The organism is Tardiphaga sp., assembly GCF_044340795.1.
GTDB lineage: Bacteria > Pseudomonadota > Alphaproteobacteria > Rhizobiales > Xanthobacteraceae > Tardiphaga.
On record NZ_JBIISY010000027.1, the window covers coordinates 1 to 40,715 of the forward strand.

Here is a 40,715-nt window from a genome sequence, read left to right on the forward strand (position 1 = left end):
TGCCAGGATCGCCGCGGCGAGGTGATCACCTATGTGCAGGAGCGCTATGGCCGCGATCAGGTGGCACAGATCATCACCTTCGGTACGCTGCAGGCACGCGGCGTGCTGCGCGACGTCGGCCGTGTGCTGCAGATGCCCTATGGCCAGGTCGACAAGCTGACAAAACTGGTGCCGCAGAATCCGGCGGCGCCCGTCACGCTGAAACAGGCGATCGAGGACGAGCCGAAGCTGCAGGCGGCACGCGACGAGGACCCGATCGTGGCCCGCGCTTTCGATATCGCGCAGAAACTGGAAGGCCTGACGCGCCACGCCTCGACCCATGCGGCGGGCATCGTGATCGGCGACCGGCCGCTGTCCGAGCTCGTGCCGATGTATCGCGATCCGAAATCGGACATGCCGGTCACCCAGTTCAACATGAAATGGGTCGAGCCTGCGGGGCTCGTGAAATTCGACTTCCTCGGCCTGAAGACGCTGACCGTGCTCGATGTCGCCTGCAAGCTGCTCAAGCAGCGCGATATCCATGTCGATCTCGCCACGACACCCATCACCGATGCCGATAGCTATTCCATGCTGGCGCGCGGGGAAGTGGTCGGCGTGTTCCAGGTGGAAAGCGCGGGCATGCGGCGCGCGCTCGTCGACATGCGCCCCGACCGTTTCGAGGACATCATCGCGCTGGTGGCGCTGTATCGCCCGGGCCCGATGGCGAACATCCCCACCTATTGCGCGCGCAAGCACGGCGACGAGGAGCCGGAATATCTGCATCCGATCATCGAGCCGATCCTGAAGGAGACGTTCGGCGTCATCATCTATCAGGAACAGGTGATGCAGATCGCGCAGGTGATGGCGGGCTATTCGCTCGGCGACGCCGACCTGCTGCGCCGCGCCATGGGCAAGAAGATCCGCGCCGAGATGGAGAAGCAGCGCGTCATCTTCGTCGCGGGCTCGGTGAAGAACGGCGTGCCGAAAGGGCAGGCCGATACGATCTTCGATCTGCTCGCAAAATTCGCCGACTACGGCTTCAACAAGAGCCATGCGGCCGCCTACGCGCTCGTCTCCTATCATACCGCCTATATGAAGGCGCATTATCCGGTGGAGTTCATCGCCGCGTCGATGACGCTGGACATGAGCAACACGGACAAGCTGTCGGAATTCCGCGCCGAGGCGCAGCGGCTCGGCATCAAGGTCGAGGCGCCGAACATCAACCGGTCGGGTGTGACCTTCGAGGTCGGCGACAAAACGATCTATTATGCGCTCGCTGCGCTGAAGGGCGTCGGCGCCGGCGCCGTCGAGCAGATCGTTGCAGAGCGCAACAAGAACGGACTGTTCACCTCGCTGGCGGATTTCGCCTCGCGCGTGTCACCGAAGGCGGTGAACAAGCGCATCATCGAAACGCTGGCCGCGGCCGGCGCCTTCGATACGCTCGACCCGCATCGCGCGCGTGTGCATGGCGGCGCCGACAGCATTCTGGCAGCCTGCCAGCGCGCCAATGAAGCGGCGACCTCCGGCCAGAACGACATGTTCGGTGGCGCCGTCGACGCGCCGACCGTGATGCTGCCGCAGATCGACAACTGGCTGGCGGCGGAGAAGCTGCGCAAGGAGTATGACGCCATCGGCTTCTTCCTGTCCGGCCATCCGCTCGACGACTATGCCACCGCGCTGAAGCGGCTGCGGGTGCAGAGCTGGGCCGAATTCTGCAAGGCCGTGAAGACCGGCGCCACCGCGGGCAGGGTGGCGGCGACGGTGGTGTCGCGCATGGAGCGCCGTACCAAGACCGGCAACAAGATGGGCATCATGGGCCTGTCGGACCCGACTGGTCATTTCGAGGCGGTGCTGTTCTCCGAGGGCCTCGCCCAGTTCCGCGACGTGCTGGAACCCGGCACCGCGGTCCTGCTGCAGCTCGGTGCCGAATTGCAGGGCGAGGACGTCCGCGCCCGCGTCCTCAATGCCGAGCCCCTGGATGCCGCCGCCGCCAAGACCCAGAAGGGCCTGCGGATCGTCATGAAAGATACCAAGGCATTGGATTCGCTTGAGAAACGCCTGCAGAAGCAGGTCGGGCCCGGCGCCGGCGGCGACGTCTCCATCGTGCTGCGGCTGGACCTGCAGACCGAAGTCGAATTCAAGCTCGACGGCCGTTTCGTCGTCTCGCCGCAGATCGCCGGCGCGATCAAGGCGGTGACGGGCGTGGAGATGGTGGAGACGCTGTAGGGCAAGGATTCAATTTTGGATCGGAAGGATTGAATCCTCCATAATCAGCCGGAATTCCTTGCTTCTCCCCAGAATCCGGCTATAAGCCGCCCCATCTCACACGGAAGCATGGCTTAATCGCCGTCCGGTGGCACCGGGCTGCAGGCAGATTCACCTGTCCGCACACCCCGATGCTCACACGCTTCCGGAGGAACAAACCGGAGAATAAAACGATGGCACTACCCGAATTTTCTATGCGTCAGCTCCTCGAAGCCGGCGTTCACTTCGGCCACCAGTCTCACCGCTGGAATCCGAAGATGGCCGAATACATTTTCGGCGCCCGCAACAACATCCACATCATCGACCTCGCGCAGACCGTGCCGTTGCTGCACACTGCGCTGAAGGCTGTCAGCGACACCGTCGCCAAGGGCGGCCGCATCCTGTTCGTCGGCACCAAGCGCCAGGCGCAGGACGTTGTTGCCGAAGCCGCCAAGCGCTCGGCGATGTATTTCGTCAATTCGCGCTGGCTCGGTGGCACGCTGACCAACTGGAAGACCATTTCCGGTTCGATCAAGCGCCTGCGTCACCTCGAGGAAGTGCTGAATTCGGGCGATGCCGCTCAGTACACCAAGAAGGAGCGCCTGACGCTGCAGCGCGAGCGCGACAAGCTCGACCGTTCGCTCGGTGGCATCAAGGACATGGGCGGTCTGCCCGATCTGATCTTCGTGATCGACACCAACAAGGAAGACATCGCGATCCAGGAAGCCCAGCGTCTGGGCATCCCGGTGGCGGCGATCGTCGACACCAATTCGGACCCGAAGGGAATCACCTATGTGGTCCCGGGCAATGACGACGCCGGCCGTGCGCTGTCGCTGTATTGCGACCTGATCGCCCGCGCTGTCATCGACGGCATCTCGCGCAACCAGGGCGATTCCGGCTACGACGTCGGCGCGTCCTCGGCTCCGGCTGCTGAAGAGCTGCCGTCGGGCTTCCAGGGCCTCGCTGGTCCGCGCGGCACCGCCGACGACCTCAAGAAGCTCACCGGCGTGTCCGGCGCGATCGAGAAGAAGCTGAACGACCTCGGCGTCTTCCACTTCTGGCAGCTCGCCGAGCTCGACCACGACACCGCTCACAAGATCGGCGAAGAAGTCGGTCTGCCGGCCCGTGCCGATGCGTGGGTGGCCCAGGCCAAGTCGCTGACCGCGGAAGCCGAGTAATCACCGCGCATTGATCTGTCCGGATTCCGGACTAGATCGCGTCCAGACTGAAGAACATCGTGCGGCCGTCATCTCGGCCGCACGTTCCGTATCTACAATTCTCTAGATGTTAGTTCCTGTGGTGAACCCGGCACCGGCCGCAGCGTTTCACCCCGACAGGCAGAGGGCTCTAAAATGGCAGCAATTACCGCAGCGATGGTCAAGGACCTCCGTGAGACCACGGGCGTCGGCATGATGGATTGCAAGAACGCACTGGCCGCCAATGACGGCGACATGCAGGCTGCGATCGACTGGCTGCGCGCCAAGGGCCTGTCCAAGGCCGCCAAGAAGGCCGACCGTGTCGCCGCCGAAGGTCTGATCGGCGTGCTGACCGAAGGCACCCAGGGCGTGGTGGTCGAAGTCAATTCGGAAACCGACTTCGTCGCCCGCAACGACCAGTTCCAGGGCCTCGTCAAGATGATCGCCCAGGTCGCGCTGAAGGTCGGCGACGACGTCGAAGCCATCAAGGCGCACAAGGTCGGCAACGCCAATGTCGAGACCGCGATCACCGAAGCCATCGCCACCATCGGCGAGAACATGACCCTGCGCCGCGCCAAGAAGCTGGAAGTGTCGGCCGGCGTCGTCTCGCATTACGTGCATAACGCCGTGATCGACGGCCTCGGCAAGATGGGCATCATCGTCGCGCTGGAATCCACCGGCAAGACCGATGAACTGGCCGCTCTCGGCCGCCAGATCGCCATGCATGTCGCCGCCGCCAACCCGCAGGCGCTGGATTCGACCGGTCTCGATCCGGCCGTGGTCGCCCGCGAGAAGGAAGTGATGGCGGACAAGTATCGCCAGCAGGGCAAGCCGGATGCGATGATCGAGAAGATCGTCGAGAACGGCCTGAAGACCTATTACAAGGAAGTCTGCCTGCTCGATCAGGCCTTCATCCACGACACCGGCAAGTCGGTGGCGCAGGCCGTGAAGGAAGCCGAAGGCAAGGTCGGCGCGCCGATCACCGTCAAGGGCTTCGTCCGCTACGCCCTCGGCGAAGGCATCGAGAAGGCCACCTCGGACTTCGCAGCCGAAGTCGCTGCGGCTTCGGGCCAGAAGTAAGTTCGAAGCTGCTGGCTTCGATAGTAACGACCTCCCGGCAGATCACTGCCGGGAGCTGCCGCCTCGAAAGGAAGCGATCGCATCATGGCTGAGCCGCTCTATCGTCGCGTCGTCGTCAAAGTGTCGGGCGAGTCATTCGCCGGCGGACAGCCTTTCGGCATTGATCAAACCACCATCGACCGCATCGCGCGCGATCTCATCGCAGCGCAGAAGCTTGGCGTCGAGATTGCCGTCGTCGTCGGCGGCGGCAACATCTTTCGTGGCGTCGAAGTGTCGTCCCGCGGCGTCTCGCGCCCGACCGGCGACACCATGGGTATGCTCGCTACCGTGATGAACTGCCTTGCCCTGGAAGCTGCCATCGAGCGCCAGGCGGTGCCGGCGCGCACGCTGTCGGCCATGGTGATGCCGCAGGTCTGCGAGCTGTTCACCCGCGCCACCGCGCACAAGTATCTCTCCGAAGGCCGCATCGTGCTGCTTGCCGGCGGCACCGGCAATCCGTTCTTCACCACCGACACCACGGCCGTGCTGCGCGGCGCCGAGATCGGCGCAGCAGCAGTGCTCAAGGCCACCAATGTGGACGGCGTCTACAGTGCCGATCCGAAGAAGGATAAGACCGCCACGCGCTTCGAGCGCCTCAGCCATTCTCAGGCGGTGGAAGGGAACTACAAGGTCATGGACGCGACGGCCTTTGCGCTGGCGCGCGAGGCCGCGCTGCCTATTATCGTGTTTTCCATTGCGGAGCCGGGTTCGATCGGCGCCATTCTGACAGGTACGGGCCGCGGCACCATTGTCGCGGGTTGATCTTCACGACAGGCGAGGGCGCGCGTTGCGCATTTCGCCAAGGTTTTAAGGAGAGTTCGCATGGCCGCTCTGGCCCCATTCGACATCAACGATCTCAAGCGCCGCATGCAGGGCGCGATTGCTTCTTTGAAGCATGACCTCGGTGGCCTGCGCACGGGTCGTGCGGCGTCCTCGATGCTCGAGCCGGTCATGGTCGACGCCTATGGCAGCGCTATGCCGCTCAACCAGGTCGCCACCATCAGCGTCCCGGAGCCGCGCATGCTGTCGGTGCAGGTCTGGGACAAGTCGATGGTCAAGGCCGTGGAAAAGGCGATCGTCGATTCCAATCTCGGCCTCTCGCCGGCCACTGAAGGTACCACGCTGCGCCTGCGCGTGCCCGAGCTGAACGAGGAACGCCGCAAGGAACTCGTCAAGATCGCGCATAAATACGCCGAAGCCGCCAAGGTTGCAGTGCGTCACGTTCGCCGCGACGGTCTCGATATCATCAAGAAGCTTGAAAAGGCCCACGAGATTTCCGAGGACGACCAGAAGCGCCATGATACCGAGGTGCAGAAGGCGACCGACGCCGTGATCGCGGAAGTCGATCAGTTGCTGGCCGCCAAGGAAAAGGAAATCATGACGGTCTAGGCCGCGACCATTCGCGCTTAAACCTATTTCAAGCGTTTGGTCCGCAAATCGGCCATAGATGTAGCGGACCACACGCTCGGGGATTTCAATCGATGTCGAATGCCGCCGCGCCAGCCACTGAGGGATCGGACCGATCCTCGCCGGCGCATGTCGCGATCATCATGGACGGTAACGGGCGCTGGGCCGCAGCGCGCGGCCTGCCGCGTGCCGAAGGCCACCGCCGCGGCGTCGAGGCGCTGCGCCGTGTCGTGCGGGCCTCCAATGAACTCGGCATCCAGTATCTGACGATCTTCTCGTTCTCATCGGAAAACTGGTCGCGCCCGGCGTCCGAGATCAGTGACCTGTTCGGCCTGCTGCGCCGCTTCATCCGCAACGACCTCGCCACGCTGCATCGCGATGGCGTGCGCGTGCGCGTGATCGGCGAGCGGGCAGGGCTCGAAGGCGACATCGCCTCGCTCCTCAAGGAAGCGGAAGACCTCACCCGCAACAACACCAAGCTCACGCTCGTTGTCGCTTTCAATTACGGCTCGCGCCACGAAATCGCGATGGCTGCACAGCGCCTTGCGCGGGAAGTGGCTGAGGGCAAGCGGACGGCAGATAGCATCACCGCCGAGTTGCTCGATCAGTCGCTCGACACGGTGGGCATCCCGGACCCGGATCTGATCATCCGCACCTCGGGTGAGCAGCGGCTGTCGAACTTCCTGATGTGGCAGGCGGCCTATAGCGAATTCGTCTTCGTGCCGATGCACTGGCCGGACTTCGACAAGGCGGCATTGGAAGGCGCCATTGCCGAATATGCGACGCGCGAACGCCGCTTCGGCGGCCTGGTTGCGAAAACCGCTTCGTGACGAACCCATCTCCAGACAGTACGCCGAAACCGGCGGACGACCGCGGTGTGCGCAATCTCGTGCAGCGGGTGCTGGCGGCGCTCGTCCTCATCCCGCTGGCGCTTGGCGTCGCCTATGCGGGCGGCTGGCTTTGGGCAGGCCTGGTGACTTTGGTGTCGGTCGGCCTGTTCCTCGAATGGCGCGGTATCGTCGGCCAGCGTCCGGGTTGGCTCGCCATCGGTCTCGTCTATGCGCTTGCCGCACTTGCGGCTTCGGTGCTGGTGCGGCGGGATGCGGAGTGGGGCTTTGCAGCGCTGATCTTCATCCTGCTGATTGTCTGGCTGACCGACATTGGTGGCTACGCCTTCGGCCGCACCATTGGCGGGCCAAAGCTTTGGCCGCGGGTCTCGCCAAAGAAGACCTGGGCCGGGGCCATCGGCGGCACGGTGCTCAGCATCCTCGTCGCTGTGGGCTTTGCCCGCTACGGTTTCGGCAATCTGCTGCCATTGGTTCTGATCGCGGTCGTGCTGACGGTGCTGTCCCAGATCGGCGACCTATTTGAATCGTCGGTGAAGCGCCGCTTTGGCGTGAAGGATTCCGGCCAGATCATTCCGGGCCATGGCGGCCTCTTGGATCGGCTCGATGGCTATGTTTTCGCCGTGGTCGCTGCTGCGGTAATCGGTTTTATGCGTGGTGGCGCCGATGGCGTCGGCCACGGTCTTATGGTTTGGTGATGTGATGAGCCCAGTTCCCCTGCGTAATGAAAAGGCTGCCGAGGCTCCGGTCCGCAGCGTCACGGTCCTCGGGGCCACCGGTTCGATCGGCGACAGCACGATGGACCTCATTCGCGCAGCGCCCGAGCGCTACAAGGTCGAGGCGCTCACCGCGAACGGCAATGTCGAGGGCATCGTCAAGCTCGCGAAGGAGTTCAATGCACGCTTCGTCGCCGTCGCGGATGAGAGCAAGGGCGACGAACTGCGCGCCGCGCTGGCCGGCACCGGGATCGAGACTGGAGCGGGCGAGAGCGCGGTGACCGAGGCTGCAGCCCGTCCGGCCGACTGGGTGATGGCCGCAGTGTCCGGCGCAGCCGGCCTGAAGCCGGCACTCGCCGCGGTCGATCGGGGCGCAACTGTTGCGCTGGCCAACAAGGAATGCCTCGTTTGTGCCGGCGATTTCTTCATGGACCGCGCCGCGAAAGCCGGCGCGACCATCCTGCCGGCGGATAGCGAGCACAACGCGCTGTTTCAGGCGCTGGCTTCGGGGAGCCGCGACGAGCTCACCCGCGTGATCATCACCGCTTCGGGCGGCCCGTTCCGCACCTGGAAGGCCGAGGACATCGAGCAGGCCACACTGGCCCAGGCGCTCAAGCACCCGAACTGGTCCATGGGCCAGAAGATCACCATCGATTCCGCCTCGATGATGAACAAGGGCCTCGAAGTCATCGAGGCGTCCTATCTGTTCGCGCTGGCGCCGGACGAGATCGACGTACTGGTGCATCCGCAGTCGATCATTCACGGCATGGTCGAATTCACCGACATGTCGGTGGTCGCTCAGCTCGGTTCGCCGGACATGCGGACCCCGATCGCTCATTGCCTCGGCTGGCCGAACCGCATCAGCAAGGGCAGGGCGGCCCCGCTCGACCTCGCCAAGATCGGCTCGTTGACCTTCGAGGCGCCGGACTATGCCCGTTTCCCCGGCCTGAAGCTCGCCTATGACGCGCTGCGCACCGGCTCGGGTGCCACCACGGTCTATAACGCAGCCAACGAGATCGCGGTCGCCGCCTTCATTGCCGGCAAGATCCGTTTCGGCGCCATCGCGCGGCTGGTCGAGACCACCATGAATGAATGGGTGCGCGCCGGTAATCTGGCGCCGCTGTCTTCGGCGGATGATGCGATTTCCGTTGACCATAAAGCACGAAAGCTGGCGGCAAGCCTGTTGCCTGAAATTGCCGCAAAGGCTTCGTAGAGATTTAAGGACGAGGCTGTCGGGCTTCGTATAGGGGATTGGGATGTTTGACTTTTTCCAGCATGGGTTCACCACGTTGAGCCACGGGCTGATCGGCTACATCATCCCGTTCCTGTTCGTGCTGACCATCGTCGTGTTCTTTCACGAACTCGGACATTTTCTGGTCGCGCGTTGGAATGGCGTTAAGGTCCTGACATTCTCGCTCGGCTTCGGTCCTGAACTTGCCGGATTCAATGATCGCCACGGTACCCGCTGGCGGATTTCGGCAATCCCGCTCGGTGGTTACGTCAAGTTCTTCGGCGATGAGAGCGAGGCCTCGACGCCCTCGGCGGACGCGCTGCAGAACATGACGGCGTCCGAACGCAAGGATGCCTTCCACCACAAGCGGGTCGGCCAGCGCGCCGCCATCGTGGCTGCCGGCCCGATCGCGAACTTCCTGCTCGCCATCGTCATCTTCACCTGCCTGTTCACCTTCTTCGGCAAGCCGAGCACCACCGCCAAGGTGGACAGCATCCAGGCCGGCAGCGCCGCAGAGAAGGCCGGCTTCCAGTCTGGCGACGTGATCGCGACGATCAATGGCAAGGCCATCACCAGCTTCTCGGACATGCAGCGCATTGTCGGCACCAGCGCCGGCGAGCAGCTCAAGGTGACCGTCAAGCGCGGCGACGCCAATGTCGACCTCACCGCCACGCCGGAGCTGCGCGAGGTGAAGGACAATTTCGGTAACGTCCACCGCCTCGGCGTGCTCGGCATCACCCGCGCCACCACGGCGGGCGAGGCGACCACCGAGCGGGTCGATCCGGCCACGGCACTCGTGCTGGGGGTCAAGGAGACCTGGTTCGTCGTCGACCGCACCTTCTCCTATATCGGTGGCGTCTTCACCGGCCGCGAGGCGGCCGACCAGATCGGCGGTCCGATGAGAATCGCCCAGATCTCGGGGCAGGTGGCCACCATCGGCCTGACCGCCCTGATCCATCTGGCCGCGGTGCTGTCGATCTCCATCGGTCTTCTCAACCTGTTTCCGGTTCCATTGCTCGACGGCGGCCATCTGCTGTTCTATGCAGTGGAGGCGGTGCGCGGTCGTCCACTTTCCGAACGTGCGCAGGAGATGGGGTTCCGGATCGGGCTTGGTTTGGTGCTGATGTTGATGGTTTTCGCGACCTATAACGACATTCTTCATCTTGCCGGGTCATGATGTCTGATCATGTCTGGACGGGGATAACGTGGCCGTAGGGCAACGTCTTGGAATGAAATTAGAAAACTTCGGCGAATGGTCGTTTGCCACTCGGGTAAAATTGGCTACAAGCTGGGCAACTCAAGGGATTCTGTCTGTCCGTAGGGGTGCGGGCCGGCGGTACTGGAATGATAAGGGCGCTTGGCGCATGATTTTTGGATTGCGGGGTTTCCGGGGCGGTTTGTTTGCTGCTTCGATCATGGTTGCCATGCCAGTCGCCGCTTCGGTGACGGCAGCGCTCGTTCCTTCCACCGCGATGGCGCAGACTGTCGCCTCGATTGTGGTTGAAGGAAATCGGCGCGTCGACGTCGAGACCATCCGCTCCTATTTCCGCCCCGGCCCAAGCGGTCGCCTCGATCAGGGCGTTCTTGACGACGGTCTGAAGGCGCTGATCGAGACCGGCCTGTTCCAGGACGTGCGTGTCAGCCCGGCCGGTGGCCGCGTCGTGGTGACCGTGGTCGAAAATCCGGTCATCGGCCGCGTTGCCTTTGAAGGCAACAAGAAGGTCAAGGACGACCAGCTCACCGCTGAAGTGCAGTCGAAGGCCCGCGGCACGCTCTCGCGTCCGATGGTCCAGTCCGACGCCCAGCGCATCTCGGAAATCTATCGCCGTTCCGGCCGTTATGACGTCAGCGTCACGCCGGAAATCATCGAGCAGCCGAACAACCGCGTCGACCTGATCTTCACGATCAACGAAGGCGCGAAGACCGGCGTGAAGTCGATCGAGTTCATCGGCAACAACTATTACTCGTCCTATCGCCTCAAGGACGTGATCAAGACCCGCGAGTCGAACTTCCTCTCGTTCCTCGGTTCGGGCGATATCTATGATCCGGATCGCGTCGAAGCCGACCGCGACCTGATCCGCCGCTACTACCTGAAGAACGGCTTTGCCGACGTGCAGGTTGTAGCCGCCCTGACCGAATACGATCCGGGCCAGAAGGGCTTCCTGGTCACCTTCAAGATCGAGGAAGGCCAGCAGTACCGCGTTGCCAATGTCGACTTCTCGTCGACCATCCCGAACTTCGATCCCAACTCGATGCGCTCGTTCTCGCGCGTCGGCGTCGGCTCGCTCTACAACGCGGAAGCGCTGGAGAAGTCGGTCGAGGAAATGCAGATCGAAATGTCGCGTCGCGGCTATGCCTTCGCCGTGGTTCGTCCGCGTGGCGATCGTAACTTCGAGCAGCACACCGTCTCGATCGGTTATTCGATTGAGGAAGGTCCTCGCGTGTATATCGAGCGCATCAATGTGCGCGGCAACACCCGTACCCGTGATTATGTCATCCGTCGCGAATTCGACCTCTCGGAAGGCGATGCTTATAACCGTGCGCTGGTCGATCGTGCCGAGCGCCGTCTGAAGAACCTCGACTTCTTCAAGACCGTGAAGATCACCACCGAGCCGGGCTCGTCCTCGGATCGCGTGATCCTCGCCGTCGACCTGGAAGAAAAGTCCACCGGCGACTTCTCGGTCTCGGGCGGTTACTCGACCACCGACGGTGCGCTGGGTGAAGTCAGCGTCTCCGAGCGTAACTTCCTCGGCCGCGGTCTGTTCGCCAAGGCTTCGGTGCAGTACGGCCAGTATGCCCGCGGCTACTCGCTGTCCTTCGTCGAGCCTTACCTGCTCGACTACCGCGTCGCGCTCGGCCTCGACTTCTTCTATCGCGAGCAGCTGTCGAACCAGTACATCTCGTACAACACCAAGACGATGGGCTTCAGCCCGCGCCTCGGCTTCCAGCTGCGTGAAGACCTTGCGCTGCAGCTCCGCTACTCGATCTTCCAGCAGGAAATCTCGCTGCCGGCCCAGCTCGCGAATTGTAACAACACGCTCGGCGGCGCGAACCGTACGCCTGGTCAGATCAACCGCGATGCCGGCACGCTCACTGCTGTGAACCCGGCTGATCCCTCGACTTGGGGCTGCTACGCCGATGGCGAGTCGTCGCTGCCGGTTCGTCTCGAACTGCAGCGTGGCAAGGCTCTGACCTCGATGCTCGGCTACACGCTCAACTACAACACGCTCGACAACAACAAGAACCCGACCGACGGCCTGTTCGTCGAGTTCAAGCAGGACTATGCGGGCGTTGGCGGCGACGTCAGCTACCTCAAGACCACTGTCGATGCGAAGTACTACACCCCGCTGGTGGCTGATATCGTCGGCCTGCTGCGTGTCCAGGGCGGTATCCTGACCAATGTCGGCAAGGACATCCGCATGCTGGATCACTTCCAGATGGGTCCGAACCTGGTGCGTGGTTTCGCCCAGAACGGTATCGGTCCGCGTGACATCAGCTATGTCGCGCTCGGTTCCTACGGCGATGCGCTCGGCGGCACCAAGTATTGGGGCGCTTCGGCTGAAATGCAGATGCCGTTCTGGTTCCTGCCGAAGGAAGTCGGCATCAAGGGCGCTGTCTATGCGGACGTCGGTGGTCTCCAGGATTATCAGGGGCCGACGAGCTGGGCTGCGACCGGTGAAGTCAATCAGGTGGGCTGCATTCCGGCGAACAAGACCTCGGTCGGCAACTGCTCGGGCATGAGCCTGGACAATTCCAACCCGGTCCGCTCGTCGGTGGGTGTCGGCCTGATCTGGCAGTCTCCGTTCGGTCCGCTGCGCTTCGACTACGCAGTGCCGCTCACCAAGGGCGCTTATGATCGTACGCAGGAATTCAGGTTCGGCGGCGGAACTTCGTTCTAATCTTGCCTGACGGCCGCACCGCGACGGATGGAATGGCGCTGCCGACCTTCTTCAAGCAATCCCCTTCGTTGACGCTGGCTGAAATAGCCACGTCGACGAAGGCGCGTCTGGTCGATGCCTCCCGGGCCGACCATGTGATCACGGGCGTCGCCGCGCTGGACGAGGCGGGCCCGCATCACCTGACCTTCTTCGAGAACGTCCGCTATGCCGACCAGCTTGCCCGCACGCAGGCTGGCGCGGTGCTGGTCAGCGAGGGCTTCAAGGGCGAGATCCCGGCCCATGTGGCGGTGCTGCGCACCAGGCGGCCATTCGCGGCCTTTGTCGAACTCGCCTGCGAGATGCAGCCGGATGCCTTGCGGCCGGCCTCGGGCTTCGAGGTGACCGGCATTTCGGAGCAGGCCATCATCCATCCGACCGCCCAGCTCGAGGACGACGTCACCGTCGATCCGCTGGCAGTGATCGGCCCGGATGTGGAGATCGGCTCCGGCACCATCATCGGCTCCGGCGCGGTGATCGCCGCCGGCGTGAAGATCGGCCGCGATTGCAATATCGGGGCGGGGAGCGTCCTGCAGTTCACGCTGATCGGGAATAACGTGCTGGTACATCCCGGCTGCAAGTTCGGCCAGGACGGTTTCGGCTTCGTGTTCGGCCGCGACAAGCACATCAAGGTTCCGCAGACCGGCCGCGTCCTGATCCAGAACGATGTCGAGGTCGGCGCCGGCACCACCATCGATCGCGGCAGCCTGCGTGATACGGTGATCGGCGAGGGTACCAAAATCGACAATCAGGTCCAGATCGGTCACAATGTGACAATCGGACGGCATTGCGTCATCGCCGCCAAATGTGGCCTTGCGGGCAGCCTGACCATCGGCGACAACGTCGCGCTGGGGGCCATGGTCGGCCTCAACAATCACATTACGATCGGCGACGGCGCACAGGTCGCGGCCATGGCGGGCGTCAAGGACAGCATCCCGCCGCGCGCACGCTGGGGCGGCATCTTCGCCCGGCCGACGAAGCAATGGTTCCGCGAGATCCTCGCGGTGGAAAAATTGGCCCGTGAGACTGCGCCCGGCGCGGATGCGGACCCGCAGAACGCGAAGGACGAGCAGGAATGAGCGAGGAATCGCCGGTTATCATCGAGGCGGTGGATATCAACACCATCCTCAAGACGCTGCCGCATCGCTATCCGTTCCTGCTGATCGATCGCGTGGTCGGTATCCGCAAGGATTTCAGCGGCATCGGCATCAAGAACGTCACCATCAACGAACCTTGTTTCCTCGGTCACTTCCCCGAGCGGCCGGTCTATCCGGGCGTGCTGATGATTGAGGGCATGGCGCAGACCGCCGGCGTGATCGGCATCGCGTCGGTCGAAGGCACCGAGAAGCCGCGCGCGGTGTATTTCCTCACCATCGACAAGTGTAAATTCCGCAAGCCGGTGATGCCGGGTGACACGATCGAGTATCACCTGCATCTGATCAACCGGAAGCGCGCCATGTGGTGGTTTCACGGCGATGCCAAGGTCAACGGTGTCACTGTCGCCGAGGCCGATGTCGGCGCCATGCTGACGGACTAACGATGTGTTGGGTGGGCAAAAGCGAAGCGTGCCCACCACCTCACGCACGACACTAGAAGGTGGGCACGGCGCAGGGGCGCCTTTGCCCACCCTACATCTTCTGACGAGGCACTATGAGCAAGATCGATCCGATGGCGCGCGTCGCCGACGGCGCCGTCATCGGCGAGGGCGTCGAGATAGGGCCGTTCTGCACGATCGGCCCTCATGTCACGATTGGTGCCGGCACCAAGCTGGTGTCGCATGTGAACGTCACCTCGAAGACTACCATCGGCGAGAATTGTACGATCTATCCGTTTGCTTCGCTCGGTGCCCCACCGCAGATCGTCGGCATTGGACCGGAAGTTACAGAACTGCGGATCGGCAATGGTTGCACCATCCGCGAGTCAGTGACGATGAACGCGGGCAGCGTGCGCGGTGGCGGCATCACCACGGTCGGTGACCGCGGCTACTTCATGAACTGCGCCCATGTGGGCCATGACTGCCATGTGGGTAATGACGTGATCTTCGCGACTTCGGCGACGCTTGGCGGCCATTGCGAGATCGGCGATTTCGTCTTCATGGGCGGACTGTCGGCCGTGCATCAGTTTACCCGCATCGGCCCGCAGGCGATGATCGGCGGTGTGTGCGGCGTTCGCGGCGACATCATTCCGTTCGGTCTGGTCAACGGCCAGTATGCGGCGCTGGAAGGCCTGAACCTGATCGGCATGAAGCGCCGCAAGTTCACCAAGGATCGTCTCGCAACGGTGCGTGGCTTTTATCAAAAACTCTTCCATGGCGATGGGGTGTTTGCCGAGCGCCTCGAACGGGTGCAGCCATTGGCCAGCGAGGATCCGGCCATCGCCGAAATTCTGGCCTTCATTGCCGGCGGCAAGCACCGCGCCTTGTGCCTGCCGGATTTCGGCAGCCAGGCCTGATCGGGAGCGCGAGGCCTGACATGAACGGCCAGCCTCCATTGCAGCCACTCGCCATCGCATCGCCACTCGGCATCATCGCCGGGGGAGGCGCCATGCCGTTTGCCGTCGCGGACTCGCTGCTTGCCCGCGGCATCAAGCCGGTGGTCTTCGCGCTTAAGGGCTTTTGCGATCCCGCGCAGGCAGCGCGCTTCGACCACCACTGGATTCCCATCGGCAAGTTCGGCGCGCTGCTGCGGCTGATGCGGAGTGCCCAGTGCCGCGATCTCGTTTTCATTGGCACACTGGTGCGTCCGGCGATCTCGGAAATCCGTCTCGACTGGGGCACGCTGCGGGTGATGCCGGCCGTGTTTCGCGCCTTTCGCGGCGGCGATGATCATCTGCTCACCAGCGTCAGCCGGCTGTTCGAGCACGAAGGGTTTCGGCTGCTCGGCGTCAAGGACGTCGCTCCTGATATCCTGATGCCGGCCGGCAGCATTACGCGGGCGATGCCCGATGCGGATGCAGAGACGGACATCGCGCGTGGTCGCGAGGTGCTGCGCGCGCTGAGCCCGTTCGATATCGGCCAGGCCTGCGTGGTGATCGACGGCCATGTGGTGGGGATCGAGGATATCGGCGGCACCGATGCGCTGCTGGCGCGCGTGGCCGATCTGCGTGCCACTGGCCGCATTCGCGCCAAGGCGGGCAGGGGCGTGCTGGTGAAAGCGCCGAAGAGCAGCCAGGACCTGCGTTTCGATCTGCCGACGACCGGACCGCGCACTGTCGAGGGCGCGATTGCGGCAAAACTCGCCGGCATCGCCATCGTCGCCGGCAATACGATTGTGGCCGAGCCGCAGGAGATGATCGACGCGGCCGACGCCGCGAACTTCTTTGTGACGGGGCTTCCTGCGTGACGCGCAAAATTCATCTGATCGCCACCGAGGAATCCGGCGACCGGCTTGGCTCTGCGCTGATGCGCGAGCTGAAGCAGCGCTACGGCGATGATGTCGTCTTCTCCGGTGTCGGCGGCTCGTCGATGGCGCGCGAGGGATTGCAGTCGCTGTTTCCCATCGAGCAGCTTTCCATCATCGGCCTCGCAGCCGTGGTGAAGAAGCTGCCATCGATCCTCAAGCTGATCGCGCAGGCCACCGAAGACGTCTTGCGCACCAAGCCGGACGTTCTGGTCATCATCGATAGTCCCGACTTCACGCAACGTGTCGCCAGGCGCGTGCACAAGTGCGATGCGTCGATCCCGATCGTCAATTATGTGTCGCCGACCGTGTGGGCCTGGCGCCCCGGCCGCGCCAAGGCGATGCGGGCTTATGTCGATCACGTCCTGGCGCTGCTGCCATTCGAGCCCGAGGCGCATCAGCGGCTTGGTGGCCCGCCATGTACTTACGTCGGGCATCCCCTGATCGAGCAGATCGATACGCTGAGGCCGGATGCGGAGGAGCAGGCGCGGCGTGACGGCAAGCCGCCGGTGCTGCTGGTGTTGCCGGGCAGCCGTCGCAGCGAGATCCGCCATCACATGGAGACGTTTGGCGCGACGCTCGATCTGTTGCGCAAGGGCGGCGTGGAGTTCGAGCTGATCCTACCGACCATGCCGCATCTGGTGGAGGGGATCACCGAAGCGCTGAAGCCATGGCCTGTGCAGCCGCGTGTCGTGGTGGGCGAGGCGGAAAAGCGCACCGCATTCCGCATCGCGCATGCGGCCTTCGCCAAATCCGGTACGGTGACGCTGGAGCTCGCGCTATCCGGCGTGCCGATGGTCACAGCCTACAGGGCCGGCAGCATCGAGGCTTGGATCATCCGTCGCCGCATTACGTCGTCGTCTGTCATTCTCGCCAATCTCGTCATCGGTGAGAATGTCATTCCCGAATTTATTCAGGAAGACTGCACACCCGAAAAGCTTGTCGCGTCGCTGCAGGACGTACTTGCGGATACGCCGATGCGCCGCCGACAGGTCGAGGCGATGGCGAAGCTTGATGATATCATGGGGATCGGACGCGCATCGCCGAGCAAGGCGGCTTCGGATGTCGTCGCGGATATGCTCGACCGACCTCCGCGTTAACGCGCGGTTAGCCCTGATGTTATCCGCATAGGGGAACTCTCAACCAAATCTAAACCCGGTTCCGCTGATGGTGCCGTGCCCCGATACCTTCGGGCGTATGTGCAATCGCGGCTGATTAGCCGCCATCAGGTGAAGCATGAGCAAGGCGAACGAACACGACTCTCTCGATGCACTCTTCTCCGCGGCGCGCTCGATCGATCGTCGCCATTTTCTGGCTGCCGGTGCAGGCGGAATCGTCGCTGCGTCTTCGAGCGTCGATGCGCTCGCCAAACCGGCAGCCGACAAGTTCACTGAAGAAGACCGCAAGCATATGGCGCACGCCATCGACCTGATGCGCAAGGCCGGCGTGGTCGAACGTACGGGCGGTGCCTTCGGAGCTGTGATCGTGCGCAATGGAGAGGTGCTCTCGGCCACCGGCAATAGCGTGCTGCGCGATAATGATCCGTCCGCCCATGCCGAGGTCAACGCCATTCGCGCGGCCTGCAAGAAGATCGGCGCGCCGAACCTGAAGGGCGCCACCATGTACACCAGCTGCGAATGCTGCCCGATGTGCTACGCGACGGCCTATTGGGCGCGGCTGGACCGCATCGTCTATGCCGCGGCATGGACGGATTATGCCGATTTGTTCGACGATCAGAATATCGGTACGGATATGAAGCTGCCTTACGGCAGGCGGAAGGTGAAGGTCTCGCAGTTCATGCAGAAGGACGCGCAGGCCGTGTGGCAGGAATTCCGCAAACTGCCGGATCGCGCGAAGTATTGAAGCTCACTCCGCCCTCATCCTGACGAGCCACGTCTTCGCGGCGTCTTGAAGGATGGCGGCAAGCGCCGGAGCCCAGCGATCTCATGGTTCGAGATGCGCGCAAGAGCGCGCTCCTCACCATGAGGGACGGCGGTTGTGGTCACAAACAAGCAAAAACCGGCGGATCTTGCGATCCGCCGGTTTCTTTTGGGTCTTGTTGCCAAGCTTAGCGCTTGGCGATGTCCGTGTATTCGCGGCGGGCAGCGCCGGTGAAGAGCTGGCGCGGACGGCCGATCTTCTGCTGCGGGTCGCCGATCATTTCGCTCCACTGGCTGATCCAGCCGACGGTGCGGGCGACGGCGAACAGCACGGTGAACATCGAGGTCGGGAAGCCCATCGCCTTCAGCGTGATGCCCGAATAGAAGTCGACATTCGGATACAGCTTGCGGTCGATGAAGTACTGGTCCGAAAGCGCGATCTTCTCGAGCTCCATGGCAACGGCGAGCATCTCGTCGCCGCCGTGACCGGTTTCCTTGAGAACTTCGTGGCAGGCCTGCTGCATCAGCTTGGCGCGCGGATCGTAGTTCTTGTAGACGCGGTGACCGAAGCCCATCAGGCGGACGGACGAGTTCTTGTCCTTCACCTTGGCGATGAATTCCGGAATCTTGTCCACGGTGCCGATGTCGGCGAGCATCTGCAATGCTGCTTCGTTGGCGCCGCCATGCGCGGGGCCCCACAGGCAGGCGATGCCGGCAGCGATACAGGCGAACGGATTCGCGCCCGACGAACCGGCGATGCGGACCGTCGAGGTCGAGGCGTTCTGCTCGTGGTCAGCGTGGAGCGTGAAGATCTTGTCCAGCGCCTTGGCGAGCACCGGATTGACCTTGTACTCCTCGCACGGCACGGCGAAGCACATCTTCATGAAGTTCGATGCGAAATCGAGCGTGTTGGTCGGATACACGAAGGGCTGGCCGATCGTGTACTTGTAGGCCATCGCAGCAAGCGTCGGGATCTTGGCGATCATGCGGATCGAGGCGATCTCGCGCTGCTTGGCGTCGTTGATGTCCGTCGAGTCGTGATAGAAGGCGGCGAGGGCGCCGACCGACGCAACCATCACGGCCATCGGATGCGCGTCGCGGCGGAAGCCGGTGAAGAAGCGCGTCATCTGGTCGTGGACCATGGTGTGGTTGGTCACCAGGTGATCGAACTTTTCCTTCTGTGCCTTGGTCGGGAGTTCCCCGTACAGCAGCAGATAGCAGGTCTCGAGGAAGTCGCCCTTCTCGGCGAGCTGCTCGATCGGGTAGCCGCGATATTCGAGAATGCCGGCGTCGCCGTCGATATAGGTAATCTGGGACTGGCAGCTCGCGGTCGAGGTGAAGCCCGGATCGTAGGTGAACATGCCCGACTGGGCATAGAGCTTGCCGATGTCGATGACGTCGGGGCCGACGGTCCCACTGTGAATCGGCAGATCGAAGCTCTTGCCGTCGACTGTCAGCGTTGCGGATTTGGTGTTGGTTTTCGCGTCCATCGCATAGTCCCCGATGAGATCGTTGAGGGGCCGTCAAACCACCGTCATTTCAGGAGAAAATGGCGATGCCAGACGGGAATTCCAGAGCAGTCGGCAGAATGCGTAGCGTATTGCTGTGTGCGCTGCAAGGCAGGCAAAAGTAGCCTACAGCTATGCTAAACAGCTGCCTGATCGGCGAGCCGATCGAGACATTCCTGCCGTCCCAGTACCGCGAGCACGTCGAAGATGCCGGGGGAGGTGGTCTTGCCGGTCAACGCTACCCGCAGAGGCTGCGCCACACCACCGAGTTTCAGACCGGCTTCCTCCGCAAAAGCGCGGGCGGCAGCCTCCGTATTGGCGGCGGTCCAGTCGGTGACGGCTTCGAGCGCGGTGCGCAATTTCCCGAGCAGCACGCGCGTCTCCGGCGTCAGCACGGCAACCGCCTTGGGCTCGGTGATCTCCAGCGGGCGGTCGGCGAAGATGAAGTCGGCGCCCTTCACCAGCTCGAGCAGCGTCTTGGCCCGCTCCTTCAGACCGGGCATGGCGCGCAGCAGTTGTGCACGCGTGGCGTCGTTCAGCTTCGCCTGGATCGCAGCGCCGCCTTCCGCATAGGGGAGGATCTCCTCGAACATGGTCACGAGGGCTTGATCGTCGCTGTGGCGGATATAGTGGCCGTTGATGCTTTCCAGCTTGGCGAAATCGAAGCGTGCGGCTGATCGTCCGATGCCGGACAGTTCAAACGCGTCGATCATCTCCTGCGTGGTGAAGATTTCCTGGTCGCCATGGCTCCAGCCGAGGCGCACGAGGTAATTCCGCAGCGCGGCCGGCACATAACCCATGGCGCGATACGCATCGACGCCAAGCGCGCCATGGCGCTTCGAAAGTTTTGAACCGTCCGGGCCGTGGATCAGCGGGATATGCGACATCGAGGGCACGTCCCAGCCGAGCGCGTCATAGATCTGCTTCTGGCGGGCAGCATTGATCAGATGGTCGTCACCGCGGATCACATGGGTGACAGCCATGTCGTGGTCGTCCACCACCACGGCCAGCATGTAGGTCGGCGTGCCGTCGCCACGCAGCAGCACCAGGTCGTCGAGATTCTCGTTCTGCCAGACCACGCGGCCCTGCACCCGGTCCTCGATCACGGTCTCGCCGGTCAGCGGTGCCTTGAGGCGGATGGTGGGCTTGACGTCGGGCTTGGGATCGGACGGATCACGGTCGCGCCACAGCCCGTTGTAGAGTTTCGAGCGGCCCTCGGCGCGCGCGCTCTCGCGCATGGCCTGCAGCTCCTCGGCGGAGGCGTAGCAGTAATAGGCCTTGCCTTCGGCCAGCAGCTGCTCGGCGACCTCGCGGTGACGGGCGGCTCGGGCGAACTGATAGACGGTGTCGCCGTCCCACTCGATACCCAGCCACTTCAGGCCGTCCAGGATGGCGTCGATAGCGGCTTCCGTCGAGCGCTCGCGGTCGGTGTCCTCGATCCGCAGCAGCATCTTGCCGCCGTGCTTCCTGGCATACAGCCAGTTGAACAGCGCGGTACGGCCACCGCCGATATGGAGGAAGCCGGTCGGCGAGGGCGCGAAGCGGGTAACGACGGGTGCGGTCATGTCAGGTCGGCAATCGATTTAGGGGACGTTTGCGCGCGTGTAACACACCCCTGTGCCGCTGCCCAATGGGCAATCACGCCCGCCCCGGGAGCCCCCCGGAACCGGGCGGGCCGGGCTCGCGCCCCTTGGCGGAACGGCCCGGATTTGGCACATAGGGCGCAATCTGAAAGGCAGCTTATGACAGACGAATCGACCGCGGACACCGCCAGCGAGGCCGGCCGCGATTTCATCCGCGATATCGTGGCGATGGACCTCGAATCCGGCAAGCACCAGGGCGTGGTGACGCGCTTCCCGCCGGAGCCGAATGGCTACCTGCATCTCGGCCACGCCAAGTCGATCTGCCTCAATTTCGGCGTCGCCGCCGAGTTCGGCGGCCACTGCAACCTGCGTTTCGACGACACCAACCCGACCAAGGAAGAGCAGGAATATATCGACGCCATCCAGCGTGACGTGCGCTGGCTCGGCTTCGAGTGGGGCGAGGGCAACCTGCATTTCGCCTCGGATTATTTCGAACAGCTCTATGACTGGGCGGTGCATCTGATCCGGGCCGGCAAGGCCTATGTGGACGACCAGTCGCCCGAGGAAATGCGCATCGCGCGCGGCACGCTGACCGAGCCGGGCAAGAACAGCCCGTTCCGCGACCGCAGCGTCGAGGAAAATCTCGACCTGTTCGCGCGGATGCGCGCCGGTGAATTCCCGAACGGCGCCCGCGTGCTGCGCGCCAAGATCGACATGGCCGCCGGCAACATCAATCTGCGCGACCCCACGATCTACCGCATCCTGCATGCGCATCACCCGCGCACCGGCGAGGCCTGGAAGATCTATCCGAGCTACGACTTTGCCCATGGCCAGTCCGATGCCATCGAGCATGTGACGCATTCCATCTGCACGCTGGAATTCGAGGATCACCGGCCGCTCTATGACTGGTGCCTGGACAATCTGCCGGTGCCCTCGCGGCCGCATCAGTACGAGTTCGCGCGCCTCAACATGACTTATACGCTGCTGTCGAAGCGCGTGCTCACCGAGCTCGTGCGCGGCGGTCATGTCACCGGCTGGGACGATCCGCGCATGCCGACGCTCGCCGGCTTGCAGCGCCGCGGCATTCCCGCGGAAGCGCTGCGCGAATTCATCAAGCGCATCGGCGTCGCCAAGGCGAATTCCACCGTCGATCTGTCGATGTTCGATTTCGCCGTGCGCGAGACGCTGAACCGCACGGCGCAGCGCCGCATGGCGGTGCTGCGGCCGCTGAAGGTGGTGATCGAGAACTATCCGGAAGGGCAGGTCGAGCAGCTCGACGCGGTCAATCATCCGGACGATGCGTCGCTTGGCACTCGCCAGATCCCGTTCAGCCGCGAGCTCTATATCGAGCACGAGGACTTCATGGAGGATCCGCCGAAGAAATTCTTCCGCATGGCTCCGGGCCGCGAGGTGCGGCTGCGCTACGGCTATTTCATCACCTGCAAGGATGTTGTGAAGAACGACAAGGGCGAAGTGGTGGAGCTGCGCTGCACCTACGACCCGGAAACCCGTGGCGGCAACGCGCCCGACGGACGCAAGGTGAAGGCGACGATCCACTGGGTCAGCGCGCAGCATGCGGTGCCGGCCGAAGTGCGCGTCTATGAGCAGCTGTTCGCGACGCCGACGCCGGAAGCAGCAAACTTCGCATCGCAGCTCAATCCGAATTCGCTGGAAGTGCTGAACGGCGCGATGCTGGAGCCGTCGCTGGCGAGCGACAATTTTGACGGCGCGATACAGTTTGAGCGGCAGGGTTATTTCAGCCGCGACAAGGACTCGTCGCCCGGCAAGCCGGTGTTCAACCGGACAGTCGGCCTGCGCGACAGCTACGCCAAGCTGGCCTGATCGCACGAATAGTTCGCGCATTCCCCATCCGTTCCGCTAGCCGCGCGGCGCCCTTCCGATAGCATTCGGGAGGGCGAGCGGGTGGCTCATGGCGCAGGGCGGGGGACGGCAGCGCAATCAGGCGAGGGCGGTCACATGGCCGCCGTCGATGACGGCCGGCGCGCTCCCATCACGCCATTCATGGACATTGCCGCTCGGCTGGTTGCGCGCCTGGGTGCAGGCTGAAACCGGGCCCGGTCGCTTGCTGCCTTGGGTGCCGGTGGGGTTCGGCATCGGCATCGCGCTTTATTTTGCGGCCGAGCGCGAACCGGTCGCCTGGTTGGTGACCGCGACAGCGTGTGTTCTCGCACTCGCAGCCGTGCTGCTGCGACGGTCGTCGGCCTTTCCTTGCGTGTTGCTCGCGGTCGCCGTGGCCGCGGGTTTCGCCTGCGCAACGTGGAAGAGCGAACGCATCGCGCATGAGGTTCTGGCGAAGCCAGTCTTCGGTGCAGCGCTGACGGGCTTCGTCGAGACCCGCGAGGAGCGTGAGCGTAGCGATCGCTTCGTTCTGCGCGTGGCCACCTTGGAGACGCCGCGCGATGCGATCAAGCTGACGCGCGTGCGCCTGTCCGTGAAGAAGGGGACGGCACCCGCGGTCGGCAGCTTTGTCGCGTTGAAGGCACGGCTGCAGCCGCCGCTCGCGCCGTTACGGCCGGGTGGCTACGACTTTGCGCGCGATCTGTATTTCCAGGGCATCGGCGCTTCGGGCTTCGTCACCGGGGCGATCAGGAAGATCGATCCGCCGACGCCGCCATCGCGGCACCTGCAATATGCGGCGACCATGCAGGGCATGCGAGATGCCATCGATGCGCGCATTCGTGCGTCATTAACGGGGGACAATCGGGCCATCGCAACTGCGCTCCTGACCGGCAAGCGGGATGCGATCTCATCCGACGTCAACGATGCCATGTTCATTTCGGGGCTTGGTCATGTGCTGTCGATCTCCGGCTATCACATGGCCGTGGTCGCCGGCGTCGTGTTTTTCGTCGTCCGTGCGCTGCTTGCGCTGGTCCCCGTTCTGACGGTGACGTTCCCGATCAAGAAGGTCGCTGCTGCCGCGGCACTGCTGGCTGCGTTGTTCTATCTGTTGCTGTCCGGCGCCGAAGTCGCGACGCAGCGCTCCTTCATCATGACGGCGGTGGTGCTGATCGCCATCATGGTCGATCGCCGCGCCATCACCTTTCGCACGCTGGCGATCGCGGCGCTGATCGTGCTGGTCATCACGCCGGAAGCGCTGGTGCATCCGAGTTTCCAGATGTCATTTGCGGCGACGCTCGGCCTGGTGGCACTGGTGCAGATCGGGATGCCCGCCTTGTTCGCGACATCGGAGAGTTCGACGACGGCGCGCATCGCCCTGTGGGGCGGGCGCGAGATCGCGATGCTGCTGCTGGCGTCCCTGATCGCGGGGCTCGCGACCATGCCGTATGCCGCCTACCACTTTCACCGCATCACGCCTTACGGCATCGTCGCCAATCTGCTGGCGATGCCGGTGGTGTCGATCCTCGTGATGCCGGCGGGGCTGCTCGGATTGATCGCCATTCCGTTCGGATTCGACGGCCTGTTCTGGCATATCATGGAGATCGGCCTGCAATGGATGATCTCCGTGTCGAAATGGGTCGCAGCGTTGCCTGGCGCGGTGGGGCGGGTACCGGCTTTCGGTACGGGGCCGCTGATTGCCGCGAGTCTCGGGATTATTCTGCTCGCCTTGCTGCGCACGCCGCTGCGCTACGCGGGGGTGATCGCGCTGGTGATAGCAACGATCTGGGCGGCGGCGACGCAACAGCCTGACGTCCTGATTGCCGGAGACGGCCAGAGCGTGGCCGTGCGCGGCCGCGACGGGCGCCTGCATGTGATGCGCAGCGGCAAGGATGCGTTTTTAATCAAGGAATGGCTGGGAGCGGATGCCGATGCGCGGCAGCCGACAGATGCGTCGCTCGGTGACGGCGTGTCGTGTGATCCGTCAGGTTGCGTGACAGCTCTTGCCGATGGGGCGCTCATCGCTCTCACGTTGCAGCCGGATGCATTCAGCGATGACTGCGACCGCGCGGCGGTCATCGTGACGGCGAGGCAGCCGCCAGCCGATTGCCGGGCGATGGTGATCGATCGGGAGGCGCTGCAAGGGCAGGGAGCGACCAGCCTGCGGCATGTCGGTGACCGCTTCGTCATGGACGCAGTTCGCCCCCGCGGGCTGCAGCGGCCGTGGGCTCAGGGGCCCGTCGATGTCACCGACAATGCGATATCGACCGGCCAACGCATGCGCCAGGGACCGGTCGATGCAACGCCGGCGGAGACGGATCTCACGCCGGACGATCAGTAAGCGCCGCTCAGTAGCGGCGATAGAGGCCGGTGAGCTTGCCCTGGATGCGGACGCGGTTCGGCGGCAGGATGCGGACCTCGTAAGCAGTGTTCGCCGGCTCCAGCGCGATGGAGGCGCCGCGGCGGCGGAAGCGCTTCAGCGTGGCTTCCTCGTCGTCGATGAGCGCGACCACGATATCGCCGGTGTCAGCGCTGTCGGATTTCTGGATCAGCGCCATGTCGCCATCGAGAATGCCGGCGTCCTGCATGGAATCGCCGCGCACTTCGAGGGCATAGTGTTCGCCATTGCCCAGCATGTCCTGCGGCACGCTGATGGAGTGGCTGCGGGTCTGCAATGCCTCGATGGGCGTACCAGCCGCGATCCGGCCCATGACCGGCACCGAGATGGTGCGGCCGCCGTCATCGTCGCTTGCCATCGGGGCAGGTGCGGGCTTGTTCTTGCCGAGATTGCCCTCGATCACGCTGGGCGTGAAGCCGCGGCGACCCGCCGGCGCAGCCGTGTTCAATTCCGGCAGCTTGATCACCTCGATCGCGCGGGCGCGGTTGGGCAGGCGGCGAATGAAGCCGCGCTCTTCCAGCGCGGTGATCAGGCGGTGGATGCCGGACTTGGAACGCAGATCCAGTGCATCCTTCATCTCGTCGAAGGAAGGCGGCACGCCTGCTTCCTTGAGCCGCTGGTCGATGAAGCGGAGCAGTTCATATTGTTTGCGCGTGAGCATCTGAAGCCATCCTCAGGTGACGGGCCTTCAACGAAGATTGTCGGGCCGTCGCGTGTGTTTCAGGACCTCGTCGTCAGCGTCGCTTGCGCGCTACTGGCCGAGGGCAGTCACGAGTTTGGGCACTCTCGATTTCACTAAGCCACAGAATCTCGAAACAAATCATGAACGGACACTATCTGTTCCGTACATGTTCCGCAACGGGTAATTTCGCTCGAAAGTGGTGCTTTTGGGCGAGCGAGAAAATGGGCCGTAGGATGGGTTGAGCCGAGGCGCGACAGCGCCGGAGCGATACTTATCACCACAGGCTCCGGCGCGCGCTGTGATGGGTATCGCTGCGCTCAACCCATCCTACGCGATCACGAAATTCGCTCGGACAACGGCATCGGCGGCGGTGGCGTTGTCGCGCCGGCGGCCAGGGATCGTTGCACCATCACGGTATCGGCCCAGCGACCGGAGCGGTAGGCGACACCGGGCAGCGTGCCGATCCGAGTGAAACCGAAGCGATCATGCAGCCCGAGCGAAGGAGCATTGTCGGCATCAATATAGCCGATGATCTGGCGGAAGCCGGCGGCGGCGCAGACATCGATCAGCTCGCGTAGCAGCTTGCCGCCGACGCCCTGGCCGGTGTGGTCGTGATGCACATAGATCGAGTGCTTCACCGCATAGCGATAGGCCGGCCGTTTGCGGAACTGGACCACATAGGCATAGCCGACCACGTCGCCGCCGCGGGTCGCCACGATATGCGGGAAGCGCTTGTTCTTGAGGTTCTTGCGACGGTCGCGCAGATCGTCCGGCTGCATCGCATCCGCATCGCTCACGCCTTCCTCCACGCCCTGGCGGATGTGGCGGCGATAGATGGCGAGCATGGCGTCGACATCGCTGTCGCGCGACGGCCGGACGATGATCGGGGTGTCGGTGGCTGCCTGAGAGCTCACTTGCGCGGATCCCGCTCTTCGGAAACGACGTAAGTGTAGAGCCGGATACGGCCCGAGGCATCCACCTTGCGATAGATGCCCTGGATCTCGACGTCGAAGCCCGGGAAGGTGTTGAAGCAGGTCTCGAACATCTTGAGATAATCGATCATCGGCTGCGCGCGTTCGGTGAGACGCTCGCCCGGCACAATGGTGGCGATGCCCGGCGGATAGACCACGAAGGGCGTGGTGGCGATGCGGCCGGCGATCTCGTCGATCGGCAGATAGTCGACGTCGTTGCGCACCAGCAGGCGCGCCGCGTCATGCGGCGACATGGCGATCTCCGGCAGATGCTGATCCATGAACTGCTTCGCCTGCAGGCCGCTGACATCGGCTGCACGGTAGAACTTGTGCATGTCGGCACAGAGATCGCGCAGGCGCACGCCGGCATAGCGAGCCGGGCGACGGCGCGCGAATTCCGGAATGACGTCTTCGAGCAGCGCGTTCTCGTCGTGGAAACGCTTGAAAGCGACGAGGCCCGACACCAGCGTGCCGGCCTTGCTGGCCTCGACGCCGGGGGTCAGGAGGAAGAGCAGCGAGTTGAGGTCGTTCTTCTCCGGCACGATCTGGTTCTCGCGCAGATATTGCGCGACCACGGGGGCCGGGATGCCATGTTCGGCATAGCCCCCGGTGGCGCGATCGAAGCCCGGCGTCAGCACCGTCAGCTTGTTCGGATCGGTCATGGCGAAGCCGGCCTGCATGTCCGGGAAGCCGTGCCACTTGGCGTCGGGCGTCAGTTGCCAGAAAGCGGGATTGGTGGCGAGCTGGTCGGTGCTGATGCTTTCCCACGGCACGCTGTGGCTGGCGCCGGGCTGCGCGACATCCGGAATCTGGACGCGCTCGGGCACGAACGGCTCGAAGAACCAGCGGCGCTCCGGGCGGAATTCCTTTTCCTCGAATTCGCGGCGCACAGCGCGCATTTTCTTGCGCAGCTCGATGCCGAGACGGATTGTGTCGTCCCACAGCACTTCGCCGGAACGGCCTTTCATCATCTGCGCGCCGACGTCGAGTGACGCGAATAGGGGATAGAAGGGCGAGGTCGATGCGTGCTGCATAAAACTTTCGTTGAAACGGCGGTGCTCGACGCGGCGCTTCTGGCCGCGGATGTGGCGATCCTTCATGTGGATCTGCGAGGCCTGCGAGAACGAGGCGAGCTGCTTGTGCGTCGACTGCGTGGCGATGATGCCGGGCGAATCCGGGCCGAGATCCTTCAGGCCCATGGCGAAGCGGCCGGCATAGAGCGGGTGGAATTTCATGAAGCCCGCCCAGGCCTCGTCGAACAGGATGTAGTCACAGAGATGGCCGATGCGCTTGATGATCATCTCGGCGCTGTAGATGGTGCCGTCATAGGTGCACTGCTCGATGACGGCGACGCGGAACGGGCGTTCGCGCTTCCAGGCTTCCTTGTCCTTGACCATCGGATTGGTGCGGATGCGCTCGCGCAGCGCTTCCTCGCTGAACGAGTCCCAGTTCATCGGGCCGATCAGGCCCCAGGGATTGCGCACGGTCGGCACATAGATCGGCGTGCCGCCGGAGATCATCAGCGCGCCATGCAATGCGGCCTTGTGGTTGTTGCGGTCGAACAGAACCAGGTCGTCATCGGTGACCAGCGCCGACAGCGCGACCTTGTTGGACGTCGAGGTGCCGTTAAGGACGAAATAGGTCTTCTCGGCGCCAAAAATCTGCGCGGCTTCCTTCTGCGCCTGAAGGGCTGGGCCTTCATGGGTGAGGAGGTCGCCGAGATCGAGCACGGAATTGTCGAGGTCGTCGCGGAACACGGCTTCCCCGAGATGTTCCATGAACACACGGCCGATCGGCGAGCGGCTGTAGAACACGCCGCCATTGTGGCCGGGGCAGGTCCAGAGCTGATTGCCTTCCTCGGCGTAATCGACGAGGGCGCCGAAGAACGGCGTCTTCAGCGTCTCGGCATATTGCTTGAGGCGGCTGATCAGGTTCTTGGCGATGAACGGCGGGGTTTCTTCCGACAGGAAGATGTAGCCGTCGATGAAGTCGAGCACCTCGACCGGAATGTCCTCGAAGCGCTGGCGGCGGATCAGCAGCATGATCGGGAAGTCGAGGCCGCGGCGGCGCATCAGGTTGATCAGCGCAGCGGTCTTGCCCTCGAGGCCCTTCTTGCCCCAGTCCACCACCATGCAGCCGATGGCTGCGTCGGTCTGTACTGCGATCGCAGCGTCTTCCAGCTTCCGCGCCTTGACCACCTCGAAGCCCGATTTCTCGATTTCCTCGACGATCTGGTTGAGCCGCACGCCTTCGAGATCGTCGGCGTCAAAAGTCGGCATGGCGAAGAGGAAATTGAAGCGCTTGAAGTAATCCATGAACGGGCACCGAATCTGTTGTCTGTGCCCTCTGTCGCCGCGTTACGTGACAACTTGGTGACCGAGGGCCGGCGGAATGTATGAAGGGCGATGCCCGGTCGGGCAACGCCTGAAAATCGTGTGGGTTCGCGGTATTCCGCTAAGTCGGAAGACGAATGATGGCGCAGCGATCGCCGGCCTTGGCAGCTGCGGCATTCGGCGGGCGGACCAGAAGGCCTTCCGCAATGGCGAGATTTCCGAGCAGCGACGAATCCTGCTTTGTCACGGGCGTCGCCACGAGCTTGCCGTCCTGCCATTCGAGCCGCGTGCGCAGGTAATCCTCGCGATGGTCATTCGCGGCGAGATCGCGGCCGAGCACAGCCGCCTCGCGAACATGCTGGACTTCGCTGCGGCCGGACAGCGCGCGCAGCAGCGGCACCATGAAGAGGAAGCCGCAGACATAGGACGAGACCGGATTGCCGGGCAGGCCGATCACCCGCATGGGGCCGCGGCGGCCATGCATCATCGGCTTGCCCGGCCGCATGGCGATCTTCCAGAACGACATCTCGACACCGGCCTCGACCAGGGATTGCTGCACGAGATCGTGGTCGCCGACGGATGCGCCGCCGGTGGTGATGAGCACGTCCACATTCAGGTCGATGGCGCGCCGGATCGCCGCAGTTGTCGATTCCAGCGTGTCGCGAGCGATGCCGAGATCGATCACCTCGGCACCTTCCGCGCGGGCAAGGGCGCGCAGGGCGAAGCCGTTGGACAGGACGATCTGGCCGGGGCCGGGGGTAACGCCGGGCATCACCAGTTCGTCGCCGGTGGCCAGCATGGCGACCACGGGGCGACGCTGCACGGGAACCACGGGATGGTTCATGCCCGCAGCGAGTGCGAGATCGCGGTCGGCGAGGCGAGTGCCGGCGCGCAGCAACACATCACCCTGCCTGAAGTCCACGCCGGCCGGACGGATATTCTTGCCGACGGGGGCAGCCTCGTTGACGGTCACCATATCGCCGTCGCGCGCCGTGTCCTCCTGGATCACCACGGCATCGCTGCCGGCGGGCACGACGCCACCGGTGAAGATGCGCGCTGCTTCGCCGGGAGCGAGGGCGCGATCGAACGGCTTGCCAGCGGAAATCTCGCCGATCACCTTCAGCTTCGCGCCAACGGCCGCATCGGTGGCCCGCACCGCATAGCCGTCCATGGCCGACATGGCTTCCGGTGGCTGCGTGCGCAGCGAGGCGACATCACGCGCCAGCACGCGGTGAAACGCGTCCTCCAGCGCCACCATTTCCTCGGGCAGCGCGTCGGCGCCCTTCAGGATCGCGGCCATGGCGTCGGTAAAGGGCATCAGGGCCATTGGTGGATCTCCGGATTTGCGTGGATGCCCGTCTTAGCGAAGCGGGCGGGGGAGGCAAGCGTCGGTTGTCCCTGTGGCCGGACTTGGGGATCGCTTCCGGAGCCGCTACCAAGGGGAATGACCGATGGATACGATATGGCCGGTGGCGGTGCATTGCGCTGGCGCAGCGATGTGGACGCTTTGTCGTTCCGGCCGGAGGGGCATGACGGTGTCTGCATGGTGCATCGGCATGCGTTTCGGACGTTGCTGAAGCACATGCCGACGCCGGAGGAATGTGCGGCGTTTTTCCACGTCCGGGAAACCGCGTTCCAGTTCGCAGCCCGCGCCAAGATCGCACATGCGCGCCTTGCCTCCGACGCCAATCTGCATCTGACCAGCCGGGATCTCGCCCGGGCCATGGCGAAATTGGCGGTCGCATCGCCGGAACAAAGCGGTTAAACTCCGTCCAACTGATGAGGAATCCCATGCAGCAGACCCAGACCGCCCAGCTCTCCACTGCCACCACCGACGCAAATGTCGTCGTGCAGGCTCTTCTTGCCATGGCGCTCGGGCTGTTTGTGGTCGGCGTGGTCGGCTTCTCGCATATCAGCGCGGTCCACAACGCGGCGCATGACGTCCGTCACGCCAACGCGTTTCCCTGCCACTGATCTTCCAGACTGATGTCCGTTTTCCGTTCGATCGTGTTCTCGGCAGTTCTTGCCGGGCTCGTCGCTGGCGCGGCCACCACGGCCGTGCAGATGGTCGGCACCGTCAAGCTGATCCAGCAGGCCGAGACCTATGAGAAGAAGGCCGAGGCGCCGGCCCCCGCTGCAACGGCGGCACCTGCGCCAGTTGCAACCGGCCACGATCACGGCGCCCATCAACACGCTGCTGCCCATGACCATGGCGGCGAATGGGAGCCGGCAGAAGGTTTCCAGCGCAACGCCTTCACCGCCGGCGCCAATGTGCTGACCGCCATCGGCTTTGCCCTGCTGCTGGCCGGCATTTTTGCGCTGCGCGGCCGTCCGGTGGACTGGCGCGAGGGCCTGTTCTGGGGCCTCGGCGGCTTCGTCGTGTTTGTGGCTGCGCCGAGCCTCGGCCTGCCGCCGGAAGTGCCGGGACAGCCGGTGGCCGACCTGACCTTGCGCCAGACCTGGTGGATCGCCACGGCTTGCGCGACTGCCGGCGGTCTCGCATTGCTGGTCTTCCGCAAGGCCTCCTGGGCCGCGCTGCTCGGCCTGGGCCTGATCGTGTTGCCGCATCTGATTGGCGCACCTCAGGCGCCGGCTGGCCACACCGACGTGCCGGAAACGCTGGCGCACAGTTTCGTCGTGGCTGCCGTCGTCACCGGCCTGATCTTCTGGGCGCTGCTCGGTGTGGTCACCAGCATCGCCTACCGCCGGTTCGCGCGCGCCTAGACGCCGAGCGCTTTCAGCGTTTCGGCAACAGTCTCCGGCGAGGTGACATGCACGGTCTGCAAGCCGCGGGCGCGCGCCCCTTCGATATTGGTTTGCGAGTCATCGAAGAACAGGATGCGGCCGGCTGGCACGCCGATCTGTGCCACCACGTGATCGAAGCTTTCCGCCTCCGGCTTGCGCATGCCGATCGAGGACGACAGGAACACCTCGCGGAAATGTCCGAGCAGATCGGCATGGGCGACGGAAAAATGCGCCACATGTGCGGGGTTGGTGTTGGAGAAGGCGTAGATCGGCCAGCGCTTCGCTGCGCGCGGCAACAGTTCTGCGATGCCCGGCATCGCACCCACGAAGATCGCATTCCAGCCTTCTAGGAACTGCTCCGGCGTGATGTCGAGATTCAGCACATTGCGCAAATGGGCGAAGAACGTCTCGTCTGAAATCTCGCCGCGCTCGTGCTGCATGTAGATATCGTCTTGGGCGAGGGCAGCGACGACGTCCGTTGGGCCGCGGCCTGCATGGTCGGTCCACACCTTCATGACGCGTGCGAAATCGATATCGAGAACCACGCGCCCGAGGTCGAACAGCAGGGCGTCGATGGAGGAAGCGGCGTGGGCTGGGGCAGGCGAAGTCATGCGTGTGCAAATCCGAACAATGTGAGCAGCCTGGAACGTATAGGCCTAACGCCTTGAAGACACGAGCCTAACACCAATTCATGACAATCGACGCGGTGCGCGATCGACACATCTGTTGCACGGCACGCATAGGAGCTGATCGAAACTCAAAATGTTATCGGGCGTAAATGATTTGTTACAAAGCTATTATTGCAGAAGGAATTTTCCGATGTTCACCTTGCTTGCACTGGCCATCACGGTGATTGGCGGTCGTTTTCTTGTGAAGCGTTACGAGCGTCATCTCGATACGCAGCTCGGGCCGTGGATTGTCGGCGAATTGCAGCCGCAGCGCAGCCATCTGCGCCGCAGCCGCGATCCCCGTTAAGCTTGTTACCCCCGACTTCGCCGGTATTCAGGTTACCGACGAAGTTACAATTTGCATGCGTAGCCAGATACGCGGCGTTTACGCTTGGCGATGTCCGGCTTGGTAGCGCTGGTGTCACCACGATCGCCGACCCGGATGTCTCATCCTCCCGCCCGGTCGATTGACGTGGTGCCGGGACCGCCGCCAACACCCCCCATGCTCGCGTGCGGTCCCGGTCCATTTTTTCGCGGAAGCGACGAGAGGGATCGGGATGGCGACAGGTTACAATTTCAGCGCGATGTCGATCGATGCGCTCTGGCAGATCCACGAAGAGCTGCGCATCGTGCTGGCGGCCAAGATGGCGGCGCAGCGGCAGGAGATCGACGAGCGGCTGCGCGATCTCGATCAGTTCTCCGCGTCGTCGCAACGCGCCGTCACGGCGCTGCGCCCGAAGGCCGGGCCGTTCTATCGCAATCCGGATCGGCCGACACAGGTGTGGTCGGGACGCGGGCTGCGCCCGCGCTGGCTGGTGTTCCAGCTTGCGGCTGGTCGCGCGCTTGATGAATTCCAGGTCAAGGCAGACAGCAGCATTGTGGATCTGGAGAATGCGCAGGCGCATAAGCTCGCCTGATCGTAAGCACTGCTTCCCGCACATTGATCCAGCAGTGCCCAAGTCCTTGAGCAGGAGATGCGCCGCGGCCAAGGTGCCCGTCTAAACGAGGGCACGCACATAATTCCTCGTCCTTCCCGGCCAAATGAAGTCATCGGGCCGGTTCTGCTCCCTGCCGCGCGAGGCTGTTTGCAGTGTCGATAAACGCCCGGAGTTTTGGCTGGCTCTGCATGGATGCCGGAAAATAAAGGAAAATGCCGTCGTCGGTCGCAATTTGACCTTTGAACATGATCTCCAATTCCTCCCGCTCGACCTCGTCAGCAACTTCTCGGTCGAACGCGAAAACGAGACCGAGGCCCCGCTTGGCCAGGCGCACGGCCGCCGCATGATTGTCGACCACGATCTTCGGCGGCATCCGCACGCGAACCGTTTTGCCGTTCTGGTCGAATTCCCATGTGTAAGTCGTTTTTGAACCTGGAAAGCGAAACAGGATCGCGTCGTGCTGTTGTAGGTCCTCGATGCACGCAGGTCTTCCGGCCTTGTTCAGATATTCCGGGCTCGCGACGACGACCCATCGCGCCTGGGGCAACAACCGGACTGCAATCATGTCCTTGTCGATGGCTTTCCCCAGCCGAACGCCCGCATCGTACCCTTCGGCGGTCAGATCGACGAATGCATCATTCACCGAGAGATCGATAGCGACATTCGGATAGTCCGCGACAAAGCGCGCAATGACCGGCTCGATCGCAAAACCCACGACAGCATGAGGGACCGTCAGCTTCAGGGTTCCGCTCGGGGTGGACTGGGATGCGGTGAAATCTTGAAGTGCGTCCTCGATCTCCAAAGCAGCGCGATCGAGGCGCTGGAACAAGGCCTTTCCAGCTTCGGTAAGTTGTACGCTCCGTGTTGTTCGCTGGAAAAGCTTGGCCTGATACCGCGCCTCAAGCATTTGGATCGCTTTGCTTGTCGCGGCTGGACTTATGTTCAAAGCCTCAGCGGCGGCAGTAAACCCGCCGCGGCGTGCCACGGCGATGAAATGAGCGAGGCCGTCAAACAAATCGCGTTCCATTGACTGTTCCTGAGGCCGCGCGCCGGCATGCATTATTAACTCTGGATTGAAGGCCTATAGGCGTTGGCGCCGTTTTTCTCAAGAATGTCGCGTCGTATTTTCGAGCCTCAGGCGGTGGCCGGACTTCAACCTCGTGGTTCCGGACATTGCTTATTTCCAAAGAGGCCAAGTCTGCACATGAAATCCAACGACAATACCATTCTCATCACGGGTGGTGGTTCTGGCATCGGCCAGGCGCTCGCGCACCGCCTGCACGACGCAGGTAATCACGTGATCATCGCCGGTCGCCGCTTTGATGTACTGTCTCGTGCTGCCGAAGGTCGCAGTCGCATGACACCGATCCAGGTGGATCTCGACAACGCGACGAGTGTCGAGGTGTTTGCGCGACGCTTGATCATTGATCATCCGACATTGAACGTGCTCATTAACAACGCGGGTATCATGCGCTTTGAAGCACTTGGACATCGGCGCGATCTGGCCGATGCAGAAGCTACGGTCACGACGAATTTGCTCGGCCCAATCCGGCTTACGAATGCCTTGGTCGATCACCTTCTGAAACAGCCAAACGCTTCGATCGTCAATGTCACCTCTGGCCTCGCTTTCGTGCCTCTCGTCGTCGCCCCGACCTACAATGCGTCAAAGGCTGCGATCCACAGCTACACGGTGTCCATGCGTGAAGCCCTCAAAGGAAAGATCGACGTCATCGAAGTCATTCCCCCGCAGGTCAAGACGGGTTTGACGCCCGGTCAAGAGGGGCGAGAGGGCGTGCCGCTGGATGATTTTGCCGACGATGTTTTCATGCAACTATGCAGTGAGCCGAGCATACCCGAAATCATGGTCCAGTATTCGCAATATGCACGCCGCGCAGAAGCGGACGGCCGGTTCGATGAAGTCTTCGCCGTGATCAATGGAGGCTGATGGAGAGTACTCATTGCTCTCTGGCTCCAGCCAGGACTCGACGCATACCCGACGTGACACCGCCTACCGGCGGTGTCTGCTTTCAGGCAGGCGCAATGACCGTCAGCATGACCGACATCAAGGCGCTCTACTGCCTCGCTTATGCCCGGTCGGAAAGTCCAGTTTGGGCCGACAATGCCGGCATCAATGGTGCTGAGCGCCTGATCAGTCGATGGCGTTGTCGGTCACCAGATAGTGGCCGGACTTGCCGCCCTTCTTCTCGATCAGGTGGATGCCCTCGATCTGGACGCCGCGTTCCACCGCCTTGATCATGTCGTAAATGGTGAGGCAGGCCACGGACACCGCGGTGAGCGCTTCCATCTCGACACCGGTGGGACCGGTCACCTTCACCGTCGCGCGCACGCGGCAGCCAGGCAGTTTCCTGTCGGTGGTGATGTCTACCGTCACCTTCGACAGTGCCAGCGGATGGCAGAGCGGGATCAGTTCGGATGTCCGCTTCGCCGCCATGATGCCGGCGATCCGCGCGGTGCCAAGCACGTCGCCCTTCTTCGCATTGCCGGTCTCGATCATGTCGAGGCTGGCCTTGCTCATGATCACAAGGCCCTCGGCGACCGCGACGCGCTCGGTCGCGGGCTTCGCCGAGACATCGACCATGCGGGCCTCGCCGGCGGAATCGATATGGGTGAGGGCGGGGCTCTTCGCTTTCGTCTTCTTGGCCATCGTCAATTCACCTGCGCGCGCTTCAGCAGCGTCTTCGTGGCGGCCGTCACATCCGCTTGCCGCATCAGGCTTTCGCCGACCAGGAACGTCGAGATGCCGACGCGCTCCAGCCGCGCCAGATCGTCCGGCGCGAAAATGCCGCTCTCGCCGACCTTGAGCCGATCTTTCGGCATCATCGGCGCCAGCCGCTCACTGGTGGCGAGGGTGACGTCGAAGGTGCGCAGATTGCGGTTGTTGATGCCGATCATCGGCGAGCGCAGGTTCAGCGCGCGCTCGAGTTCGGCTTCGTCATGGACTTCGAGCAGGACATCCATGCCGTGATCGATCGCGGCATCCTCGATATCGCGCGCGAGGGCGTCATCGAGTGCAGCCATGATGATCAGGATGCAGTCGGCACCGTGCGCGCGCGCCTCGACCACCTGATAGGTGTCGAACATGAAATCCTTGCGGAGCACCGGCAGTTTGGTGGCAGCGCGTGCTGCAACCATGAAGTCGAGATGGCCCTGGAACGACGGTGTATCGGTCAGCACCGACAGGCAGGCGGCACCGCCGTCCTCATAGGCCTTGGCGAGGGTCGGTGGATCGAAATCGTCGCGGATCAGGCCCTTGGAGGGCGAGGCCTTCTTCACTTCGGCGATCAGCGCGAAATCGCCTTTGTCGAGCTTGCGGTGGATTGCAGTCATGAAGCCGCGCGGCGGCGATGCAGACTTGGCAAGTGCTTCCAGCGCGCTGAGCGGTTGCTGCTGCTTCGCCTTGGCGATTTCCTCGCGCTTGTAGGCTTCGATCTTGGTGAGGATGTCGGACATATCGTTCGCTCCGTCAGGCGTTTGAGACGGCCACCAGCTGCTTGAGCTTCGCGAGCGCCGCGCCGCTGTCGAGCGACTTCTGGCCCATCGCAACGCCTTCCTTGATGTCCTTCGCCTTGCCGGCAACCAGCAGCGCTGCCGCCGCGTTGAACAGCGCCACGTCGCGGAACGCGCCGGGCTTGCCGTCGAGTACAGCCTGCAGCGAGGCCGCATTGGCCTGGGCGTCGCCACCCTTGAGGGCTTCGGCGGTGACATAGGGCAGGCCGGCATCTTCCGGCTTGATCTCGAAATTGGTGATCTGGCCGTTCTCCAGCGACGACACGAAGGTCGGGCCGGTGAGGGTGATCTCGTCGAGGCCGTCGGAGCCGTGCACGACCCAGGCGCGCGTGGCGCCAAGATTCTTCAGCACCTGCGCCAGCGGCTGCACCCATTGCCGCGAGAACACGCCGACCATCTGGTATTTCACGCCGGCGGGATTGGACAGCGGGCCGAGCAGGTTGAAGATCGTGCGGGTGGCGAGTTCGACGCGGGTCGGGCCGACATTCTTCATGGCCGGATGATGCGCCGGCGCGAACATGAAGCCGATCCCGGCTTCGGTCGCGCAACGGCTCACATCGGCAGGCTTGAGGTCGATATTGACGCCGAGCGCGGCCAACACGTCGGCGGCGCCGGATTTCGACGACAGCGCGCGGTTGCCATGCTTGGCGACCGGCACGCCGCAGCCGGCGACGATGAAGGAGGCACAGGTCGAGACATTGACGGAACCGGAACCGTCGCCGCCGGTGCCGACGATATCGACCGCATCCGCCGGTGCGGTCACGCGCAGCATCTTGGCGCGCATGACTTCCACGGCGCCGGTGATTTCATCGACCGTCTCGCCGCGGACGCGCAGCCCCATCAGCAGGGCGCCCATCTGGGAGGGCGTGGCTTCACCCGACATCATGCTGTCGAAGGCGGCCGAGGACTCCTCGCGCGTCAGCGAGGCGCCGGTCGCGACCTTGGCGATGATTGCCCGAAGATTGTCCATGGGATGCTTCCGAAAGTGATGCGATGAACCCTTGTAGGATGGGTTGAGCCGTAGCGAAACCCATCACCACACGCTTCCGGTGGTGACGGGTTTCGCTTTCGCCTAACCCATCCGACGAGTCCAGAGATCAGTTGTTGCTTGTCGCGCCGGTGGCCAGCGCGAACGCTTCCTGATTGATCTTGGTGCCGACCTGCTGCTCCAGCTTGGTGATGTACTGCGCCACCAGCTCGTCGGTCAGCCCGCGCTGCAGGCTTTCCTTCAGCTTCTTGGCGTCATCCGAGGCCATGTCGACGGTCGGCGCCGAGATGTCGATGATGCGGTACACGATCCAGTCCGACGCGCCGGCGCCCGGCGCCTGGCCGGCGGCATCCTTCACGCCGCGGAACACGGCCTGGATCACGCCCGGCGACAGATCCGCCACGGTGGCGTCGCGCTTGAAGGGAACCGAGGTGATGACCTTGAGACCAGCCGCTGCCGCTTCGTCGGCGAGTTTGGCGCCGCCGTCGAGCTTCTTGACAATCTCCTCGGCCTTGGTGCGCAGGCGCTTGGTGATCTCGTCCTCGCGCCAGCGCGCTTCGACCTGCGCCTTGACCTCGTCGAGGGTACGTTCGCGGGCGGGCGTGATGCCAAGCACGTCGTACCAGATGTAGCCGCCGCTGGCCTGGATCGCGTCATTGTCCACTCCGACATCGCTGTTGAAGGCTTGCGACAGGATATCGGTGCTGGCCGGCAGGCCGGTGACCGGCTGGCCGTCCGGGCCACGGCCCGAGCGATCGACAGCCTCGATGGTGACGGCCGTCAGGTTCAGCTTCTTGGCGGCATCGACGATGTTGGCGCCGCCGCCGCGCTCATCCTCGATCTTGTTGTGCATGTCGGCGACCACGGCACGGGCGCGCTCGATGCCGAGATCGCGCTTGATGGTCGCGGCTACGCTGTCATAGCTCGGGGTGCTGCCGGCCTGGATCTTGCCGACCTTGAGGAGGGTGGTGCCGAAGCGGCCGGTGACCGGCTGGCTGATCGTGTCCGGGGCCAGCGAGAAGGCGGCATCGGCGACGTTCGGATCCAGGATGCCGGCGCGGGTGACCATGCCGAGTTCGACGTCCGACGGCTTCAGGCCGCGCTCCTTGGCGAGGTCGTCGAAGGAGAAGCTGTCATTCAGCTTGGCGCGAGCGGCCTGGGCCTCCTCGGCATTTGGGAACACGATCTGCGAGATCTGGCGTTGCTCCGGCTGAGAGATGCGGTCCTTGCGGTCGTCATAGAGCTTCTTCGCGTCCTCATCCGAAACCGTGGACCACTTCGCCATTTCTTCCGGCGTCAGCACCAGGAAGGCGATCTTGCGATATTCGGGGGCGCGGAACTGGGTCTTGCGCTCGTCGAAATAGGCGGCGATCGCCTCGGGCGAGGGGGCGTCGATGGTGCCGGCCTGGGCCGCATCGAGCTTCACGTAATCGATGGTACGCTGCTCGTTCTGGTAACGGCTGAGCGCTTCCACCATGGGCTTCGGCGTATCGACGCCGGTGGTGACCGTGGAGGCGATCTGGCGGCGCAGCGAAACCCGACGCTGCTCGTTGATATAGCGCTGCTCGGTATAGCCGAGGGAGCGGATCACCTGCTGGAAGCGGGCGCCATCGAACTGGCCGTTCATGCCCTGGAAGTTCGGATCGGCCATGATCTGGCGCAGAACTTCCTGATCGGAGACACCAAGGCCCTTGCGGCGGGCGTCCTCGTCGAGGGCGGCTTCCGCGATGGCCTGCTGCAGCACCTGACGGTCGAGGCCGAAGGCGCGGGCCTGATCCGGCGTCAGCGGACGGCCGAACTGACGGCCGATCTGCTGCAGCTTGTCATTGAAGAGCTGGCGAAACTGCTCCGTGGAAATGTCGGTCGAGCCGATGGTGGCGACCTTGGTCTGGGTCGAGCCCTTGAAGGCGTCGCCGATGCCCCATACGCCGAAGCTGATGATGAGCACGCCCATCACGACGCTCATGATCATCTTGCCAATCCAGTTGGATGAGGCTTTGCGGATTCCTCGAAGCATGGGTCAATCTTGTCTGTCAGGAGGGGAACCGGCTTGCGCCAGCGGCTCGAACCGCGGGGGCCATCGCCGAATAGGAGGCGCATCATAAAGTGGCAGCCGTTCCGTCGCAACCGGACGGAACGGGGCGGATTGAAGCGGTTTCAGGTGCTTGGCCGGGTTTCGGTGATGGAACTTCTGTCCGTCCCGCCGATTGATGGGGCAGGCCAGATGGCCGATCGGGGAGGCAACATGCGGATTCGGGTGCGAGCTGGGGTGGCCTTTGCCGGCCTCTGGCTGATGCTACCGCCGGCATGGGCGCAGCAGAACCCGGCGATGGAAAATCCGAGCGTGGTGCAACCACAGAGCGGACCCGCGCTGTCGCCCGGAGCCAACAGCTTTTCCGAAGGGCAGGCGCGCGACCTCCTGAAGTCTCAGGGCTATTCAGATGTCTCCCAGCTCATGAATGACAGTCAGGGCATCTGGCGGGGGACCGCCATGAGCGGCACCAAACGCGTGCGCGTCAGCGTCGATTACAAGGGCAACATCTCGGCGCAGCCAGAGTAAGCGGAG

At 63.5% G+C, this 40,715-nt stretch carries 37 protein-coding genes; 25 read left to right on the forward strand and 12 right to left on the reverse strand.

Features of this window, described 5'->3' with window-relative positions:
- From dnaE to ACIQ17_RS06790, 16 genes are all read left to right on the forward strand, one after another.
- A partial coding sequence (gene dnaE / locus ACIQ17_RS06715) for a DNA polymerase III subunit alpha (protein WP_398466703.1) occupies positions 1 to 2,205 on the forward strand: 2,205 nt, incomplete at its 5' end.
- A 212-nt stretch (positions 2,206 to 2,417) separates the two neighbouring features.
- Positions 2,418 to 3,401, forward strand: a complete 984-nt coding sequence (locus ACIQ17_RS06720) for a 30S ribosomal protein S2 (RefSeq protein ID WP_398466705.1) — start codon at positions 2,418 to 2,420, stop codon at positions 3,399 to 3,401.
- A gap of 174 nt (positions 3,402 to 3,575) precedes the next feature.
- Positions 3,576 to 4,499 (forward strand): translation elongation factor Ts, encoded by a 924-nt coding sequence (gene tsf, locus ACIQ17_RS06725; RefSeq protein ID WP_398466707.1) that lies wholly within the window; start codon positions 3,576 to 3,578, stop codon positions 4,497 to 4,499.
- An 84-nt stretch (positions 4,500 to 4,583) separates the two neighbouring features.
- Positions 4,584 to 5,300 (forward strand): UMP kinase, encoded by a 717-nt coding sequence (gene pyrH, locus ACIQ17_RS06730; RefSeq protein WP_398466709.1) that lies wholly within the window; start codon positions 4,584 to 4,586, stop codon positions 5,298 to 5,300.
- A 60-nt stretch (positions 5,301 to 5,360) separates the two neighbouring features.
- On the forward strand, positions 5,361 to 5,927 hold the full coding sequence (frr, locus tag ACIQ17_RS06735; protein WP_211908781.1) for a ribosome recycling factor: 567 nt from the start codon (positions 5,361 to 5,363) through the stop codon (positions 5,925 to 5,927).
- A 92-nt stretch (positions 5,928 to 6,019) separates the two neighbouring features.
- The gene (locus ACIQ17_RS06740; RefSeq protein ID WP_398466712.1) at positions 6,020 to 6,775 is read left to right on the forward strand and encodes an isoprenyl transferase; all 756 of its coding nucleotides are present in this window, start codon (positions 6,020 to 6,022) and stop codon (positions 6,773 to 6,775) included.
- Entirely contained in the window at positions 6,772 to 7,488 is a 717-nt protein-coding gene (locus tag ACIQ17_RS06745) for a phosphatidate cytidylyltransferase (RefSeq protein ID WP_398466714.1), read from the forward strand. The genes ACIQ17_RS06740 and ACIQ17_RS06745 overlap by 4 nt, the downstream gene beginning before the upstream one ends.
- 4 nt (positions 7,489 to 7,492) lie before the next feature.
- Positions 7,493 to 8,719, forward strand: coding sequence for a 1-deoxy-D-xylulose-5-phosphate reductoisomerase (gene dxr / locus ACIQ17_RS06750; RefSeq protein ID WP_398466716.1), 1,227 nt, complete (start codon positions 7,493 to 7,495; stop codon positions 8,717 to 8,719).
- Between the two features lie 43 nt (positions 8,720 to 8,762).
- Positions 8,763 to 9,914 carry an RIP metalloprotease RseP gene (gene rseP / locus ACIQ17_RS06755; RefSeq protein WP_398466718.1) on the forward strand — a complete coding sequence of 384 codons (1,152 nt, stop codon included), beginning with the start codon at positions 8,763 to 8,765 and terminating at the stop codon, positions 9,912 to 9,914.
- Positions 9,915 to 10,101: 187 nt separating this feature from the next.
- Positions 10,102 to 12,636, forward strand: a complete 2,535-nt coding sequence (bamA, locus tag ACIQ17_RS06760; RefSeq protein WP_398466720.1) for an outer membrane protein assembly factor BamA — start codon at positions 10,102 to 10,104, stop codon at positions 12,634 to 12,636.
- 32 nt (positions 12,637 to 12,668) lie between these two features.
- Positions 12,669 to 13,751: a UDP-3-O-(3-hydroxymyristoyl)glucosamine N-acyltransferase gene (lpxD, locus tag ACIQ17_RS06765; RefSeq protein WP_398466722.1), complete on the forward strand. Its 1,083-nt coding sequence runs from the start codon at positions 12,669 to 12,671 to the stop codon at positions 13,749 to 13,751.
- Complete coding sequence (gene fabZ, locus ACIQ17_RS06770) at positions 13,748 to 14,209, forward strand: 3-hydroxyacyl-ACP dehydratase FabZ (RefSeq protein WP_398466724.1); 462 nt, start codon at positions 13,748 to 13,750, stop codon at positions 14,207 to 14,209. The genes lpxD and fabZ overlap by 4 nt, the downstream gene beginning before the upstream one ends.
- A 113-nt stretch (positions 14,210 to 14,322) precedes the next feature.
- Positions 14,323 to 15,123, forward strand: coding sequence for an acyl-ACP--UDP-N-acetylglucosamine O-acyltransferase (lpxA, locus tag ACIQ17_RS06775; protein WP_398466726.1), 801 nt, complete (start codon positions 14,323 to 14,325; stop codon positions 15,121 to 15,123).
- A gap of 20 nt (positions 15,124 to 15,143) precedes the next feature.
- Positions 15,144 to 16,013 carry an LpxI family protein gene (locus ACIQ17_RS06780; protein ID WP_398466728.1) on the forward strand — a complete coding sequence of 290 codons (870 nt, stop codon included), beginning with the start codon at positions 15,144 to 15,146 and terminating at the stop codon, positions 16,011 to 16,013.
- Positions 16,010 to 17,170 carry a lipid-A-disaccharide synthase gene (gene lpxB, locus ACIQ17_RS06785; RefSeq protein ID WP_398466730.1) on the forward strand — a complete coding sequence of 387 codons (1,161 nt, stop codon included), beginning with the start codon at positions 16,010 to 16,012 and terminating at the stop codon, positions 17,168 to 17,170. Before ACIQ17_RS06780 ends, lpxB begins: the two co-directional genes overlap by 4 nt.
- A 136-nt stretch (positions 17,171 to 17,306) precedes the next feature.
- Positions 17,307 to 17,933, forward strand: a complete 627-nt coding sequence (locus ACIQ17_RS06790) for a nucleoside deaminase (RefSeq protein ID WP_398466732.1) — start codon at positions 17,307 to 17,309, stop codon at positions 17,931 to 17,933.
- A 205-nt stretch (positions 17,934 to 18,138) separates the two neighbouring features.
- Here the strand turns inward: ACIQ17_RS06790 and gltA are convergent, their stop codons facing one another.
- Together gltA and gltX are read right to left on the reverse strand one after the other, a co-directional pair.
- Complete coding sequence (gltA, locus tag ACIQ17_RS06795; RefSeq protein ID WP_398466734.1) at positions 18,139 to 19,440, reverse strand: citrate synthase; 1,302 nt, start codon at positions 19,438 to 19,440, stop codon at positions 18,139 to 18,141.
- Between the two features lie 155 nt (positions 19,441 to 19,595).
- Positions 19,596 to 21,023, reverse strand: a complete 1,428-nt coding sequence (gene gltX, locus ACIQ17_RS06800; RefSeq protein ID WP_398466736.1) for a glutamate--tRNA ligase — start codon at positions 21,021 to 21,023, stop codon at positions 19,596 to 19,598.
- Positions 21,024 to 21,200: 177 nt separating this feature from the next.
- Between gltX and ACIQ17_RS06805 the strand changes: the two genes are divergently transcribed.
- Positions 21,201 to 22,883, forward strand: coding sequence for a glutamine--tRNA ligase/YqeY domain fusion protein (locus ACIQ17_RS06805; protein ID WP_398466738.1), 1,683 nt, complete (start codon positions 21,201 to 21,203; stop codon positions 22,881 to 22,883).
- Between the two features lie 88 nt (positions 22,884 to 22,971).
- Positions 22,972 to 25,239 carry a ComEC/Rec2 family competence protein gene (locus ACIQ17_RS06810; protein WP_398466740.1) on the forward strand — a complete coding sequence of 756 codons (2,268 nt, stop codon included), beginning with the start codon at positions 22,972 to 22,974 and terminating at the stop codon, positions 25,237 to 25,239.
- Positions 25,240 to 25,246: 7 nt separating this feature from the next.
- Here ACIQ17_RS06810 and lexA read toward each other — a convergent pair whose 3' ends face one another.
- The 4 genes from lexA to glp all read right to left on the reverse strand — a co-directional run bounded on the left by lexA (position 25,247) and on the right by glp (position 30,609).
- Complete coding sequence (lexA, locus tag ACIQ17_RS06815; RefSeq protein WP_398466742.1) at positions 25,247 to 25,957, reverse strand: transcriptional repressor LexA; 711 nt, start codon at positions 25,955 to 25,957, stop codon at positions 25,247 to 25,249.
- A 356-nt stretch (positions 25,958 to 26,313) separates the two neighbouring features.
- Entirely contained in the window at positions 26,314 to 26,892 is a 579-nt protein-coding gene (locus ACIQ17_RS06820) for a GNAT family N-acetyltransferase (RefSeq protein ID WP_398466744.1), read from the reverse strand.
- Entirely contained in the window at positions 26,889 to 29,264 is a 2,376-nt protein-coding gene (locus tag ACIQ17_RS06825; protein WP_398466746.1) for an Orn/Lys/Arg decarboxylase N-terminal domain-containing protein, read from the reverse strand. Before ACIQ17_RS06825 ends, ACIQ17_RS06820 begins: the two co-directional genes overlap by 4 nt.
- Positions 29,265 to 29,403: 139 nt before the next feature.
- Positions 29,404 to 30,609 (reverse strand): gephyrin-like molybdotransferase Glp, encoded by a 1,206-nt coding sequence (gene glp, locus ACIQ17_RS06830; RefSeq protein WP_398466748.1) that lies wholly within the window; start codon positions 30,607 to 30,609, stop codon positions 29,404 to 29,406.
- Between the two features lie 117 nt (positions 30,610 to 30,726).
- On the opposite strand from glp, the gene ACIQ17_RS06835 reads away from it, so the two are divergent.
- From ACIQ17_RS06835 to ACIQ17_RS06845, 3 genes are read left to right on the forward strand one after another with little or no spacing between them, the layout of a single operon-like run.
- Positions 30,727 to 31,047, forward strand: coding sequence for a hypothetical protein (locus ACIQ17_RS06835; protein ID WP_398466750.1), 321 nt, complete (start codon positions 30,727 to 30,729; stop codon positions 31,045 to 31,047).
- A gap of 26 nt (positions 31,048 to 31,073) precedes the next feature.
- Positions 31,074 to 31,256 (forward strand): CbtB-domain containing protein, encoded by a 183-nt coding sequence (locus ACIQ17_RS06840; RefSeq protein WP_398466752.1) that lies wholly within the window; start codon positions 31,074 to 31,076, stop codon positions 31,254 to 31,256.
- A 12-nt stretch (positions 31,257 to 31,268) separates the two neighbouring features.
- Positions 31,269 to 32,006, forward strand: coding sequence for a CbtA family protein (locus ACIQ17_RS06845; RefSeq protein WP_398466754.1), 738 nt, complete (start codon positions 31,269 to 31,271; stop codon positions 32,004 to 32,006).
- Here ACIQ17_RS06845 and ACIQ17_RS06850 read toward each other — a convergent pair.
- Positions 32,003 to 32,638: an HAD-IA family hydrolase gene (locus tag ACIQ17_RS06850; RefSeq protein ID WP_398466756.1), complete on the reverse strand. Its 636-nt coding sequence runs from the start codon at positions 32,636 to 32,638 to the stop codon at positions 32,003 to 32,005. The genes ACIQ17_RS06845 and ACIQ17_RS06850 overlap by 4 nt on opposite strands.
- 208 nt (positions 32,639 to 32,846) lie before the next feature.
- Here ACIQ17_RS06850 and ACIQ17_RS06855 point away from each other — a divergent pair, with 208 nt between their 5' ends.
- A complete protein-coding gene (locus tag ACIQ17_RS06855; protein WP_398466758.1) occupies positions 32,847 to 33,002 on the forward strand; it encodes a hypothetical protein in 156 nt (51 codons plus the stop codon).
- 250 nt (positions 33,003 to 33,252) lie between these two features.
- A complete protein-coding gene (locus ACIQ17_RS06860) occupies positions 33,253 to 33,612 on the forward strand; it encodes an H-NS family nucleoid-associated regulatory protein (protein WP_398466760.1) in 360 nt (119 codons plus the stop codon).
- Positions 33,613 to 33,742: 130 nt separating this feature from the next.
- On the opposite strand, the gene ACIQ17_RS06865 is transcribed toward ACIQ17_RS06860, so the two are convergent.
- Positions 33,743 to 34,660: a LysR family transcriptional regulator gene (locus ACIQ17_RS06865; protein ID WP_398466762.1), complete on the reverse strand. Its 918-nt coding sequence runs from the start codon at positions 34,658 to 34,660 to the stop codon at positions 33,743 to 33,745.
- Positions 34,661 to 34,837: 177 nt separating this feature from the next.
- On the opposite strand from ACIQ17_RS06865, the gene ACIQ17_RS06870 reads away from it, so the two are divergent.
- Complete coding sequence (locus tag ACIQ17_RS06870; protein WP_398466764.1) at positions 34,838 to 35,578, forward strand: SDR family oxidoreductase; 741 nt, start codon at positions 34,838 to 34,840, stop codon at positions 35,576 to 35,578.
- A gap of 204 nt (positions 35,579 to 35,782) precedes the next feature.
- Here the strand turns inward: ACIQ17_RS06870 and moaC are convergent, their stop codons facing one another.
- From moaC to ACIQ17_RS06890, 4 genes are all read right to left on the reverse strand, one after another.
- Positions 35,783 to 36,298, reverse strand: a complete 516-nt coding sequence (gene moaC, locus ACIQ17_RS06875; RefSeq protein WP_398466766.1) for a cyclic pyranopterin monophosphate synthase MoaC — start codon at positions 36,296 to 36,298, stop codon at positions 35,783 to 35,785.
- A gap of 2 nt (positions 36,299 to 36,300) precedes the next feature.
- On the reverse strand, positions 36,301 to 37,104 hold the full coding sequence (gene trpC / locus ACIQ17_RS06880; RefSeq protein WP_398466768.1) for an indole-3-glycerol phosphate synthase TrpC: 804 nt from the start codon (positions 37,102 to 37,104) through the stop codon (positions 36,301 to 36,303).
- Positions 37,105 to 37,117: 13 nt separating this feature from the next.
- Complete coding sequence (trpD, locus tag ACIQ17_RS06885) at positions 37,118 to 38,131, reverse strand: anthranilate phosphoribosyltransferase (RefSeq protein ID WP_398466770.1); 1,014 nt, start codon at positions 38,129 to 38,131, stop codon at positions 37,118 to 37,120.
- 127 nt (positions 38,132 to 38,258) lie between these two features.
- Positions 38,259 to 40,166, reverse strand: coding sequence for a SurA N-terminal domain-containing protein (locus ACIQ17_RS06890; protein ID WP_398466772.1), 1,908 nt, complete (start codon positions 40,164 to 40,166; stop codon positions 38,259 to 38,261).
- Between the two features lie 129 nt (positions 40,167 to 40,295).
- On the opposite strand from ACIQ17_RS06890, the gene ACIQ17_RS06895 reads away from it, so the two are divergent.
- Positions 40,296 to 40,709, forward strand: coding sequence for a hypothetical protein (locus ACIQ17_RS06895; protein ID WP_398466774.1), 414 nt, complete (start codon positions 40,296 to 40,298; stop codon positions 40,707 to 40,709).
- The last annotated feature ends 6 nt before the right edge of the window (positions 40,710 to 40,715 follow it).

Bases quoted from the DNA above. Each gene is read 5' to 3' on its own strand.
- ACIQ17_RS06720 (WP_398466705.1), top strand. From the start codon at position 2,418: ATGGCACTACCCGAATTTTCTATGCGTCAGCTCCTCGAAGCCGGCGTT.
- tsf (WP_398466707.1), top strand. From the start codon at position 3,576: ATGGCAGCAATTACCGCAGCGATGGTCAAGGACCTCCGTGAGACCACG.
- pyrH (WP_398466709.1), top strand. From the start codon at position 4,584: ATGGCTGAGCCGCTCTATCGTCGCGTCGTCGTCAAAGTGTCGGGCGAG.
- frr (WP_211908781.1), top strand. From the start codon at position 5,361: ATGGCCGCTCTGGCCCCATTCGACATCAACGATCTCAAGCGCCGCATG.
- ACIQ17_RS06740 (WP_398466712.1), top strand. From the start codon at position 6,020: ATGTCGAATGCCGCCGCGCCAGCCACTGAGGGATCGGACCGATCCTCG.
- dxr (WP_398466716.1), top strand. From the start codon at position 7,493: ATGAGCCCAGTTCCCCTGCGTAATGAAAAGGCTGCCGAGGCTCCGGTC.
- rseP (WP_398466718.1), top strand. From the start codon at position 8,763: ATGTTTGACTTTTTCCAGCATGGGTTCACCACGTTGAGCCACGGGCTG.
- bamA (WP_398466720.1), top strand. From the start codon at position 10,102: ATGATTTTTGGATTGCGGGGTTTCCGGGGCGGTTTGTTTGCTGCTTCG.
- lpxD (WP_398466722.1), top strand. From the start codon at position 12,669: ATGGCGCTGCCGACCTTCTTCAAGCAATCCCCTTCGTTGACGCTGGCT.
- fabZ (WP_398466724.1), top strand. From the start codon at position 13,748: ATGAGCGAGGAATCGCCGGTTATCATCGAGGCGGTGGATATCAACACC.
- lpxA (WP_398466726.1), top strand. From the start codon at position 14,323: ATGAGCAAGATCGATCCGATGGCGCGCGTCGCCGACGGCGCCGTCATC.
- ACIQ17_RS06780 (WP_398466728.1), top strand. From the start codon at position 15,144: ATGAACGGCCAGCCTCCATTGCAGCCACTCGCCATCGCATCGCCACTC.
- ACIQ17_RS06790 (WP_398466732.1), top strand. From the start codon at position 17,307: ATGAGCAAGGCGAACGAACACGACTCTCTCGATGCACTCTTCTCCGCG.
- gltA (WP_398466734.1), bottom strand. From the start codon at position 19,440: ATGGACGCGAAAACCAACACCAAATCCGCAACGCTGACAGTCGACGGC.
- gltX (WP_398466736.1), bottom strand. From the start codon at position 21,023: ATGACCGCACCCGTCGTTACCCGCTTCGCGCCCTCGCCGACCGGCTTC.
- ACIQ17_RS06805 (WP_398466738.1), top strand. From the start codon at position 21,201: ATGACAGACGAATCGACCGCGGACACCGCCAGCGAGGCCGGCCGCGAT.
- ACIQ17_RS06810 (WP_398466740.1), top strand. From the start codon at position 22,972: ATGGCGCAGGGCGGGGGACGGCAGCGCAATCAGGCGAGGGCGGTCACA.
- lexA (WP_398466742.1), bottom strand. From the start codon at position 25,957: ATGCTCACGCGCAAACAATATGAACTGCTCCGCTTCATCGACCAGCGG.
- ACIQ17_RS06825 (WP_398466746.1), bottom strand. From the start codon at position 29,264: ATGGATTACTTCAAGCGCTTCAATTTCCTCTTCGCCATGCCGACTTTT.
- glp (WP_398466748.1), bottom strand. From the start codon at position 30,609: ATGGCCCTGATGCCCTTTACCGACGCCATGGCCGCGATCCTGAAGGGC.
- ACIQ17_RS06835 (WP_398466750.1), top strand. From the start codon at position 30,727: ATGACCGATGGATACGATATGGCCGGTGGCGGTGCATTGCGCTGGCGC.
- ACIQ17_RS06840 (WP_398466752.1), top strand. From the start codon at position 31,074: ATGCAGCAGACCCAGACCGCCCAGCTCTCCACTGCCACCACCGACGCA.
- ACIQ17_RS06845 (WP_398466754.1), top strand. From the start codon at position 31,269: ATGTCCGTTTTCCGTTCGATCGTGTTCTCGGCAGTTCTTGCCGGGCTC.
- ACIQ17_RS06850 (WP_398466756.1), bottom strand. From the start codon at position 32,638: ATGACTTCGCCTGCCCCAGCCCACGCCGCTTCCTCCATCGACGCCCTG.
- ACIQ17_RS06855 (WP_398466758.1), top strand. From the start codon at position 32,847: ATGTTCACCTTGCTTGCACTGGCCATCACGGTGATTGGCGGTCGTTTT.
- ACIQ17_RS06860 (WP_398466760.1), top strand. From the start codon at position 33,253: ATGGCGACAGGTTACAATTTCAGCGCGATGTCGATCGATGCGCTCTGG.
- ACIQ17_RS06865 (WP_398466762.1), bottom strand. From the start codon at position 34,660: ATGGAACGCGATTTGTTTGACGGCCTCGCTCATTTCATCGCCGTGGCA.
- ACIQ17_RS06870 (WP_398466764.1), top strand. From the start codon at position 34,838: ATGAAATCCAACGACAATACCATTCTCATCACGGGTGGTGGTTCTGGC.
- moaC (WP_398466766.1), bottom strand. From the start codon at position 36,298: ATGGCCAAGAAGACGAAAGCGAAGAGCCCCGCCCTCACCCATATCGAT.
- trpC (WP_398466768.1), bottom strand. From the start codon at position 37,104: ATGTCCGACATCCTCACCAAGATCGAAGCCTACAAGCGCGAGGAAATC.
- trpD (WP_398466770.1), bottom strand. From the start codon at position 38,131: ATGGACAATCTTCGGGCAATCATCGCCAAGGTCGCGACCGGCGCCTCG.
- ACIQ17_RS06890 (WP_398466772.1), bottom strand. From the start codon at position 40,166: ATGCTTCGAGGAATCCGCAAAGCCTCATCCAACTGGATTGGCAAGATG.